This window comes from Halomonas garicola, from assembly GCF_055382465.1.
In genome coordinates this window covers 957,858-1,013,745 of record NZ_AP043931.1, presented here as the reverse complement: position 1 = coordinate 1,013,745, position 55,888 = coordinate 957,858, and the positions used below count along the sequence as shown (strand labels likewise).

At 64.9% G+C, this 55,888-nt stretch carries 50 protein-coding genes, 3 tRNA genes and 1 pseudogene (1 of these 54 running past the window's edge); 24 read left to right on the top strand and 30 right to left on the bottom strand.

Features of this window, described 5'->3' with window-relative positions:
• Window positions 1-144 precede the first annotated feature (144 nt).
• A protein-coding gene (locus tag ACZ46Y_RS05115) for an IS5 family transposase (protein ID WP_407650535.1) occupies window positions 145-896 on the top strand; the annotation gives its coding sequence in 2 pieces (ribosomal slippage) (window positions 145-477 and window positions 480-896; 750 coding nt in all).
• Between the two features lie 189 nt (window positions 897-1,085).
• On the top strand, window positions 1,086-1,859 hold the full coding sequence (locus tag ACZ46Y_RS05110; protein ID WP_311945843.1) for an NRDE family protein: 774 nt from the start codon (window positions 1,086-1,088) through the stop codon (window positions 1,857-1,859).
• Between the two features lie 21 nt (window positions 1,860-1,880).
• Here the strand turns inward: ACZ46Y_RS05110 and ptsP are convergent, their stop codons facing one another.
• Together ptsP and ACZ46Y_RS05100 are read right to left on the bottom strand one after the other, a co-directional pair.
• The gene (ptsP, locus tag ACZ46Y_RS05105; RefSeq protein ID WP_311945861.1) at window positions 1,881-4,142 is read right to left on the bottom strand and encodes a phosphoenolpyruvate--protein phosphotransferase; all 2,262 of its coding nucleotides are present in this window, start codon (window positions 4,140-4,142) and stop codon (window positions 1,881-1,883) included.
• Between the two features lie 56 nt (window positions 4,143-4,198).
• Window positions 4,199-4,693, bottom strand: a complete 495-nt coding sequence (locus tag ACZ46Y_RS05100) for an RNA pyrophosphohydrolase (RefSeq protein ID WP_311955022.1) — start codon at window positions 4,691-4,693, stop codon at window positions 4,199-4,201.
• A 207-nt stretch (window positions 4,694-4,900) separates the two neighbouring features.
• Between ACZ46Y_RS05100 and ACZ46Y_RS05095 the strand changes: the two genes are divergently transcribed.
• A complete protein-coding gene (locus tag ACZ46Y_RS05095; RefSeq protein WP_311955021.1) occupies window positions 4,901-5,557 on the top strand; it encodes a histidinol-phosphatase in 657 nt (218 codons plus the stop codon).
• 301 nt (window positions 5,558-5,858) lie between these two features.
• On the opposite strand, the gene ACZ46Y_RS05090 is transcribed toward ACZ46Y_RS05095, so the two are convergent.
• From ACZ46Y_RS05090 to ACZ46Y_RS05075, 4 genes are all read right to left on the bottom strand, one after another.
• Window positions 5,859-7,106 (bottom strand): PqqD family protein, encoded by a 1,248-nt coding sequence (locus ACZ46Y_RS05090; RefSeq protein ID WP_311955020.1) that lies wholly within the window; start codon window positions 7,104-7,106, stop codon window positions 5,859-5,861.
• A 2-nt stretch (window positions 7,107-7,108) separates the two neighbouring features.
• Window positions 7,109-7,411 carry a hypothetical protein gene (locus ACZ46Y_RS05085; RefSeq protein ID WP_311955019.1) on the bottom strand — a complete coding sequence of 101 codons (303 nt, stop codon included), beginning with the start codon at window positions 7,409-7,411 and terminating at the stop codon, window positions 7,109-7,111.
• A gap of 154 nt (window positions 7,412-7,565) precedes the next feature.
• Window positions 7,566-10,163, bottom strand: coding sequence for an ABC transporter permease (locus ACZ46Y_RS05080; RefSeq protein ID WP_311955018.1), 2,598 nt, complete (start codon window positions 10,161-10,163; stop codon window positions 7,566-7,568).
• On the bottom strand, window positions 10,160-10,888 hold the full coding sequence (locus tag ACZ46Y_RS05075) for an ABC transporter ATP-binding protein (protein WP_311955017.1): 729 nt from the start codon (window positions 10,886-10,888) through the stop codon (window positions 10,160-10,162). Before ACZ46Y_RS05075 ends, ACZ46Y_RS05080 begins: the two co-directional genes overlap by 4 nt.
• On the opposite strand from ACZ46Y_RS05075, the gene ACZ46Y_RS05070 reads away from it, so the two are divergent.
• Window positions 10,887-11,543: an arylesterase gene (locus ACZ46Y_RS05070; protein ID WP_311955016.1), complete on the top strand. Its 657-nt coding sequence runs from the start codon at window positions 10,887-10,889 to the stop codon at window positions 11,541-11,543. The two genes, ACZ46Y_RS05075 and ACZ46Y_RS05070, sit on opposite strands and share 2 nt — an antisense overlap.
• A gap of 17 nt (window positions 11,544-11,560) precedes the next feature.
• Here ACZ46Y_RS05070 and ACZ46Y_RS05065 read toward each other — a convergent pair whose 3' ends face one another.
• Complete coding sequence (locus ACZ46Y_RS05065) at window positions 11,561-12,430, bottom strand: DMT family transporter (RefSeq protein WP_311955015.1); 870 nt, start codon at window positions 12,428-12,430, stop codon at window positions 11,561-11,563.
• Between the two features lie 127 nt (window positions 12,431-12,557).
• On the opposite strand from ACZ46Y_RS05065, the gene ACZ46Y_RS05060 reads away from it, so the two are divergent.
• The 3 genes from ACZ46Y_RS05060 (at window position 12,558) to ettA (ending at window position 16,195) form a co-directional block, all read left to right on the top strand.
• Window positions 12,558-13,871, top strand: a complete 1,314-nt coding sequence (locus ACZ46Y_RS05060; RefSeq protein WP_311955014.1) for an MFS transporter — start codon at window positions 12,558-12,560, stop codon at window positions 13,869-13,871.
• Between the two features lie 72 nt (window positions 13,872-13,943).
• Entirely contained in the window at window positions 13,944-14,378 is a 435-nt protein-coding gene (locus tag ACZ46Y_RS05055) for a PAS domain S-box protein (RefSeq protein ID WP_311955013.1), read from the top strand.
• A gap of 155 nt (window positions 14,379-14,533) precedes the next feature.
• A complete protein-coding gene (gene ettA / locus ACZ46Y_RS05050) occupies window positions 14,534-16,195 on the top strand; it encodes an energy-dependent translational throttle protein EttA (protein ID WP_311955012.1) in 1,662 nt (553 codons plus the stop codon).
• A 508-nt stretch (window positions 16,196-16,703) separates the two neighbouring features.
• Here ettA and ACZ46Y_RS05045 read toward each other — a convergent pair.
• From ACZ46Y_RS05045 to purD, 3 genes are all read right to left on the bottom strand, one after another.
• Entirely contained in the window at window positions 16,704-17,045 is a 342-nt protein-coding gene (locus tag ACZ46Y_RS05045; protein WP_311955011.1) for a histidine triad nucleotide-binding protein, read from the bottom strand.
• A 95-nt stretch (window positions 17,046-17,140) separates the two neighbouring features.
• The gene (locus tag ACZ46Y_RS05040) at window positions 17,141-18,013 is read right to left on the bottom strand and encodes a phosphoribulokinase (RefSeq protein WP_311955010.1); all 873 of its coding nucleotides are present in this window, start codon (window positions 18,011-18,013) and stop codon (window positions 17,141-17,143) included.
• A complete protein-coding gene (gene purD, locus ACZ46Y_RS05035; RefSeq protein WP_311955009.1) occupies window positions 18,013-19,323 on the bottom strand; it encodes a phosphoribosylamine--glycine ligase in 1,311 nt (436 codons plus the stop codon). The genes ACZ46Y_RS05040 and purD overlap by 1 nt, the downstream gene beginning before the upstream one ends.
• Window positions 19,324-19,495: 172 nt before the next feature.
• Between purD and ACZ46Y_RS05030 the strand changes: the two genes are divergently transcribed.
• Entirely contained in the window at window positions 19,496-20,209 is a 714-nt protein-coding gene (locus tag ACZ46Y_RS05030; protein WP_311955008.1) for a 16S rRNA (uracil(1498)-N(3))-methyltransferase, read from the top strand.
• A gap of 17 nt (window positions 20,210-20,226) precedes the next feature.
• On the opposite strand, the gene rloA3 is transcribed toward ACZ46Y_RS05030, so the two are convergent.
• The 12 genes and pseudogenes from rloA3 to rnr form a co-directional block, all read right to left on the bottom strand.
• Window positions 20,227-20,790, bottom strand: coding sequence for a retropepsin-like aspartic peptidase RloA3 (gene rloA3 / locus ACZ46Y_RS05025; RefSeq protein WP_311955007.1), 564 nt, complete (start codon window positions 20,788-20,790; stop codon window positions 20,227-20,229).
• Window positions 20,791-20,885: 95 nt separating this feature from the next.
• Complete coding sequence (locus tag ACZ46Y_RS05020) at window positions 20,886-22,088, bottom strand: lytic murein transglycosylase (protein ID WP_376717582.1); 1,203 nt, start codon at window positions 22,086-22,088, stop codon at window positions 20,886-20,888.
• A 188-nt stretch (window positions 22,089-22,276) separates the two neighbouring features.
• Complete coding sequence (hemH, locus tag ACZ46Y_RS05015; RefSeq protein WP_311955005.1) at window positions 22,277-23,368, bottom strand: ferrochelatase; 1,092 nt, start codon at window positions 23,366-23,368, stop codon at window positions 22,277-22,279.
• 171 nt (window positions 23,369-23,539) lie between these two features.
• Complete coding sequence (locus ACZ46Y_RS05010; RefSeq protein WP_311955004.1) at window positions 23,540-23,842, bottom strand: DUF6482 family protein; 303 nt, start codon at window positions 23,840-23,842, stop codon at window positions 23,540-23,542.
• A gap of 174 nt (window positions 23,843-24,016) precedes the next feature.
• Window positions 24,017-24,304, bottom strand: a complete 288-nt coding sequence (locus tag ACZ46Y_RS05005; RefSeq protein ID WP_311955003.1) for a hypothetical protein — start codon at window positions 24,302-24,304, stop codon at window positions 24,017-24,019.
• Between the two features lie 104 nt (window positions 24,305-24,408).
• A complete protein-coding gene (gene dnaB, locus ACZ46Y_RS05000) occupies window positions 24,409-26,634 on the bottom strand; it encodes a replicative DNA helicase (protein ID WP_311955002.1) in 2,226 nt (741 codons plus the stop codon).
• Between the two features lie 160 nt (window positions 26,635-26,794).
• Window positions 26,795-27,241, bottom strand: a complete 447-nt coding sequence (gene rplI, locus ACZ46Y_RS04995; RefSeq protein WP_311955000.1) for a 50S ribosomal protein L9 — start codon at window positions 27,239-27,241, stop codon at window positions 26,795-26,797.
• 28 nt (window positions 27,242-27,269) lie between these two features.
• On the bottom strand, window positions 27,270-28,121 hold the full coding sequence (locus ACZ46Y_RS04990; protein ID WP_311954998.1) for a hypothetical protein: 852 nt from the start codon (window positions 28,119-28,121) through the stop codon (window positions 27,270-27,272).
• A 12-nt stretch (window positions 28,122-28,133) separates the two neighbouring features.
• Window positions 28,134-28,361 (bottom strand): 30S ribosomal protein S18, encoded by a 228-nt coding sequence (gene rpsR, locus ACZ46Y_RS04985; RefSeq protein ID WP_311954996.1) that lies wholly within the window; start codon window positions 28,359-28,361, stop codon window positions 28,134-28,136.
• 62 nt (window positions 28,362-28,423) lie between these two features.
• The gene (gene rpsF / locus ACZ46Y_RS04980) at window positions 28,424-28,837 is read right to left on the bottom strand and encodes a 30S ribosomal protein S6 (protein WP_311954995.1); all 414 of its coding nucleotides are present in this window, start codon (window positions 28,835-28,837) and stop codon (window positions 28,424-28,426) included.
• 153 nt (window positions 28,838-28,990) lie between these two features.
• Window positions 28,991-29,746 carry a 23S rRNA (guanosine(2251)-2'-O)-methyltransferase RlmB gene (gene rlmB / locus ACZ46Y_RS04975; protein ID WP_376717581.1) on the bottom strand — a complete coding sequence of 252 codons (756 nt, stop codon included), beginning with the start codon at window positions 29,744-29,746 and terminating at the stop codon, window positions 28,991-28,993.
• Window positions 29,747-29,758: 12 nt separating this feature from the next.
• Window positions 29,759-32,103, bottom strand: a pseudogene (gene rnr, locus ACZ46Y_RS04970) (ribonuclease R); the annotation flags it as partial.
• A 336-nt stretch (window positions 32,104-32,439) separates the two neighbouring features.
• Between rnr and ACZ46Y_RS04965 the strand changes: the two are divergent.
• From ACZ46Y_RS04965 to ACZ46Y_RS04955, 3 genes are all read left to right on the top strand, one after another.
• Window positions 32,440-32,526 (top strand) — tRNA-Leu (locus ACZ46Y_RS04965).
• A gap of 62 nt (window positions 32,527-32,588) precedes the next feature.
• Window positions 32,589-32,675 (top strand) — tRNA-Leu (locus tag ACZ46Y_RS04960).
• Window positions 32,676-32,718: 43 nt separating this feature from the next.
• Window positions 32,719-32,805: transfer RNA gene (locus ACZ46Y_RS04955), tRNA-Leu, on the top strand.
• Between the two features lie 162 nt (window positions 32,806-32,967).
• Here ACZ46Y_RS04955 and ACZ46Y_RS04950 read toward each other — a convergent pair.
• Both ACZ46Y_RS04950 and ACZ46Y_RS04945 read right to left on the bottom strand, forming a co-directional pair.
• Entirely contained in the window at window positions 32,968-33,825 is an 858-nt protein-coding gene (locus ACZ46Y_RS04950; RefSeq protein WP_311954992.1) for a DNA/RNA non-specific endonuclease, read from the bottom strand.
• A gap of 30 nt (window positions 33,826-33,855) precedes the next feature.
• Window positions 33,856-34,131, bottom strand: a complete 276-nt coding sequence (locus tag ACZ46Y_RS04945) for an Lrp/AsnC family transcriptional regulator (protein WP_311954991.1) — start codon at window positions 34,129-34,131, stop codon at window positions 33,856-33,858.
• 200 nt (window positions 34,132-34,331) lie between these two features.
• On the opposite strand from ACZ46Y_RS04945, the gene ACZ46Y_RS04940 reads away from it, so the two are divergent.
• Entirely contained in the window at window positions 34,332-34,646 is a 315-nt protein-coding gene (locus tag ACZ46Y_RS04940) for a high-potential iron-sulfur protein (protein ID WP_311954990.1), read from the top strand.
• A 15-nt stretch (window positions 34,647-34,661) separates the two neighbouring features.
• On the opposite strand, the gene ACZ46Y_RS04935 is transcribed toward ACZ46Y_RS04940, so the two are convergent.
• Window positions 34,662-36,686 carry an NADPH-dependent 2,4-dienoyl-CoA reductase gene (locus ACZ46Y_RS04935; protein ID WP_311954989.1) on the bottom strand — a complete coding sequence of 675 codons (2,025 nt, stop codon included), beginning with the start codon at window positions 36,684-36,686 and terminating at the stop codon, window positions 34,662-34,664.
• A 303-nt stretch (window positions 36,687-36,989) separates the two neighbouring features.
• Here ACZ46Y_RS04935 and ACZ46Y_RS04930 point away from each other — a divergent pair, with 303 nt between their 5' ends.
• Both ACZ46Y_RS04930 and ACZ46Y_RS04925 read left to right on the top strand, forming a co-directional pair.
• Window positions 36,990-37,331, top strand: coding sequence for a hypothetical protein (locus ACZ46Y_RS04930; RefSeq protein WP_311954988.1), 342 nt, complete (start codon window positions 36,990-36,992; stop codon window positions 37,329-37,331).
• A 139-nt stretch (window positions 37,332-37,470) separates the two neighbouring features.
• Window positions 37,471-39,060 (top strand): bifunctional GNAT family N-acetyltransferase/carbon-nitrogen hydrolase family protein, encoded by a 1,590-nt coding sequence (locus tag ACZ46Y_RS04925; RefSeq protein WP_311954986.1) that lies wholly within the window; start codon window positions 37,471-37,473, stop codon window positions 39,058-39,060.
• A gap of 20 nt (window positions 39,061-39,080) precedes the next feature.
• Here the strand turns inward: ACZ46Y_RS04925 and ACZ46Y_RS04920 are convergent, their stop codons facing one another.
• Both ACZ46Y_RS04920 and ACZ46Y_RS04915 read right to left on the bottom strand, forming a co-directional pair.
• Complete coding sequence (locus ACZ46Y_RS04920) at window positions 39,081-39,377, bottom strand: MGMT family protein (RefSeq protein WP_311954985.1); 297 nt, start codon at window positions 39,375-39,377, stop codon at window positions 39,081-39,083.
• A 25-nt stretch (window positions 39,378-39,402) separates the two neighbouring features.
• A complete protein-coding gene (locus tag ACZ46Y_RS04915) occupies window positions 39,403-40,872 on the bottom strand; it encodes an alanine/glycine:cation symporter family protein (protein ID WP_311954984.1) in 1,470 nt (489 codons plus the stop codon).
• Between the two features lie 236 nt (window positions 40,873-41,108).
• On the opposite strand from ACZ46Y_RS04915, the gene ACZ46Y_RS04910 reads away from it, so the two are divergent.
• The 5 genes from ACZ46Y_RS04910 (at window position 41,109) to ACZ46Y_RS04890 (ending at window position 45,383) form a co-directional block, all read left to right on the top strand.
• A complete protein-coding gene (locus ACZ46Y_RS04910) occupies window positions 41,109-42,107 on the top strand; it encodes a succinylglutamate desuccinylase (RefSeq protein WP_311954983.1) in 999 nt (332 codons plus the stop codon).
• Window positions 42,108-42,239: 132 nt separating this feature from the next.
• On the top strand, window positions 42,240-43,010 hold the full coding sequence (locus ACZ46Y_RS04905) for an ABC transporter ATP-binding protein (RefSeq protein WP_311954982.1): 771 nt from the start codon (window positions 42,240-42,242) through the stop codon (window positions 43,008-43,010).
• A 55-nt stretch (window positions 43,011-43,065) separates the two neighbouring features.
• Window positions 43,066-43,770, top strand: a complete 705-nt coding sequence (locus tag ACZ46Y_RS04900) for an ABC transporter permease (RefSeq protein ID WP_311954981.1) — start codon at window positions 43,066-43,068, stop codon at window positions 43,768-43,770.
• Window positions 43,770-44,498 (top strand): ABC transporter permease, encoded by a 729-nt coding sequence (locus ACZ46Y_RS04895; protein WP_311954980.1) that lies wholly within the window; start codon window positions 43,770-43,772, stop codon window positions 44,496-44,498. Before ACZ46Y_RS04900 ends, ACZ46Y_RS04895 begins: the two co-directional genes overlap by 1 nt.
• A 114-nt stretch (window positions 44,499-44,612) precedes the next feature.
• Window positions 44,613-45,383, top strand: coding sequence for a transporter substrate-binding domain-containing protein (locus ACZ46Y_RS04890; RefSeq protein ID WP_311954979.1), 771 nt, complete (start codon window positions 44,613-44,615; stop codon window positions 45,381-45,383).
• A gap of 18 nt (window positions 45,384-45,401) precedes the next feature.
• On the opposite strand, the gene ACZ46Y_RS04885 is transcribed toward ACZ46Y_RS04890, so the two are convergent.
• Both ACZ46Y_RS04885 and purE read right to left on the bottom strand, forming a co-directional pair.
• Window positions 45,402-46,517: a 5-(carboxyamino)imidazole ribonucleotide synthase gene (locus ACZ46Y_RS04885; RefSeq protein WP_311954978.1), complete on the bottom strand. Its 1,116-nt coding sequence runs from the start codon at window positions 46,515-46,517 to the stop codon at window positions 45,402-45,404.
• Window positions 46,518-46,563: 46 nt separating this feature from the next.
• Window positions 46,564-47,064: a 5-(carboxyamino)imidazole ribonucleotide mutase gene (gene purE / locus ACZ46Y_RS04880; protein WP_311954977.1), complete on the bottom strand. Its 501-nt coding sequence runs from the start codon at window positions 47,062-47,064 to the stop codon at window positions 46,564-46,566.
• Window positions 47,065-47,266: 202 nt separating this feature from the next.
• Between purE and ACZ46Y_RS04875 the strand changes: the two genes are divergently transcribed.
• The 4 genes from ACZ46Y_RS04875 to ACZ46Y_RS04860 all read left to right on the top strand — a co-directional run bounded on the left by ACZ46Y_RS04875 (window position 47,267) and on the right by ACZ46Y_RS04860 (window position 52,896).
• Window positions 47,267-47,548 carry a hypothetical protein gene (locus ACZ46Y_RS04875; protein WP_311954976.1) on the top strand — a complete coding sequence of 94 codons (282 nt, stop codon included), beginning with the start codon at window positions 47,267-47,269 and terminating at the stop codon, window positions 47,546-47,548.
• Between the two features lie 285 nt (window positions 47,549-47,833).
• Window positions 47,834-48,610 (top strand): sulfate reduction electron transfer complex DsrMKJOP subunit DsrO, encoded by a 777-nt coding sequence (gene dsrO / locus ACZ46Y_RS04870; RefSeq protein ID WP_311954975.1) that lies wholly within the window; start codon window positions 47,834-47,836, stop codon window positions 48,608-48,610.
• A complete protein-coding gene (nrfD, locus tag ACZ46Y_RS04865; RefSeq protein WP_311954974.1) occupies window positions 48,594-49,808 on the top strand; it encodes an NrfD/PsrC family molybdoenzyme membrane anchor subunit in 1,215 nt (404 codons plus the stop codon). The genes dsrO and nrfD overlap by 17 nt, the downstream gene beginning before the upstream one ends.
• Entirely contained in the window at window positions 49,801-52,896 is a 3,096-nt protein-coding gene (locus ACZ46Y_RS04860; protein WP_311954973.1) for a molybdopterin dinucleotide binding domain-containing protein, read from the top strand. The genes nrfD and ACZ46Y_RS04860 overlap by 8 nt, the downstream gene beginning before the upstream one ends.
• Before the next feature lie 31 nt (window positions 52,897-52,927).
• On the opposite strand, the gene ilvD is transcribed toward ACZ46Y_RS04860, so the two are convergent.
• Window positions 52,928-54,610, bottom strand: a complete 1,683-nt coding sequence (gene ilvD, locus ACZ46Y_RS04855) for a dihydroxy-acid dehydratase (RefSeq protein WP_311954972.1) — start codon at window positions 54,608-54,610, stop codon at window positions 52,928-52,930.
• 147 nt (window positions 54,611-54,757) lie between these two features.
• On the opposite strand from ilvD, the gene recC reads away from it, so the two are divergent.
• A protein-coding gene (gene recC / locus ACZ46Y_RS04850) for an exodeoxyribonuclease V subunit gamma (protein WP_311954971.1) crosses the window boundary here: on the top strand, window positions 54,758-55,888 show its 5' portion. The gene runs 2,478 nt beyond the window's last position; 1,131 of the gene's 3,609 nt are visible here — the first part of the coding sequence; it begins with the start codon at window positions 54,758-54,760; its stop codon lies off the right edge, out of view.

Here is a 55,888-nt window from a genome sequence, read left to right as displayed (position 1 = left end):
ATGCCGCGCCGCCCGGCGTTGGGCCGGCCAGTGTACCCGGCTCCCGAAGGGCTGTCACGATGCCCCAACAAGGCAGTGCTAGGGTGTGTTAACAATCATTAGTTTCGTTTAAACTGATTTAGTATTCATAGATTTTGGTGGGCCATGAGTCGGTTGAAGTTACGCGATGATCAGTGGGAGCGAATCGAGCACCTGCTCCCCGGCAAAGCCTCAGACTGTGGGGTAACTGCCAAGGACAATCGCCTGTTCGTGGAAGCCGTGCTCTGGATCGCTCGGACCGGCGCCCCGTGGCGTGATCTTCCCGAATCTTTTGGGCGCTGGCACACCGTCTACATGCGGTATAACCGTTGGTCACGAAAGGGCGTTTGGCAGCGTATTTTTGACACAGTAGCCGACGATCCCGATCTAGAGCAGCTGATGATCGACGGTAGCATCGTCAGGGTGCACCAGCATGGAGCGTCAAAAAAAACACGCAAGACGTCGAAGCCATGGGCAAATCTCGAGGCGGATTGAGCACCAAAATTCATGCCGCAGTCGATGCGTTAGGTAACCCAGTACGATTGGTTCTCACACCGGGCCAGGCGTCGGAGTATGGTGCTGCTCCCGCTCTACTGGAAGGTTTTTCCCCGCAAGCGGTGCTGGGCGACAAGGGGTATGACTCCACTGCTCTGCGGGACATGATTCAGGCCGCAGGTGCCGAGCCGGTGATTCCTCCGAAAAAGAATCGTTTGGCGCGCATTGAAGTAGACTGGCACTGTTACCAAGATCGCAATCTGGTGGAGAGGTTCTTTCAGAAAATCAAGAAGTTCCGGCGGTTATCTACACGCTATGAGCGACTGGCAAGAAACTACCAGTCACTCCTCTGCCTCGTGTCAGCCGCCATATGGCTGGCCTAATTGTTAACGCCCCTAGCGTCGTTGAACTGGACCATACGGCTGAGCCGGCGACAGGCCTGCGAGGGGCGCTGTAAATCCATCCCTGGACGCTACCTACGCCATCCATGACGTAGAACCCCCTCTTCGACCTGTCCCCGGCGCCGTATAAGCTATCCAGCGGCAATAGCCCGTCACACCAAGGAGACCCCGATGTGTTTGCTCGCCTTTGACTGGCAGCCCGGCGCGCCGGTGCCGCTGCGCCTGATCGCCAACCGCGACGAGCTCCACGCCCGTCCTACCGCTCCCCTGCACCGCTGGACGCCAGCGAGCGGGCCGGACGTGACGCTGTTGGGCGGCCGCGACAAGCAGGCCGGCGGTACCTGGCTTGCCGCCAACGCCTTCGGCACCGTGGCGGCGCTGACCAACATGCGCGACCCGCGGGAAGAGTCGCCGGCGGGCGCGCCCAGTCGGGGCGAGCTTGTCTGCCAGGCGCTCGCCTGCCGGGACCTGCCCGCCTGGCTGGACGCGCTGGCCGCCACGGCACACCGCTACGCCGGCTTCAATCTGCTGGTCGCCACCCCCGAGCGCCTGTGGCACCTGCACCGCAGCCGCGAACGCACCGCGCTCAGGCGCGTGGCGGCGGGCATTCACGGGGTTTCCAACGCCGATCTGGATACGCCCTGGCCCAAGACCCAAGCGCTGTGCCGGGCCATGGAAGAGGCGCGGCAAGGCGGGGACTTTCCCGGGCCGGCGCTGGCGGCGATCCAAAACGATCGTCGGGCGGACGACGCCGCCCTGCCGGATACCGGCGTCGCGCCCGAAGTTGAAAGGGCGCTGTCGGCGGCGTTCATTCGCGGCGAGACCTACGGCACCCGAGCCACGACCTGGCTTACGCTTGGCCGGCACGGGCGAGTGACCATGACCGAGCAGCGCTTCGGCGCGGGCGGCGTATTGGCGGGGAGTACGGCCGGCGCGATCGGCTGAGCGCAGACGGCGCCCGGCCGATCAGTTTTCCGGAGGCAAAAGGTGCGCCAGCTGCCAGCCGCTCATGCGCGACTGCAGGTGCCGGCGCACCTCTTCCGGGGTGTCCTTTTCCATGACTTCGGCTAAAAGCGTTTTGGCGTCATCCAGAGCCACCCGGCGAATGGCGGCGCGCACCTTGGGCAGGCTGGGGGCGTTCATCGACAGGCCGGCAAAGCCCATGCCCATGAGCAGAAGCGCCCCGGCCGGGTCGCCGGCGAGCTCGCCGCACAGCGAAATCGGCCGCTCAAGGCGCCGGGCGTCCCGGGCGAGCTTGTCGAGCGCGGTCAAAAGCGCCGGATGCAGCGGATCGTACAGGTCCGACACCCGGGGGTTGTTGCGATCCACGGCGAGCAGGTACTGGGTCAGGTCGTTGCTGCCCACCGAGAAGAAGTCCACCCGCTTGGCCAGCGCGTCCATCTGGTAGAGCGTGGCCGGCACTTCGATCATCGCTCCGACCCGAGGGCGCGTCACGGCCACGCCCTCTTCGCCCAGCTCGACGATGGCGCGCTCCAGCAGCCCCAGCGCCTCGTCCACCTCGGCGACGTTGGTGATCATCGGCAGCAGCACGTGGAGGTTATTAAGCCCTTGAGAGGCCTTGAGCATGGCGCGCAGCTGGACGATCAGCACTTCGGGGTGGTCCAGGGTCACGCGCATGCCGCGCCAGCCGAGAAAGGGGTTGGCTTCGTCGATGGGAAAGTAAGGCAGGTCCTTGTCGCCGCCGATGTCCAGGGTGCGCATGACCACCGGCAGCGGGGCAAAGCCCTCGAGCTGCTCGCGGTACAGCCGGGTTTGCTCCTGCTCGCCGGGGAAGCGCTGGGCAATCATGAACGGAACTTCGGTGCGATAAAGCCCGACGCCGCTGATGCGGCTCTTGAGCAGGGTCACGGCGTCCACCGCCAGGCCGGTGTTGACCATCAGCGGCATCTCGTGGCCGTCGGTGGTCACGCTGGGAAAGTCCTGCTCGTGCTCCAGCAGCTCGCTGAGCTCGCGCTCCTCTTCGACCAGGGTGGCGTAGTACTTGTCGAGCTCCGCACTCGGGCGCACAAACAGCCGGCCGCGGTGGCCGTCCACCACCACCGGCGCGCCGGAAAGCCGCGGCAGCGGCAGATCCATCATGCCAAGCACGGTGGGAACGCCCATGGCCCGGGCGACGATCGCCACGTGGGAGGTGCTCGACCCGCGCACCGACACCAGGCCCTTGAGCTTGCTGCGCGGCACCTCGCCCAATAGCGCCACGCTGATCTCGTCCCCTACCAGCACGGTGTTGTCGGGGTAGGAGTCCGGCGTGGCCGAGGCATCCCGCTGCAGGTGCGCGAGCACTCGCCGGCCGAGATCGCGGACGTCGGCGGCGCGTTCGCGCAGGTAGTCGTCGTCCACCCGTTCCAGGTACTGCACGTGGCGGCGCACCACGTCGGCCAGCGCCCCGGGCGCCCACTGCCCTTCGCGGATGCGCTTTTCCACCTCCCGGGACAGCGCCGATTCGCCGAGCATCTGCTGGTAGACGTCAAAAAGCGCCAGCTCCTGGGCGGAGATCCGCTTGGCCAGCCGGCGGCCGGCAGCGCCGATTTCTTCCCGGGTCTTGTCGATGGCCTCCTTGAGCCGGGCCACCTCGAAGGCCTCGTCCCGGGGGATCAGATCGGGCACGCTGTTGAGATCTGCCGGCGGCGTAATCACCACCGCCTCGCCCATGGCAATGCCCGGGGAGGCGGGCACGCCCTTGAAGGTCATCTGACGCCCGTCGGGCGCCGGGCGCGTCAAGTCGCCGGTGGCCAGGGCGTGGGCCAGCACCCCGGAAAGCTGTGCGGCCATGGTGACCAGAAAGGCCTCGTCTTCATCGGTATAGCGGCGGTTCTCGGCCTGCTGCACCACCAGCACGCCGAGCATGCGGCGCTGGTAAATGATGGGAATGCCCAGAAAGCTCGAATAGCGCTCTTCCCCGGTGGACTCGAAATAGCGAAACCGCGGGTGGGCCTGGGCGTCTTCCAGGTTGAGCGGCTCGCGGCGCTTGGCCACCAGCCCCACCAGCCCCTCGCCCAGCGGCAGCATGACGCGCCCTACGGCGTGGGTGCGCAGGCCGATGGTTTCCATCAGCACCAGGGTTTCCAGCGCTTCGTCGTAGAGGTAAAAGGAGCATACGTCGGTGCGCATGGCCTTGCGGATGCGGCGTACCATGGTCGCCAGGGCGGCATCAAGGCTGCGCGCGCCGTTGACTTCCTGAATGATGCGGCGCAGCACCTCGAGCATGGACGTCTTGTTCTTCACAAATTCATGCCTCGCTGGGGTTTCAGCCGTCACTGCGGCTAGCGGGTGCCGTCCCGGGCAATGCGCTGCAGCCGCGGCGAAAGCTCGCGCAGCGCGCGCCGATACACCTCCCGCTTGAACGGCACGACCTGCCCGAGGGGATACCAGTAGCTCACCCAGCGCCAGCCGTCGAACTCTGGCTTGGACGTGGCCGTCATACAGATCCGGCTATCCTGGCAGCGGATCCGGAGCAGATACCATTTTTGCTTCTGGCCGATGCACACCGGCCGGGAATGCGTGCGAATCATGCGTCGCGGCAGGCGGTAGCGTAGCCACCCCCGGGTGCAGGCCTCAACGGCCACATCATCGGCGGTCAGGCCGATTTCTTCGTGCAGCTCACGAAAAAGTGCCTGTTGCGGCGATTCATCTGCCTTGATGCCTCCCTGGGGAAACTGCCACGCGTTTTGCCCGACCCGACGCGCCCAAAGCAGCTGCCCCTGGGCATTGGCAATGATGATGCCAACGTTGGGGCGAAAGCCGTCTGCGTCGATCACGGACGTCACCTTGATAAACTGTAGTTAAGGCCATTTTTCCACAATGGTCACAGCACTATCAATACATTCGTTATACCGTTGAGGATTTAGGGCATGTTGACGGCAGGCGTTGGGAAAACCCGGCGGCTTTTGCCATAATCCCGCCCCGCCGCCGGCGCAACGCCTGCGGCGCGCGCCATGGATGCCATCAACGTTAAGGGGAATGCCGTGAGCCTGGCCATTTTCGACCTGGACAATACGCTGCTGTCCATCGACAGCGATCACGCCTGGGGGGAGTTTCTGCTCGAACAGGGCGCGGTGGACGCCAAGGCGTACCGCGAGGCCAACGAGCGCTTCATGGCGGATTACGACGCCGGCACGCTGGATATCGACGCCTTTCTTGCCGTGGCGCTCAAGCCGCTGGCCGACAACACGCCGGAGCAGCTGGCCGCCTGGCACCAGCAGTTCATGGCGGCTAAGGTCGAGCCCGGCATTCTGCCCCGGGCCGAAGAGCTGATTGCCCGCCACCGCACCCAGGGCGATACGCTGTTGATCATCACCGCGACCAACCGCTTCATCACCGACCCCATTGCCGAGCGGCTGGGCATCGATCATCTGATCGCCGTGGAGCCCGAAGTGGCCGACGGCCGCTATACCGGCCGGGTTTCAGGTACGCCAAGCTTTCGCGAAGGCAAGATCACCCGGCTCAACGAGTGGCTCGAAAGCCGCAGCGATACCCTGGACGACGCCTGGTTCTACAGCGACTCGCACAACGACCTGGCGCTGCTGGAGATGGTGGACAACCCCGTAGCCGTGGACCCGGACGACACCCTGCGCCAGATCGCCCGAGAGCGCGGCTGGCGTATTATCTCGCTTCGCGAGTGATAAGCAGACTCCGGAATCGGGCCATAGCGAGCGCTTCCCCTGGGTCATGGCGAGCATCCAAAGGGCGGGTATAAACGAAGCGCAGCCATCTCGGGGTTGGGTGCTACACAGCACAGCATGAGATCGCCACGTCGCTGCGCTCCTCGCGATGACCGTAGCGGGAAAAGCGCCCGTGCCCACTACGCCATAGCGAGCGTTCCCCCATAGTCATTGCGAGCGTTCCCCCATAGTCATTGCGAGCGTAGCGAAGCAATCTCGGGGTTGGGTGCTACACAGCACAGCAACCGGCAGCTTAAGGAGATCACTTCGCTTGCGCTCGTGATGACTCGGCAATCACCAGGCCGGCACGGTGCAGCTCGCCCATGAGCGTCGCTACGTCGTCGGTAACCGCCCCGGCGGGTGCGGCAAAGTAGTCCGCCAGCAGCTCGCCGAGCTCGTTTACCGTCAGCGCTTCGTGCTGCAGCAGCTGCCACACCAGCCGGCCGGTTAAGTTGAGACGGTGAATTTCGCCGCTCGGCGTGTGGATCAGAAACAGTTCGTCGCCCAGCGGGTAGACGTTGACGTGGGTCCCCGGCTTCCAGGGCGCGTCCCGGGCAACGGCCGGCGTTTCCGCGCTGTGTGCCGCGGCCCCTACTGCCGGCGCGGGGCCGGTATCAGCGAACCCCTTCTTACCGATCAGCTTACTCTCACCGCGCTCCAGCACCTGCGCCAGGTGCCTTGCCCCGGCCAGCGGCTCGCTATAGCGCAGCAGCAGGCACGGCAGATGCTGCATCAGCGGCATAAAGCGCGCCATCAGCGCCTCGGGCGGCGTTTCCCGAGCAAAGTTTTGGCACAGCAGCTGCAGTAGCCCCTCCCCCGGCGCCAGCGGCAGCGCTTCGGGCGCCACCGGCGCATCGTGGCGCTCGAGCAGCACCAGCGCCCCCAGCGGGCGAGTTTCCTCGGAACGCGCCAGGCCGCCGTCGGGCGGCACCACAAAGCGGTAGCGGTCGTCCTCGGGGCCGGCCCGGCGCCGGGTATAGTCGGCAAACTCGGCGGAGAAGGAGGTTGGCAGCGGCAGGCGCAGCCGCGGCGCCACGCCCATGGCCATGCCCTTGCCCGCAGGCGTTAATCCCAGGACGTCGTCGCCGAACAGCCGGTACCCGGCGGCGGCAAAGGCCGTCGCCAGGGTGCTCTTCCCCGCCCGGCTGCTTTGCGGAAACAGCGCTAGCCGACCGTCGATCTCGACGCTGCCGCAGTGCAGGCCCACCAGCTCGTTATCGTGCTCAAGACGCAGGGACAACAGGTCCGCCGCCAGGCTGCAGGCCGCGGACGCCGATGAGGGCAGCATAAACTCCTCGGCGGTGCCGGGGTCGCTCTGCCACAGCCCTTCGCCGTCGCGGTAAACGTAGAGCCCCGGAGAAACGCCGGCGGCCGGCTCCCGGCGCAGGGGCCAGCCCGGCATCGCCCTAACGAGCGCTTCCAGCACCTCCGGGGCGTTGTAGACCCGCAGGCAGCGCCCGAGCCCCGGCAGGGTCACGTCCACCGGCGCCGTATCAGCGGCTAACGGCATCATCAGCGCCGCGGCGGGCCGAGCAGGATATCCTCAAGGATCCGCACCGGTTCATCTTCGTATTCGTGCAGCCGCCTGCGTTCGCGGCGGTAAGGCCCGCGATAGCGGCTGGGCCGAGAAGGCCGCGAATAGCTGGGGCGCGAGTAGCTGCCGCCGGCGCGGGCCTGGCCCACGCTGAACAGCGTCGGTGCCACGTAAGCGCCGGCCAGCCCGGTACCCAGCGCGGCCAGCAGCCGACGACGACGCTGGCGATGAAGATCAGGGGTTATAGCTGTTTCATCATGCTCTGATATAGGCTCTGACATGGCGCGCCTCGCTGGTTGGAAAGTTATCGAACGGTGTTCATGATAACGCCGCGCCGCCCTTGTCTCTACCAGTCCATGAGATTTGTGGAATATTTGTCGATTTGAAGGATGGGCAGAATCCGTCAGCTCCGCGCAACGCGCTCGGCATATAGCCTCACACCTCGCCCAGCAGCCCAAGGCTTGCCGCCGGGGCCTGGCGGCGCAGCCCCCGGGAAAGCGCATGGCCGATCACGCCGATGGCAAGCGCCCCGCCCAGCGGCAACGCCAGCCACACCCAGCCGTGTAGCTGAGGCGGCAGGTCCAGCCAATAGCGGTACAGGTAGACGGTGGCAAGCTCGGCCAGCGCCGCCCCCAGCAGGCCGCTGGCGCCGCCGAGCAGGGCAAACTCCGCCCCCTGAATCCGCGAGATCAGCCGGTTGCCGGCGCCAAACACGCGCAACAGCCCGCTTTCGTGGGCGCGCACCGGCTGGCTGGCGGTAAGCGCGGCGTACAGCACGCTGACGCCGGCGAGCAGCACCAGCGCGAGGATCAGCTCGATGGCGCGAGTTACCTGAAACAGTACCTCGCGCACCTGCCCCAGCAGCGCGTCGACGTTGAGCAGCGACACCCCGGGGAAGCGCTCCGCCAGTCGGTTGGCCAGGCCCTGGTCGTCGTCGGGCAGGTAAAACGCGGTGATGTAGCTGTGGGCGAAGTCCTCGAGCACCCCCGGCGGGAAGATCACGTAGAAATTGGGCGTGAAGCTGTCCCAGCTGAGGCTGCGCAGGTTGGTAATGCGCGCCCTGAGCGTTTCGCTGCCGATGCTGAAGGTCAGGGTATCGCCGAGCCCCAGCCCCAGCCGCCCGGCCAGGCCGTCCTCCATCGAGATCGGCACCGGGGCCTTGGCGGGCACGGCGTCCACCGCGCCCAGCCAGCCCTCGGCGGCGGCGTTCGAGGCCGCGTCGTTCGAGGAAGCGTCTCGCTCGATGCCGGCGTCGGTGAACCACTCGCCGGCCACCACGCGGTTGCCCTCGGGCACTGTGGCTCGCCAGGTCAGGTTCAGCGCCCGGCGCAGGGCGTTGTCGGCCCGGGCCTCGGGCGACAGCGCATCAGCCGGCGGCGCGCCGTTTACCGCGCTGACGCGCCCGCGCACCATGGGGTAGAGCGCGCTTTGGGCTTCGACCACCGGCGCAATGGCCTCGGCGAACGCCTCGCGCTCGCCGGGCTGGATGTTGATGGCGAAGTAGTTGGGCGTGTCATCGGGCAGCTGGGCCTGCCAGGTGGCGAGCAGGTCGCCGCGCACCATTACCATCATCGCCATGGCAAAAAACGTCACGGCGAAGGCGAGAAGCTGCCCAAGCCCCGCCTGGCGCCGCCGGGCGAGCTGCCCGCCGCCCAGCCGCAGTGCCCGGGACCAGGGGCCGCTGCCCGCCAGCCGCACGGCAAAGGCGAGCACCGCTCGAAGCAGCAGCGTAGCGCAGACCCAGAGCACGCCGAGCGCGGCGCTGCCGCCCAGCAGCAGGGCCAGCGCCAGGCCGAAGTCGCCCGAATACAGCCACAGCAGGCCGCCAAACACCGCGGCCGCTACGCCGGCCACCAGCCAGGCCGAGGGCGGCAGCGGGTCAAGCTCCCGGCGCAGCACCTTCAGCGCGCTGACGCGCCGGATGCGCAGCATTACCGGCCCGGCAAAGCCCGCCAGCACGGCAAGCGCGGTCAGCGCCCCGAGAAACAGCGGCGCCATGCCCGGCGCGGGCAGGGTCAGCGGCAAAAAACCGGCCAGCAGCCGCACCAGCAGCGCCTGGCCGACCAGGCCGACAAGGGCGCCCAGCAGCGAGGCCACCAGCGCCAGCCCCAGGAGCTGGCCGGCAAAAATCAGCGTCAGCTGGCGCTGGCTGGCGCCAAAGCAGCGCAGCAGCGCGGCGGTGTCCAGGTGGCGCTCGACGTAGCGCCGGCTGGCCATGGCCACGGCCACCCCGGCCAGCAGCACCGCCGCCAGTCCGGCAATGCCCAGATAGCTTTCCGCCCGGGCAAGGGCGCTGCCCAGCCGCGGGCGGTCGGTGCGCACGTCGCGCACCTGCACGCCCGCTTCGCGCAGCCCTTCAAGCAGCGGCGACAGGCGATCGAGCGCCTCGGCCGGACCGGCGCCGAGCAGCGAGTAGTCGATTCGCGAGCCGGGCTGCTCAAGCCCGGTGGCGGCAAGGTCGGCGGCGTTGATCATCACCCGCGGGTTGAAGCTGCCAAAGCCGCCGGAGGGATTGGCCTCGCGCCGGATAAAGCCGCTGACGCGAAGCTCAGCCTCGCCCACCTGGAGCGTATCGCCCAAGCTCAGACCCAGCAGCGACCTCAGCCGCGGGTCGGCCCAGACGCTGCCCGCCTCGGGCGGGCGCTCGAGGGTTTCGGTGCCGGATCGCTGCTCCACCTGGGAGCTACCGTAGTGCGGCCAGGCGCTATCCACCGCCTTGAGGCTTGCCAGCTGAAAATCTTCGCCCCGGCGCAGCATGGACGCCATCTCGACCTGGCGGCTGAGCGTCAAGCCGGCGTCCTTGAGCTTTTCTACCAGGGAGTCATCGAACGGCTCGGACTGCTCCAGCACCAGGTCGCCGCCCAGAAGCTGCCCGGCCTGGCGCTCGAGCCCGCGCTCCAGGCGATCAAGAAAGAAAGCGATCATGGTGGCGGCAGCCACCGCCAGCACCAGCGCCATGAACAGCGCCCGCACGTCGGCGGCGCGCAGGTCGCGCTTGAGGCCGGTCAACGCCAGCCGCAGGGCAGGCGTCATGGGGTTGCCTCCCGAATGTGGGGCGTGTCGGGGTCAAACGCTTCCAGGCGGCCGTCTTCCAGCCGCAGGCAGCGGCTGCAGCGCCGAGCCAGGGCGTAATCGTGGGTGACCAGCACAAGCGTCGTGCCGGCCTCGCGGTTGAGGGTGAACAGAAGCTCGATCACCGCCGCGCCGGTCTCCGGGTCGAGGTTGCCGGTGGGCTCGTCGGCAAACACCAGCTCGGGCTCGGTAACAAAGGCTCTTGCCAGCGCCACGCGCTGCTGCTCGCCGCCGGAAAGCTGTTTGGGCAGGTGCGCGGTGCGCTCGCCAAGCCCCACCCGAGATAGCCACTCCCGCGCGGCCGCGCTGCGATTCTCCCGGGACGTCAGCTCCAACGGCAGCCGCACGTTCTCCAGCGCGCTCAGGGTCGGCAACAGCTGAAAGTTCTGAAACACAAAGCCCACCCGGCCGGCGCGCAGCGCCGCTCGTGCGTCTTCGTCGAGCGTGCCAAGCGACTGGCCGAACAGCGCAAGCTCGCCGGCGCTCGGGGTATCCAATCCGGCCAAAAGCCCCAGCAGGGTGGACTTGCCCGAGCCGCTTTTGCCCAGAATCGCCACGCTCTCCCCCGCCGCTACCTCCAGGGAAAGCTCGTGTAAGATGGCAAGGGTATCTGCCCCGCTTGCCACGCTTTTGGTCAGGCCGGCGGCATGGATCAACGGCGCGGCAGCAGAAAAGGAGTCCGACATGAAAGTGTGTATCCCCGGAAAAAAGTGGTGGCGAAAGCAGGCAGGCAGCGCAGCGCTTGCGGCCCTTGCCCTGCTCACCGCTATGCCGGCCGCCGCCGATACGCGCCCGACGCTTCTGGTCATGGGCGATAGCCTAAGCGCGGCGCACAACATCGAGCAAGACGCGGGCTGGGTGAACCTGCTGCGCGAGCGGCTGGAAGATAACGCCCAAGTGATCAACGCAAGCATCAGCGGCGAAACCAGCAGCGGCGCCGGCGCGCGCTTCCCCGGGCTCCTGGACAAGCACTCGCCCGAGCTTGTGGTGCTTGAGCTTGGCGGCAACGACGGCCTGCGCGGCCTGCCCCCGGACGAGCTTTACGCCAATCTGGCGCAGATGGTCGAGCAAAGCCAGTCGGCGGATGCCCGAGTGCTGCTGCTGGGCATCGATATCCCGCCCAACTACGGCCGGACCTATCGCCAGGCCTTCACCCATATTTACCCGCGCCTGGCCGCTACCTATCACGTAGCGCTGGTGCCGTTTCTCCTCGACGGCATCGCCCTGGACGAGGCGCTGATGCAGGATGACGGCATTCACCCCACCGCCGAGGCTCAGCCGCGGGTGCTGGACAACGTCTGGCCGGTGCTTGCGCCGCTGCTGAAAGCCGCCGAAGGCTGAGTCGAGATTGAGCCAAATCAGGCTTTCTGGCGCTGCTGAAGCGCCAGGCCGCCGAGAATCAGCGCCAGCCCCACCAGGGTCGATGCCCGGATCGGCTCGCCGACGACAACGTAAAGCAGCAGCAGCGACACCGGCGGCGAGAGGAAAATCAGGTTGGACACCTTCGCCGTGCGCGACACCTTGTGCATGGCCAGCTGCCAGAGGATGAACGCCACGCCCATTTCGAACAGGCCCACGTAGACCCCGGCAGAAACCGCCCGCCAGCCGTGCCACTGAAACCCCGGCCCGGCCAGCATCAGCGCGGTGAGCACCGGCAGGCCGACGCTGAAGTTTTGCCACTGGCCGACCAGCGGCTCGCGCGCATCCCGGGTGTTGAGCAGCCAGTAAAGCGCCCACAGCAGCGTCGACGCCAGGGCGAAAATGACGCCTAGCGGGTCAGCGAAGGCCACGTCGATCACCGCCCCCCGGGTGGCAATGACCCAGACCCCGGCGTAGGCAATCAGCCCGGCGGCCACGTCCGTGCGGGTGAGCCGCTGGCCCAGCAGCGGCACCGCCAGAAACGCCATGGCCAGCGCCCAGGTATAGTTCAGCGCCATGGCTTCCTGGCCCGGCAGGCGATCGTAGGCGGCAAACAGCACCAGATAGTAGGCCACCGGGTTCATCAGCCCGGCCCACAGCGCTGTGCGCCAGCCGCTTCCCAGCGCCCGGCCAAGCTGGCCGCGCTTGGCTACCAGCGCGCCCATCAGCGCCCAGGACACCAGCGCGGCGTACCAGATCAGCGCCAGCGGCGACATGTAGCCAAGCGCCACCTTGAACGCGGTGGCCACGGTGGACCAGAGCGCCACCGCGCCCAGGCCGTAAAGCATTGCCTGACGGTCTTGATTCATGCGCCGGGATCCTTTCATAAAGCAGAGGCAGAAAACGTGACATTATACCGTGGACTGGCCAGACGAACGGGGCTTGATACACTGCCCGCCACGGATTGCCCGCAGCATAACAGCCAAGGAGCCCTTCATGGCCGAGCAGGACATCTCCCAGTCACGCCTTTACGAATGGCTGACCGGCGACGAAGACAGCCGCATGTGTGACGACATTCCCGAGGCCGCCTGCGATGACCAGCCGGCCAACTTTGCCCGCCATCTCTGGGCGTCCCTGGGCAACAAGCTGGCCGACGAGCTCTCCAGCGCCCGGCTGGTGCTGCCCTGGCTCATGGGCCTCATCGGCGCCCCGGTATGGATGGTGGGGCTGTTGGTCCCTATCCGCGAGTCCGGCGCTCTGCTGCCCCAGCTGTTCGTCGCCGGCTTTATCCGCCTGAAACCCCGGCGCAAGTGGGTGTGGGTAGCCGGCGGCGCGCTGCAGGCGACCGCGGCGCTGGCATTGGCGCTGCTGGCTCTTTGGGGCCGCGGCGGCCTGGGCGGCGCGCTGGTGCTTGCCGCGCTGGTGGTGCTTTCGCTTGCCCGGGGGCTTTCTTCTATTGCCACCAAGGACGTCATGGGCAAGACCATCGCCAAGAAACGCCGGGGGACGCTGATGGGCTACAGCGGCAGCGTGGCCGGCGCGGTAACGCTTGCCGCCGGCGGGGTGCTGATGCTGTTCGACGACCGCCCGGGGGAGCTTGCGCTGGCCGCTCTGCTCGGCGTGGCGGCGCTTGGCTGGGCGCTGAACGCGCTGTTCGCGGCGCGTATTGTCGAGCAGCCCGGCGCGGTGGAAGGCGGCGAAAACGCCTGGGACAGCCTCAAGCTGGGGCTTTCGCTGCTCCGGGACGACCGCGCCTTTCTGCACTTCAACCTGTCGCGCACGCTGCTGCTGTCGAGCGCGCTGGCGCTGCCGTATATTGCCCTGTTGGGCCAGCGGCAAAGCGGCGCTGAGCTTGGCGGGCTGGGGCTGCTGGTGGTGATTTCCGGGGTCGCGGCCATGGTGGCAAGCCCGGTGTGGGGCAAGCGCGCCGACGTCTCGAGCCGGCGGGTGATGTGCGAAGCGGCGCTCGGCACCGTTGCCTGCTGCCTGATGGGCGCGGGCCTTGTGTGGCTGCCCGGCGAGTGGACGCATCAGGTGCTGCCCTACGCCGTGGTCTACGGGCTGCTGGTGGTGATTCACCACGGCGTGCGCCTGGGGCGCAAAACCTACGTGGTAGATATGGCCAATCAGGAAAATCGGGCCCTTTACGTGGCGCTTTCCAATACGCTGACGGGTATATTAATGTTGCTGTTTGGCAGCTTGCTCGGCGCCCTTGCCCAGTGGCTTGGCAGCGCTGCACTGCTTGCGGTGTTTGCCGCCGCCGCCCTGGGCGCCTTTTTCAGCGCCCGCACGCTTCCCGAAGTCGAATAGCCGGCAGCGCCCGGCGGGCGACGAGCCCCGCCGGTGAAACATTAAGGACTGAAGCAACAACAGGACATCACTATGACACGATCTCCCTTGATCAGCCCGGCGCTGCTTGAACGCATTGTCGACGCCTCGGAAGACGGCATCGTAGTTGCCGAGCAGGAAGGCGATGAACACATCCTGATTTACGTCAACAAGGGGTTTGAACGCCTGACCGGCTATAGCGCCGATGACATCCTCTATCGCGACTGCCGCTTTCTCCAGGGCGACGACCGCGACCAGGAGGCGCTTGGCACCATTCGCCGAGCACTGAAGCAGGGCCAGCCTTCCCGGGAAGTACTGCGTAATTACCGCAAGGACGGCACCCTATTCTACAACGAGCTGTCGATTACTCCGGTGTTCGACGAGGCCGACAACCTGATGTATTACATCGGCGTGCAAAAGGACGTCACCGACCGCGTCAAGGTCCAGCAGGAGCTGGACGCGCTGAAACGGGCCAACGTCACCCGGTAGCCGCCGGCAGCGCTGGCCTTTCCCCGCGCTCGGCACTATCATCGTGGCCCAACCTGGCTTTCTCCGCGTGGCCCTGAACCGCCCGGCGCGCCCGCCTCGGCGGGCTGCGCGGCGACGGCTACCGCTTTCGTTTACCCAATTAATATCGGATACACATGGCGCAATACGTCTATACCATGAATCGGGTCGGCAAAATCGTGCCGCCCAAAAAGCAAATCCTCAAGGACATCTCGCTGTCGTTTTTCCCCGGCGCCAAAATCGGCGTGCTGGGCCTGAACGGCGCGGGCAAGTCTACGCTGCTGCGCATCATGGCCGGTGTCGACACGGAGTTTGAAGGGGAAGCCCGCCCGATGCCGGGCCTGAACATCGGCTATCTCCCCCAGGAGCCCGAGCTCGACGACGACAAGAACGTCCGCGAGACGGTCGAGGAAGCCCTGGGCGCGATCCAAAAGGCCCAGGAAGAGCTCGACGCCGTGTACATGGCCTACGCCGAGCCCGATGCCGACTTCGACGCGCTGGCCTCCGAGCAGGCGCGGCTGGAAAACGTCATCGAAGCCGCCGACGCGCACAACATCGAGCGCAAGCTCGAAGTCGCCGCCGAGGCGCTGCGCCTGCCGCCCTGGGAAGATATCGTCGGCAACCTCTCCGGCGGCGAGCGCCGCCGGGTGGCACTCTGTCGCCTGCTGCTCTCCAGCCCCGACATGCTGCTGCTCGACGAGCCCACCAACCACCTGGACGCCGAGTCCGTGGCCTGGCTCGAGCGCTTTCTCCACGACTACAGCGGCACCGTGGTCGCCATCACCCACGACCGCTACTTCCTCGACAACGTCGCCGGCTGGATTCTCGAGCTCGACCGCGGCGAAGGCATTCCCTTCGAGGGCAACTACTCCCAGTGGCTTGAGCAGAAGGAAGCTCGCCTGGCCCAGGAATCCAAGCAGGAAGCCTCGCGCCAGAAAGCCATCAAGAAAGAGCTTGAGTGGGTGCGCTCCAACGCCAAGGGCCGCCAGGCCAAGAGCAAGGCGCGCCTGAACCGCTTCGAGGAAATGCAGTCCGGCGAGTTCCAGAAGCGCAACGAGACCAACGAGATCTACATTCCGCCCGGCCCGCGCCTGGGCGACAAGGTCATCGAGTTCCACAACGTCGCCAAGAGCTTCGACGACAAACTGCTCTACGACGACCTGAGCTTTTCCATCCCCCCCGGCGCCATTGTCGGCATTGTTGGCGGCAACGGCGCGGGCAAGTCAACCATGTTCAAGCTGATCACCGGCAAGGAGCAGCCCGACGCCGGCGAAGTCGTGCTCGGCGAGACCGTGGACACCGCCTACGTCGAGCAGCTGCGCGACGACATGGAAAACAAGCAGACGGTATGGGAAGCGGTGTCCGACGGCCAGGACATCCTCAACATCAACGGCTACGAAGTACCGTCCCGGGCCTACGTCGGCCGCTTCAACTTCAAGGGCAACGACCAGCAAAAGCGCCTCGACGAGCTTTCCGGCGGTGAACGCGGCCGGCTGCAGCTGGCTCAGACGCTCAAGCAGGGCGCCAACGTGCTGCTGCTGGATGAGCCGTCAAACGACCTGGACATCGAGACCCTGCGCGCCCTGGAAGAGGCCCTTTTGGCCTTCCCCGGCTGCGCCATGGTGATCTCCCACGACCGCTGGTTCCTCGACCGCATCGCCACGCATATCCTCGCCTTTGAAGGCGACTCCCACGTGGAATTCTTCGACGGCAACTACACCGAATACGAAGAAGATCACAAAAAGCGCGTGGGCAACGACACGCCCAAGCGCATGAAATACAAGCGCATTGACGCGTAAAGGCGATAGGCACTATCAAAAAAGGCGCCATTCGGCGCCTTTTTTGTATCTTGATTCTGCCATTGCTGGCACTCCCCTGTGTCATGGCGAGCGAAGCGTGGCCATCTCGGGTTTCGCTTATAACGCCACCGCACATACGAGATCGCCACGTCGCTACGCTCCTCGCGATGACGGTAGTGGGAGGCGTGCACAAGGCTGTCGTGTCATGGCGAGCGAAGCGTGGCCATCTCGGGTTTCGCTTATAACGCCACCGCACATACGAGATCGCCACGTCGCTACGCTCCTCGCGATGACAGTAGTGGGAGGCGTGCACAAGGCTGTCGTGTCATGGCGAGCGAAGCGTGGCCATCTCGGGTTTTGCTTATAACGCCACCGCACATACGAGATCGCCACGTCGCTACGCTCCTCGCGATGACGGTAGTGGGAAAAGTGCCACCGCAAGTGCCAGATCGCCACGCTTCGCTCGCGATGACTCGTTAGCGAGAATGGCGCCTTTCCACGGTATCGCCTACCCCGCCGGCCAGGTGAATTCGCGGCCGCCGAGCAGGTGCATGTGGATGTGGTAGACCGTCTGGCCGCCGGCCTTGTTGCAGTTCATTACCACCCGGTAGCCGTCTTCGGCAAAGCCGTTTTGCTTGGCTAGCTTCGCCGCGACGTACTGCAAACGACCGACGGTTTCCAGATCGCTCTCGTTCATGTCGTTGAGCGTGGCGATGTGCTTTTTGGGGATGATCAGCACGTGGGTCGGCGCCTGAGGATTGATATCGTTGAACGCCAGCACGTGCTCATCTTCATAAACGATGTCGGCGGGGACTTCGCGCTCGACCATCTTGCAGAACAAACATTCCATCAATACCCCTCCTTGCATTCAACAGTGGCGCGGGCGAGCCGCGCACGGCTGCGCTTACGGTAGCGTTTTTGCCCGGCAGTTGCCATCGGCCGCGGCTAGTAAAAGCGTCGCTCGGCCAGCAGCTGGCGCAAAAGCGGCCCCAGAATCAGCTCCATGGCTAGCGCCAGCCGCGCTCCGGGGACCACCAGGGTATGCGGCCGGGTCATGAAAGAGTCGTTGATCATGGCCAGCAGCCAGGGAAAATCCACCCGGGAATGGTCGCGAAAACGGATGACGATGAACGACTCGCCGTCGGTAGGAATATCCTGCACCTCAAAGGGATTCGAGGTGTCCACCACGGGCACGCGATGCAGGTTGATGTGCGTGCGGGAAAACTGCGGCTGGATGCAGCGCACGTAGTCGCCCATGCGCCCAAGGATGGTGTCGATCACCGCTTCCTGGGAATAGCCGCGCATCCGGGTATCGCGATCGATTTTTTGAATCCACTCAAGATTCATCGCCGGGGCCACGCCGATCAGCAGATCCACGTGCCGGGCAATATCGTAGTCCTCGGTGACCAGCCCGCCGTGCAGCCCTTCGTAAAATAGTAGGTCAGTGCTGCTGGGCAGCGGCCGCCACTCGGTGAAGGTGCCAACCCGGTAGCCCGCCTCGATTTTCTGTTTGTCTTCGGCATGAATATAGTGGCGATATTCGCCGCTGCCGTGCTCGCCGTACTCCATGAACAGCGCTTCAAGGCGGTCCAGAAGGTTGGCGCCCGGCGAAAAGTGGGACAGCTTTTCGTAGCGCTCGGGTTCGGCGCAGTACATGCGGTGCAGGTCGTCGCGGGTATAGCGGTGAAAGGCGTCGCCGTCGACCATGGCGGCGTGGACGTCTTCCCGCTGAAACATGCGCTCGAAGCTGCGCCGCACCGTGGTAGTGCCGGCCCCGGAGGAGCCGGTGACGGCGATGATGGGAAATTCGCGTGACATCAGCTACCCCGCGCCTGGGCCCGAGTGGCTTCCCGCGCGAGGGCGCGGTGGGCAATGTCGCGGCGATATTCCGCGCCCTCCCAGCGCACGCAGTCCACGCCCCGGTAGACGGCCTCCCGGGCTTCGAGCACGCTGTCGCCCAGGGCGGTCACGCAGAGAACGCGCCCGCCGGCGGTGACCGTACTGCCGTCGGCAGCACTTGCGGTACCGGCCTGAAATACCTTGCAGCCGCTTTGCTCGGCAGCGTCGATACCGCTGATGGCATGGCCCTTTTCATAGCTGCCCGGGTAGCCGCCGGCGGCCATGACCACGCCCACCGCCGCTCGGCTGTCCCAGCAACACCGGTGCCCGGCAAGCTCGCCGTTGGCCCCGGCCAGGCACAGCTCGGCGAAGTCCGAGGTCAGTCGCAGCATGATCGGCTGGGTTTCGGGGTCGCCGAAGCGGCAGTTGTATTCGATGACTTTCGGATTGCCCGCGGCGTCGATCATCAGCCCGGCATAAAGAAAGCCGCTATAGGGCGTGCCTTCTTCCGCCATGCCGCGCACCGTGGGCTCGATGACTTGGCTCATGATGCGCGCGTCCACCTCCGGGGTTACCACCGGCGCCGGCGAATAGGCGCCCATGCCGCCGGTGTTGGGGCCGGTGTCGCCGTCATAGGCGCGCTTGTGATCCTGGCTGGTAGCCATGGGCACGACGCTATCGCCGTCGACCAAAACGATATAGCTGGCCTCTTCGCCCTCGAGAAACTCCTCGACTACCACCTGGGCGCCGGCAGCGCCGAAGGCGTTGGCTTCCAGCATGTCGCGAATGGCCGCCTCGGCTTCGCTTTCGGTCGCCGCGACCACCACGCCCTTGCCCGCCGCCAGGCCGTCGGCCTTGATGACGATGGGCGCGCCGACCTTGCTCACGTAGTCAAGCGCCGGGGCGACGTCGGTAAAGGTCTGATAGGCCGCGGAAGGGATGGCGTGGCGGGCGAGAAAATCCTTGGAGAACGCCTTGGAGCCTTCCAGTTGAGCCGCCGCCCGGGTGGGGCCAAAAATCGTCAGGCCGGCGGCCTGAAAGCGGTCGACCACGCCCTCTACCAGCGGCGCTTCGGGCCCGACCACGGTCAGCCCGACCTGCCTTTTTTCGGCCAGCGCCACCAGGGCGTCAATGTCGGTGGCGGCCACGTCGACGTTGACAAGCTTGGGCTCGCCGGCGGTGCCGGCGTTACCCGGCGCCACCAGCACCTGCTCGACCATTGGCGACTGGGCCATCTTCCACGCCAGCGCGTGTTCGCGGCCACCGCCGCCTATGAGTAATACTTCCATGCTATCCCTTTTGAGCTTCGTTCAGCCGTTACCGCGTTCGCCACGCGCGCTACTCGGGCGTATTATGCCACAGCCCGGAGCACGGCCGGGCAGGTCGCGCCGGCGTTTTTACCGGCGGGCCTCGGCCACCCGAAGTGCCGCCGTGCTTCACACGCCACCAGCCAGACACGCCATGAACCTGATTTTACTCAGCCCCGACGATATTACCGCCGACGGCGGCGCCACGATCCGCGATCCGCGCCGCCTGCGCCACCTGCGCGAGGTGCACCGGGCAGCACCCGGCCAGCGCTTGACCGTGGGCGTTGCCGGCGGCGCCATGGGTACGGCCGAGCTCACCGCGCTTGACGCTGACCGGGCCACCTTTGCCCTGGCGCCGCTGGAGGAAGCCCCGCCGCCGGCGCTGCCCGTGCACCTGGTGCTGGCCCTGCCGCGCCCGCGCATGCTGGCGCGCACCCTTGAGCACGTGACGGCGCTCGGAGTGAAAGAGATCACCCTGCTGCACACCCGGCGCGTGGAGAAAAGCTACTGGCAGTCGCCGGAGCTTGACCCCGACAAGATCCGCCAGCACCTGGTGCTGGGGCTCGAGCAGGCCCGGGATACGGTGATGCCGGCGGTGACGCGGCAGCGCGGCTTTCGGCCCTTTGCCGAAGACGTGCTGCCCGAACTGCTGACGCACCGTCGCGGGCTGGTCGCGCATCCGGGCATGGCCCGGCCCTGTCCCCGGGGGCTAACCGAGCCGGTCGCGCTGGTGGTCGGGCCCGAGGGCGGTTTTATCGACTGGGAAATCGAGCGGCTGCTCGCCGCCGGCTGCGAGGGCATGCACCTGGGACCGCGCATTCTGCGCGTGGAAACCGCCGTCACTGCCCTGCTGGCGCGGCTGTTCTAAGCCTGCCTGCGCCGGGGCTAGTCGTCGTCCCTGTCTTCTTCGGGCTCGTGCTCGACGAACTCGGCATCCTCACCGCATGCGGGATCCTGGATAAACGTCTTGCTCACGTCCAGATGCCCCAGATGGCCGATGGTGCGACGCCCGAGCAGCACCGGGTAGAACATTTCGCCGCGGTCGCGCAGGCTGAACTGCTCTTCATAGACGGTATCGCCCACGCACAGATTGAGCAGCACCACCGGGCGCTCGTCCCGGCCGCCGGCGCCGCGCACGGTCAGGGAGCGGTAAAGCGGGCGCTCGACCTCTTCGCTCGCGGTCTCACCGCTGTCTTCGTCTTCCATCTCAAAGCGAAAACGCACCCAGTCCTCGTCGTCCTTGGTAAAGGTTTCAATGTCCCGGGCGTCAATGGACGACGTCAGCGCGCCGCTGTCGAGCTTGGCCTTGACCTTGATGTCCCAGGGCTTGAGCTCGGCTTTTTCCACCCAGCCGAACACCTGGGTCGAATCGTCGGCAAGGGCTGCGCCCGCGCTCAGCAGCCACCCGGCGGCAAGGCCGGCAGCCACTCGCTTTACTGATGGTGTCATACGCTATTCTCCGTTAGCCGATTGGCATGGGTATTCAAAGGCCGAGACGCCGGGCACCCCGGGGTATTTCGTGATTGCGGTATGGGTCAGCAGGCTCAGGCGTTTTCCAGCCGCGCAAGCAGCGCCTGGGTGGCAAAGCCGTCCGCCGTCAGCCCCTGGTCGCGCTGAAACGCGCGCAGGCCCTTACGGGTATTGGGGCCCATGATGCCGTCGGCACCGCCCACGTCGTGCCCCAGCCGATTGAGCAGCTGCTGCAGCCGGAAGACGTCGTCCCGGGTGAGCGGCGCCTGCTCCCGGGGCCAGCTCTGAACGATGCCTTCGCGTTCGGCAATGGCGTCGCCTAGCTTGGCCACGGCCAGCGCGTAGCTGGTGGCGTTGTTGTAGCGCAGGATGCTGCGAAAGTTGGGGCCGGTGAGAAACGCCGGCCCCTGGGCGCCGGCGGGTACGATCACCTCGGCGCTTGAGAATTCGGGCAGCGTGTCGTTTATCGCGCGCACGCCCTGGCGGCGCCACTCAGCGGTGCTCCGCCGCCCGGTCTGCGCGTAGTCGAAGTCGTCCGGCAGACGGACCTCGGCGCCCCAGGGCTTGCCCGGCTGCCAGCTGGCTCGCTTGAGGTAGTTGGCCGTCGAGGCCATGACGTCGGGGATGCTGTCCCAGATATCGCGCCGGCCGTCGCCGTCGCCGTCCACGGCGTAGGCCATGAAGCTCGAGGGAATGAACTGGGTATGCCCCATGGCGCCGGCCCAGGAGCCCACCATGTCGTCGGCAGAGATATCGCCGGCGTCGACGATCTTGAGCGCGGCGAGCAGCTCCTGGCGGGCAAAGTCGCGCCGGCGCCCGTCGAAGGCCAGGGTGGCAAAGGCATCCAGGGTGGAATAGCTGCCGAAGTGGCTGCCGTAGTTGCTCTCGATGCCCCAGATCGCCACGATTATCTCGGCGGGCACGCCGTAGCGGCGCTCCATTTCCCGGGCGGTGTCGCCGTGGGCGGCGAGCTTTTCGCGCCCGGTCGTTACTCGGGCGCTGGAAACGGCGGTATCCAGATACTGCCAGATCGGCCGGACGAACTCCGGCTGATGGCGGTCATGCTCGATGATCTTGGCCCGATAGCGCACGCCGTCGAGCGCCCGGGTCAGCGTCTGCTCGCTAACCCCCTGGGCGGCGGCGTGGCGGCGAAACCCGGCAAGCCACTGCTCAAAGCCGGCGCGCTGCTGCTCGCCCGCTGCCGCGTCCTTGGCCGTGCGGCCGTCGACCTCGCTCATCAGCCCGCCTTCGGCCTGGACAGCGCCCGCGGTGAGCATAAGCCCCAGCAGCGACGCCCGGAGGAGCCCTCGCCGGACGGCAAACGGCTGAGCGATAGACAATCTCTGGGTAAAAGACAACATGGCGCTCCTCAAGCGTGGCAGGCAAAGAAGCGATGATCCCTTACAACGCCAGCCAACGCCAGCCTTTACTGCATACCGGGCAGCCCTCGGTGCCTCACCGCCAATCAGGCGGTGTTCGACACGGGCAGCACCCAGCCGCCAAGCTCGTTGTTGGCGATGTCCACCAGCGCCTCGATGTGATCGTCGCGGTCGTTCAGGCAGGGGATATAGGTGAAGGTTTCGCCGCCGGCGGCCATGAAGCTTTCGCGGATTTCGTCCTCGATCTCTTCCAGGGTTTCCACGCAGTCGGCGGTAAACGCCGGCGAAATCACCGCGATGTGCTTATGGCCCTGCTTGGCAAGCTCGGCGACGTGATCCACCGTTGCCGGCCCCAGCCATTTTTCCGGGCCAAACTTGGACTGGAAGGCCGTGTCGATATCGCCCTTCTCCCAGCCCAGCTGCTCGCGCAGCAGACGGGTGGTTTTCTGGCACTGGCAGTGGTAGGGGTCGCCGTCGAGCAAAAAGCGCTCGGGTACGCCGTGGTAGCTGGCCACCAGCTTGCTGGGCCGCTCGCTCAATGGCTCATAGACATCGGTGACGGAATTGGCCAGCGCGCGCAAATACCCTGGATGCTCGAAATAAGCGGGCACGGTGCGGATGGACGGCTGCCATTTCATTTTCATCAGCGCCCGAAAGGCCTGGTCGTTGGCCGTGGCCGTGGTCGGCGAGCCGTATTGCGGATACAGCGGGAAGAACACGATGCGCTCGCAGCCGTTTTCCACCAGCCGCGTCAGCACGCTTTCCGTTGAGGGGTTGCCGTAGCGCATACAGAAGTCCACGACTACCTCATCGCCGTAAAGCGCCTGCATTTGCGCGGCGAACTTTTCCGTTTGCGCCCGGGTTATGGTCAGTAGCGGACTTTCGTCTTTCTCTGTATTCCAGATGCTTTTATAGGCCTGGCCCGACAGAAACGGGCGGCGGGTGAGGACGATCAGCTGCAGGATCGGCTGCCACTTCCAGCGGGCGTAGTCCACCACGCGCTGGTCGGAGAGGAATTCGCCGAGGTAGCGCCGCATGGACCAGTAGTCGGTATTGTCCGGCGTGCCAAGGTTAACCAGTACCACGCCGACTTTCGCTCGGGCAATGGGAGGGTGATCAGTCTGGGTATGCTCAAGGCGGCCCTCACCCGGCTGATCCTTGGCTATCGTGGTACTCATGGCGTCTCTCCTGAAATCCGGCATTTCGACACTCCCGGATGGTAGCACTTTTACCGCTGGCGGCGACAAAAACTTGTGCTAAAAAGAGCCGCTGTATAACTATTGGCAAAATAGCCGTTATGCAAACGGCGCTGGCCAAACGCCCGCCGCTGGATTGCCACCTTGCCGCGGCTAAAAAATCAGAGGGAGACGGGCCGCTGCAGGCTCGTGATGGAAGGCATCGTGGCCGACCAGCTCGTCGTGGGGAATGTACTGGATCAGGCAGGCACGGTAAATGCCGGCGCGCCTGAGTTCGGTATAGACCTCGTCGAGGGCACGAAACAGCATTGGCTTATTGCCCTGCATCAGCAGGTGGTGACGCCCTTCCACGTCCTCGAGTTCGACCTGGTAAAGCTGGCTGCCCGTATGGGTGATTACGCGGATATCAAAATTGTCGTGCTGGCTGGCAAACTGCCTGAGCTCTTTCAGTTCCATAAGCTCCCTCCTGTGGATTACACGCTTGTCAGCATAAATGCGACAGCCGGGTAACGGCACGGCCGGACGGTACGAGATGTACCGCCCGGCTGACGGGCCATTACGCCGGTAGATTACTGTTATGACGGCAAAAGTGCCGTTAAGTTCCCCGGCGGCGAACGCCGGCACCGGGGCCTACTGATATTCGGACGGATCGATGGCCTTGCCCAGCGAGTTGCGATCCACCCAGTTGCCGGCTTTGGTTTCCTTGTAGCGAAATACCACCCGATCGCCAATGGCAACGGGAAGCTCGGCGTCTTCGGTCTGGTAGCTGTATTCCTCGCCGTCTACCGTCAGCGCATAGCGATACAGATCGGGCATGCCCAGCCATTCCTGGAACGGCCCTTCGCGTTTTACGGCCTGAAGCTCTCCGCGAGCCTCCAGTTTGGGCGTGCGTTTACCGCGGCGAAAACCACCTGCCATGGTGCATCCTCTTCATGATGTGTGGGTTGGATACCGGCGCCGTCTTCAACGGGCCGGGCATTATACGTGCTCGCCCACGAGTCTCAAGCGCCCAGGCGGGGCACTTACGAGCCGAAGGCTTCGCCGTAGCTGTCCGGCGCCAGATCCTCAAAGCGCGTGTACTTGCCGATGAACGCCATGTGAACGGTGCCGATCGGGCCGTTACGCTGCTTGCCGACAATCAGTTCGGCAAGCCCCTGGTTGTCGGGATTATCCGGATTGTAGACCTCGTCGCGATAAACAAAGGCGATGACGTCGGCATCCTGCTCGATGGCGCCGGATTCGCGCAGATCCGACATCACCGGGCGCTTGTTGGGCCGCTGCTCCAGCGAGCGGTTGAGCTGGGAGAGCGCCACTACGGGGCAGCCAAACTCCTTGGCCAGCCCCTTCAGCGAGCGCGAAATCTCCGATATCTCCCCGGTGCGGTTTTCGGAAAAGCCTGGAATCTGCATCAGCTGCAGGTAGTCGATCATGATCAGCGCCATGTTGCCGTGCTCACGCACCACGCGGCGAATCCGCGAGCGCATCTCGTTGGGCGACAGCGCCGCGGTATCGTCGATGAAAAGCTGCTTGTCCTTGAGGATGTTGACCGCCGAGGTCAGCCGCGGCCAGTCCTCGTCTTCCAGCTGCCCGGTGCGCACCCGGGTCTGGTCGATCCGCCCAAGCGATGACAGCATGCGCAACATCAGCGACTCCGCGGGCATCTCCATGGAAAACACCATCACCGGCTTGTCGCTGGAAATGACCGCGTGCTCGACCATGTTCATGGCAAGCGTGGTGTTATGTACGCAGATATCCTCGGCAATGAAGTTGTGCGTGCCGTCCACGGTGAGGTCATAAACCTGCTGATAGCCCAGCGGCTCGATCTCGACAATCCTGTCCCAGTACACATCTGAATGTTGCGCAGCCACCAAGCGTGCTTGCTCGCTCGGCATATTGATCTCAGTGGTAAAGATTTCTGCGTCCTCACCCTCCAGAATCTGCAGCTCCAAAGCTGTACAGTTCGAAGCTGTATCTTGCACGACCTTTTTCCGCACCTTGGCTAAAATGCCAAAACGCAGCAACAAATGCTGTACTTCACGGAGCTGATCACGGCTGGAGGAAGCATAGCTCGGTAAAGGCTGGTCGCTCGTCTGCAAATAGGCGCTTCCATTACCGGCAAACAGGCAATTTAAAAACAGCGCAAGCTGGTGCCTCGGCAAGCGGAATACTGCAGGCGGCAGACGACTCTGCAATCCGCCTTCTTTTTCGACCTGATTTGCCAGCTGAATGACCTCATGCTCGGGCATGCTTTCCTGACCAAATACCGGCAGAGACCGCGGCACGGCAACCCTGTCCCCTACCGCCATGTCCCCTAAGGGCTTCCAGCCTCCAGCGGTCAGAAACGGGTGCGTCAGCGTCGTGGCAATTTCACGCCCCAGCGCCGTGCGTACCTTGAATACCGGCTTTTGGCCATCGTCGACAAAGGCCGATGCACAGGACGGCGTCAACGTAAAATTGTCGCTCAGGGTTAGCAGCCCTGCCTGCTTGCGCTCGACCAGCTCATCAATGGTGACCAGCGCTCCGCTATCCGGATCCACCAGGCGTGACCCGGCCATGATGCATTTGCCCATCGACGGCCTTCCGGCAATGATCACCAGATCCGACGGCTGCAGCCCGGTGGTCATTTCGTCGAAGTCGCGAAAGCCCGAGGGTAGCCCGGTCATCTCTCCCTTGAGATTAAAGAGCTCGTCGATGCGATCCACTGCCTTGGTCAGAAGGTCGCTCATACCGATGGGGCCGCCGGTCTTGGGGCGTTCCTCGGCGATCTGGAACACCAGCCGCTCGGCTTCGTTGAGCAGCTCATCCGCCGGGCGCCCCTGGGAGGCGAAGGCACCGTCGGCAATCTGGTTGGCGGCGCGGATCAGCTTGCGCAGGGTGGCCCGCTCGCGCACGATCTCGGCATAGGCACGGATGTTGCTGGCCGACGGCGTATTGCGCGCCAGCTCGGCAAGAAACCCGAGCCCGCCGACAGCACTCAGCTGGTCCCGGGCTTCCAGGGCCTCGGAGAGCGTGACCACGTCCAGGGGCTGGCCGGCTTCGGCCAGATGCGCCATGACGTTGAAGATCAGGCGGTGTTCGTAGCGGTAGAAGTCATCGGCCGCCAGGTGGTCCGAGATATGGTCCCAGGCCGGATTGTCGAGCATCAGCCCGCCGAGCACCGACTGTTCGGCCTCCAGGGAATGGGGCGGCAGCTTCAGCGCCGCGGTTTCCTGATCCACGGGCAGCGCCTCATGGGTGGCGTCCGGCATGGCAAGCTCCTTGGCAGTACGGTCAACGAAAGGATACGGCATCCGGCCGGGAGCCGGGAACACAAAGGGCGCGGGGAGTCTCCCCGCGCCCTTGCATAGCGTCAAGCCAAGCGCCGCTATTGCGCCCCCAGGGGCGCAGCGTCGCTTATGCGGTCAGGGGTTATTCACCCACCACCACGATGCGCACCACGGCGTCGACTTCAGCGTGCAGGTGCAGCGTGATGTCGTATTCGCCGGTCTGGCGCAGCGGCCCTTCCGGCATGCGCACTTCGCTCCGGGATACGTCGATACCCGCGGAGGAGATCGCATCGGCCAGGTCGCGCGGCCCGATTGAACCGAACAGCTTGCCTTCATCACCGGCCTTGGAGACCAGCGACAGCTCAATGTCGTTGAGCTGCTCGGCGCGCGCTTCCGCCTCGGCGCGGCGCTCGGCCGCCTGGGCTTCAAGCTCGGCGCGCTGGGCTTCAAACGCGGCGATGTTGTCTTTGGTGGCCGGTACGGCGTGGCCGTAGGGTACCAGGTAGTTACGTCCGTAACCGGGCTTGACGGTGACCTGATCACCCAGGCCGCCCAGCTTGCCAATATTGTCGAGCAGAATGACTTCCATCTCGTAAACCTCTTGTCAGTTGCTACTGTCAGTTGCTGCGGGCAAGGCGTGCGCGAACGTTGGCGAACGAATCAATCAGCCCTGACAGCAGCACAATGAGAATCATGGGCCAGGTGGTAATCAGCAGCAGGTAAAATGCGCCGAGCCACAGCCCGTTCATCTCCTTTAATCCAATAATTCCGTGTACCAGCGCCACGCCGGCAATCAGCAGCGGCACCCAGCCAATCAGCGCAAATCCCGCTATATCGAACAGCATGCTGATGGCGCCGAGCCCTACCAGCAGGGCAAGCTCCCGGGGCGTCAGGCGCAAGGCGTGAAACTCCTGGCGAAAGCCGCCGGGGTTATAAAGCCCCGCCTGCCAGCTGCGCGCAAGCGCTAAACAGGCAATCGCCAGCAGTATCACCACCAGGCCGGTCACCCCGTTGATGACCAGATCGGCCAGCAGCGAGGTGTCGTACCCCGTATTGCCAAGCTCGGTGACCAGGCGATCGAACTCGCTAGAGTTCTGGCGCAGCTGCTCCAGCATGGCGTCGCTGCCGCCAGGCGGGCTGAAAATGCCCAGCTGAATCATGGCGGCGCAGGCCAAAGTGCCGACAATCAGTGCTTCGCCCCAGCGCATGCGCTCGCGCAGAATCACACTCATCAGCGTTGCCAGCAGCACGCTGGAAAGCGGCACCACGTCGCCCTGGGTCCACCACCATCCCGCCGGGATAGCCGCGGCCAGAATCACCGGCAGCGCGGCGGCAAACCCCTTGCGAAGGGTCACCAGAGCGGCAATCGCCGCCCCCAGCCAGAAAAGCCAGGGCACCAGCGAGGCCAGCACTGCCGCACCCACGGCGTAGCTCGGCCGCTGCATCAGCCAACGGGCAAAAGCCAGCATGGCGTGGGCGGCTTACTGGTGGCTATCGGTATAGGGCAGCAGGGCCAGGTAGCGCGCCCGCTTGACGGCGCCGGCCAGCTGGCGCTGGTAGCGCGCCTTGGTGCCGGTAATACGGCTGGGTACGATCTTGCCGGTCTCGGTGACGTAGGCCTTCAGCGTGTCCAGATCCTTGTAGTCGATCTGCTTGACGCCTTCAGCGGTAAAGCGGCAAAACTTGCGGCGACGGAAAAAACGTGCCATGAAATAGCTCCTTGATACGTGCAGTAGTAAAGCGTTGGCCGCAGCGGGCGACCGTGGCGATGTTACGCGGACTCGCTCTGCGGCTTGTCGTCGCGCGGCTTCTCATCACGCGGCTTGTCGTCGCGAGGCTTGTCGTCACGGCGCTGGCGCTTCTCTTCCACCGGCTTCATCATCGGTGACGCCTCGGTGATCGCTTCCTTGCAGCGCATAACCAGGCTGCGGATGATGGCGTCGTTGAAGCGGAAGATGTTTTCCAGCTCTTCAAGCGTCTCGCCTTCGCACTCGACGTTCATCAGCACGTAGTGGGCCTTGTGGATCTTGTTGATCGGGTACGCCATGTGGCGACGGCCCCAATCTTCCAGGCGATGCAGGGTGCCGCCGTTTTCGGTGACAATGCTGGTGTAGCGCTCGACCATGGCCGGCACCTGCTCGCTCTGGTCCGGGTGGACCATGAACACGATTTCATAATGACGCATGGAATCTCCTTGCGGTTTGGCAGCTTCCATTGGGCGCGGCGCCTCAAGGAAGCAAGGAGTCATACTACAATGCGCCGGGTACGCGCGGTGCGCCGCCGGGCATCAAGCAGAACTGATAAAAATGCCCGCCGGTAAAAAGCGGGCGCAGGCATTCTAGGGAAGCGGGGCTTGACTTGCAAGCCGGCGCTGGCGCAGCGCCTCGAACAGACAGATACCGGTGGCCACGGAAACGTTGAGGCTTTCCACCTGCCCCGCCATGGGCAGCTTGGCCAGATAGTCGCAGGCCTCTCGGGTGAGCCGGCGCATGCCTTTGCCCTCGGCGCCCATGACCAGCGCCACGGGGCCGCTGAAGTCGATCTCGTAGACGCTCTCCCGGGCCTCGCCGGCGGTGCCGGTTATCCATACGCCGGCGTCTCGCAAGGCGCCAAGCGTACGCGCCAGGTTGGTTACCTGGTAGACCGGCACGCTTTCTGCCGCGCCGCAGGCGACCTTGCGCACCGTGGCGTTCAGCGGCGCGGCCTTGTCCTTGGCAACGATCACGCCGTGGGCGCCGGCGGCATCGGCGCTTCGCAGGCAGGCGCCAAAGTTGTGCACGTCGGTCACGCCATCAAGCACCAGCAGTAGCGGCGGCTCAGCCGCGGGCCAGGCCTTGAGCTTGAGCATCAACGAGGCTTCGCTTTCCGCTACCAGCGGCGGGCAGAACGCCACCACGCCCTGGTGGGTGCCCCCCCGAGTGAGCTGATCGAGCGCCTCCCGGGGGTGCTCCTTCACCGTCGCCCCGGCGTCCTTAGCCCGGCGGATCATCGCCTGCAGGCGCTTGCTCGCACCCTGCTGCACCCACAGCTCCCGGGGCGCCTCGCCCCGCTCCAGCAGGCTTTCGAGCGCGTGTACGCCGAAGACGTGATCCAGCCCTTCCGGGGGCCGCGGCCCCCGCCGCGAAGCAGGTGACTTCGCGCTCACGCCGAGTCTTCCTTGGCGCCCGAACCGCTACGGCGGCGGCGCGAAGGACGCTGGGGCTTCGGCGGGCGTTCGTCGGCGAGGCTGAAGTCGATCTTGCGGTCGTCCATGTCGACCCGCGCCACCTGCACGGTGACGCTGTCGCCGAGCCGGTAGGTGGTGCCGGTGCGCTCGCCCTTGAGGCGGTGCTTCTCGGCTTCGTAATGATAATAGTCCGAGGGCAGCGAGCTGATATGCAAAAGGCCCTCGACAAAGAACGCGTCCAGGCGGACGAAAAGGCCGAACTGAGTCACCGCGGCCACGCTGCCGTCGAAGGTCTCGCCCAGCTTGTCGGACATGAACTCGCACTTGAGCCAGCTTTCCACGTCCCGGGTGGCGTCGTCGGCGCGGCGCTCGGTCATCGAGCAGTGCTCGCCGAATTCGAGCATCTGCTCGAAGGTGTAGGGGCACCACTGGCTCGGCGGCTCTACCGGTGCGCCCTCGGCGCGCAGCACGGTTCCGGTCTTGCGCGGCCCGCGGATGACCGAGCGGATGGCGCGGTGCACCAGCAGGTCCGGGTAGCGGCGGATTGGCGACGTAAAGTGGGCGTAGGCGTCGTAAGCCAGACCGAAGTGGCCTTCGTTCTGGGGCGAGTAGACGGCCTGGTTCATCGAGCGCAGCATCACCGTCTGGATGACGTCGGCATCGGGCCGGTCGGCGATGCTTTCCCGCAGCGCCTGAAAGTCCTGGGGCGTCGGGTCGTCGCCGTTGGGCAGGGTCAGCCCCAGCTCGTTGAGAAACAGGCGCAGCTTCTCCAGCCGCTCAGCCGAGGGCTTCTCGTGGATGCGGTAAAGCCCCGGCAGGTCGTGAATGCTGAGGAAGCGCGCGGTAGCGACGTTGGCCGCCAGCATGCACTCCTCGATCATCTTGTGGGCATCGTTGCGGCTGCGCGGCACGATCTTTTCGATCTTGCGCTCGTCGTTGAACACGATCGCGGTTTCGGTAGTATCGAACTCGATGGCGCCGCGGGCCTCCCGGGCCTGGCGCAGTGCGCGATACAGCCCGTGCAGCTGCTCCAGGGGCTTGACCAGGGCAGCGTATTCCTCGCGCAGGGCCGCGCCCTCTTCGCTGTCCTTGTCGAGGATCGCCGCTACCTTGTTGTAGGTCAGCCGGGCGTGGGAGTTCATCACCGCTTCGTAAAAGCGATAGTCCCCGACCTCCCCGGCAGCGGAGATATTCAGCTCGCAGACCAGCACCAGCCGGTCGACCTTCGGGTTCAGCGAACACAGCCCGTTGGACAAGAGCTCCGGCAGCATGGGCACTACCTGGCCGGGGAAGTACACCGAGTTGCCGCGCCGGCGGCCCTCGTCGTCCAGCGGCGTTCCCGGGCGCACGTAGTGCGAGACGTCGGCAATGGCGACCAGCAGCTTCCACTCGCCGGTATCGGTCTGCCAGGCGCAGATGGCGTCGTCGAAATCCTTGGCCGTCTCGTCGTCGATGGTGACCAGCGGCACGTCGCGCAGGTCGATGCGGTGACGCTTGTCGTCTTCTTCGACCTCGGCGGGGATCGTGGCAATCTGGTCGAGCACCTCGGGCGGAAACTCGGCGGGGATCTCGTAGCTGCGGATGGCTATGTCGATTTCCATGCCCGGGTCCATGCGCTCGCCCAGCACCTCGGCCACCTCGCCCACCGGCTGCACCCGGGTCTCGGGCTGCTGGGTGATGTTGACCGACACCACCTGACCGTCCTGAGCGCCGGCGCAGACGCTGTGCGGCACAATGACTTCCTGGGTGATGCGCGGGTTTTCCGGAATCATCACGCCGAACTCGGGGGTGTTGCGCCGATAGATGCCCACCATGGTCTGGGTATTGCGCGCCAGCACCTCGACGATGGTGGCCTCATCGCGCCCGCGACGGTCGCGGCCGCTGACCCTTACCAGCACGTAATCGCCGTGGAAAACCCGGCGCATCTGCCGGGGCTGGAGCACCAGGTCGGGCTTCTTGCCGTCGTCGCGCAGGAGAAAGCCGAAGCCTTCGCGGTGCCCGATGATCTTGCCCTTGATCAGGTCAAGCTTGTCGATCAGCGCGTAGGCGCCGCCGCGGTTGCGCAGCACCTGGCCGTCGCGCTCCATAGCCGCCAGCCGGCGGCGCACGGCCTCCTGAAGCTCCTCATCATCCAGGCCGAGCACGCGGCTCATGGTGTCGTGGGTGATGGGCTTGCCGTAGGCCTCGAGGGCGGCCAGCAGGTATTCGCGGCTGGGCGCCGGATTGGAGTACTTGTGCGCTTCACGCTTGGCGTGCGCGTCATCGCTTAACGTCCATTCTTTCATGCGGTAAGCATCCTTGAGGGCGTGCATGGAAGGCAGTGAAGCCTGGCAGGCGCAGAGCGCGGCGTGCAACGATAGTCAGCGCCCGGGGCGCTGGCGAAAGAAAGCGTTCTTTCGGATATTTTTATGGACCGTGTTCTTTTCATCATGCGGGCAGTATAGCGCTGCCCGCGCTATCACCCAACCGCCAAATGCTCTCGCTTTTCCACCGACGCCTGGCTGACTGCCTTGCCGGCGCCCCGAAGGGGCAGAGCGGCAGGCCACTCCGCCCCCGATGATCTGTTCCCCGATGAAAAAAGCTTGCGTTTTGTTATTACGGCGGTATCATACGCGCCACTTGCCCGGGTGGCGGAATTGGTAGACGCGCTAGCTTCAGGTGCTAGTGTCCGTATGGACGTGGAGGTTCAAGTCCTCTCCCGGGCACCAATTCATCGACGGACAGCATGATTTACGCTGCCGATCATGCATTGGTGCACAAGGTTGTATTCGCCCAGGTGGCGGAATGGGTAGACGCGCCAGCTTCAGGTGCTGGTATCCTCGCGGATGTGGAGGTTCAAGTCCTCTCCTGGGCACCACGCGAATACGACCCCAAAAGCAAGTACTTCAAGGCAACGATGCGCCCGGGTGGCGGAATGGGTAGACGCGCCAGCTTCAGGTGCTGGTATCCTCACGGATGTGGAGGTTCAAGTCCTCTCCCGGGCACCATCGCCACGATGGCTGCCCACGCATCATGCTCCTCCTGCCTTCTCTGTTATTCCCCTTTTCATATTCGCTCCCGCGAGCTTACGCTTACGCACTGGCCGCCCCGGGCGACTTATGCCTGCCTGCAATGCTGCCGTTTTTTGCTGCCTTACTGATTTTGCTGCCCTACTGATAACGTCCGGGCTTGCGTGCCACCGTGTCCAGCGCCCAGCCGTCCGTTTGTTTCTGCCCTTCCAGGCGCTTTTCCGTGGCCTGCGGCAAGTCGGGGAAAAAATCCAGCCCGGTTCTCCCTTCCACCTCGTCAATGCTGACCAGGTAATCATCCAGCGGCTCGTCGCCCCGTACGTCCTGGGGCATGATAAAGGCAAGCGCCCTGGGGTCGCCGGCGTTCGGCGCGACGATAATCTTGTAAAAAGCCGCCGGTACTTCCACCAGCCCCACGCGGTTGAGCAGGTTATCCATGAAATCGGGCGGGTAGACTGGCCCGGTCACCACCTGAAGACGCTCGAATCGCGGCGCAAAGTGATCCATGACCGCCTCTTCCAGGCGCTGCCAAAGCTGGCGGTTGAGCTTTGGCGTCTGGGGCAGCATGTTGCTCATCAGGAAGGTATTGACCTGGGCGTCGCGGCCGTGCACCGCGGCAATGGCGTAGTTGGGGGCCAAGTGGCCGCGGTCGTAGCCGCTGCCCAAATAGCTCGCCGGGGTGATCGGCCACAGCGTGCGCCAATCCGCCTGAAAATCCGGGCGCGAACCGATGCCGCTGTCGTCCACGGCCTCCACCTGGTAGCTCACCCAGAGCGCGCCGGCGCGCACGTCGGACCAGCCCACCAGATAGCCGTCGTTACGCAGCACGCGGTGGACGCTGGTTAGCGTCAGCTCGTCCCAGGTGGGCACGCCCATCCAGGTGTAGTCGTCGCGGTACTGGCGCTCCTGATACTGCCAGAGCCCGGTGATCGCCACCACGAAAAGCAGCGTAACCCCCAGGCGACGCCCGTGTCGTCGAAAGCGTAACGGCTTGGCCACATCGGGCTCCTGTCAGGGCATGTGAGCCGGCTACCAGCCCAGAGAGAACATGCTTTCCAGATCGTGGCGGGAATGCACCTGCATGGCGTTGAGCGTTTCCGTATCGCTGATGCCTTCCACGGCGTTCAGCCGCTCGGTGACCAGCTCGGCCAGGCTCTCGAAATCCCGGGTGCGGGCAATGGCGACCAGGTCGTAGCGGCCGCAGGTGGAGTACACCTCGCTGATGCCGTCCACTTCCGCCAGCCGCTCGGCGACGGGCTTGACCTGGCCTTTCTCGGTGTTGATCAGGATTACTGCGTTTTGCATAACCTCCCCTTGCGCACGCCTTCGGTGCAACGCTGTGTCGAATGGTCAATGGCGATTGCTGCGAGTATATCAGCACAGCGCCAAGCCGCGCAGCCGCTGCCGGGCGCTCGCACCTGAGGCGCGGTTCCGCTAGCATAAGAAGTCGTCATAAGTACCTATCGCGGCCGCTATCTGCCCACCGACATCGTCAAGGAGACACCATGGCCGATCAAAACCGCCGTCGTTTCATGCGCCAAAGCGCGCTGGGCCTTGCCGCCCTGCCGCTGGGCGCCGGCGTTCTGTCGCGCGCGGCGCAGGCGCAGTCCCTGCCCCGGCTGGATCCGTCCAGCAGCAACGCCCGGGCACTCAACTACGTGGAAAAGGCCAGCGACGCCAGCGACCACCCGGCCTACGAGTCGGGCGAAACCTGCGCCAACTGCATGTTTTATACCGCTGACACCCAGGGCTGCCAGCTGTTTCCCCAGCACAGCGTGGCGTCCGGCGGCTGGTGCCAGTCCTGGACCGAAGCCGGGTAGACAGCGGTGTTCGGCTTATAGCGCAGCCGCCACCCGGGTGCCCTGGTCGATGGCCCGCTTGGCGTCAAGTTCAACGGCCCGGTCGGCGCCGCCGATCACGTGGACCCGGCTGCCCCGGCGCTCGAGCGGCGCTAATAGCCCACGCACCGGCTCCTGGCCGGCGCACACCACGACGGTATCCGCGACCAGGTACTCCGCCCGGCCGTCGCGCTGCAGGTAGAGCCCGCTTTTATCCAGCCGCTGATACTCGCATCCGGCCAGCATGGTCACGCCGTGCTTTCTGAGCGACGCCCGATGCACCCAGCCGGTGGTTGCGCCAAGGTCCTTGCCCGGCTTGCTGGTTTTACGCTGCAGCATCGTTACCCGGCGCGGCACCCGCGGCGGCTCCGGCGCCTGCAGGCCGCCGGGCGCCCCAACGGTTAAGTCCACCCCCCATTCGCGGCACCAGGCGTCAACGTCCAGCGCGGTAGCCGCCTGGCTGACGAGCCGTTCGGCGACGTCAAAGCCGATGCCGCCGGCGCCGATGATCGCCACCTGCCCCCCTACCCGCTCCGGGTGCTCGATGGCTTCCGCGTAGGTCAGCACCTGGCCTCTTTCTCTACCTTCTACAATGCCCGGCAGCTCAATCTCCCGGGGGCGCACGCCGGTGGCCAGTATCACTTCGTCACATTCCGCCAGGCTCTCGGCGTCGACGGCGGCGTTCAGGCGAACGTCGACGGCGTACTTTTCCAGCATGACGCGGTAGTAGCGCAGCGTTTCGCTGAACTCTTCCTTGCCGGGAACCTGCCGCGCGTAGTTGAACTGCCCGCCAAGCGCGCCCTGCTGCTCAAACAGCACTACCCGGTGCCCGCGGCTTGCCGCCGTTACCGCGGCGGCAAGCCCGGCGGGCCCGCCACCCACCACGGCAACGGCTTTCGGCGTTTGCGCCGGCTCAATGACAAGCTCGGTTTCATGGCAGGCACGCGGGTTGACCAGGCACGACGCCAGCTTGCCGGCAAAGGCGTGATCCAGACAGGCCTGGTTGCAGGCGATGCAGGTATTGATCTCCTCGGCCTTGCCGGCTCTGGCCTTGGCGATCCACTCGGCATCTGCCAGAAACGGCCGCGCCATAGAGACCATGTCCGCATGGCACTCGGCGATGATGCGCTCGGCGACGTCGGGCATGTTAATGCGGTTGGTGGCAATCAGCGGGATGGAAAGCTCCGTCCGCATACGCCGGGTCACCCGGATAAACGCCGCCCGGGGGACGCTGGTGACAATGGTCGGCACCCGAGCCTCGTGCCAGCCGATACCGGTATTGATCGCGTCGGCGCCGGCAGCTTCGATGGCGCGCCCCAGGGCCACGGCCTCCTCCCAGGTACTGCCGTCTTCCACCAGGTCGAGCATGGACAGGCGAAAGATCAGCGCGAAGCCTTCTCCGGTGGCCTCCCGGATACGGCGCACGACCTCCACGGCAAAGCGAATGCGACGGGCGAAGCTGCCGCCCCATTCGTCGTCGCGCCGGTTGGTGCGCCGGCAGAGAAACTGGTTGATCAGATAACCTTCGGAGCCCATGACCTCGACGCCGTCGTAGCCGGCCCGCTGGGCAAGCGCGGCACAGCGCACGTAGTCGCGTATCTGCTGCTCGACCTCATCAGCCAAAAGCGCCCGGGGCGCAAAAGGGCTGATCGGCGCCTGAATGGCCGACGGCGCCACCGCCTCCGGCGAATAGGCGTAGCGCCCGGCGTGCAAAATCTGCAGGCAGATATGGCTGCCCTCGGCGTGCACCGCATCGACGACTCGACGGTGGTCAGCCAGCTGGGACTCAGCGGTCAGGGCGTGCGCGCCCTGAAACACCGCGCCTTCCGGATTCGGCGCCATGCCGCCGGTCACCATCAGCGAAACGCCGGCCCGGGCGCGCTCGGCGTAAAACGCCGCCAGGCGCGCAAAACCGTTCGGCGCTTCTTCCAGGTTGGTATGCATGGAGCCCATCAATACGCGGTTTTCAAGCTCAAGCGGGCCCAGCCGGAGCGGCTGGAAAAGCCCGGGATACGTCGTCATCGCCCTCTCCTGTGGCTATATTCACCTGCGGCTATATTCAAACAAGCGTATGACATCGACGAACGAACGTACACCTGGCCTTCAGGCTTGGCGCATAGCCGGCCGGAACGAAAGCTTTCATCCGGGGTCTCAGTAAGATACGTTGACCCTGAAGTTCGCGCTGCGTAAAGAAGCGATACCTTATTTTTTGCAACATCTATACTTGTAATATTTCTTGTATGGATTATGTTTATAGGTAGGTCAATGAAAGCCCGGCACTCACGCAGAGCCAATGTCTTAACAACCGCACGATAAGAGGTGTCTATGAAAACGTCACTCAAGTATGGTCTGAAGACAATCGCCGTTGCCAGTGCCTTTAGCCTGGCGTCCGGCATGGCGTTCGCCGCCGAGCCCGGCAACGATCCCCAAAACGCCGTGCATCCGGACCAGGCCACGGATTCCGCCAACAACCCGGATGACGTTCAGAACAGGACGCAGGATCAGGGGCAGGTGGATCCCAATGAGCCGGCTGTTAACCCGGCGGACAGCACCAACAGCGCAAGCGATCCGTCCGATACGCCGACACCCAACGGCGAACTGCCGGAAAATGACGATCTGGACGAAGACCACGGCGTGAATTCCGACAACGTGCCCATGGACGAATAGTGCCTCACTCGCACGCTTGATGCCCCCGCATCGCATGAACAAAACCCGGCTTTTGCCGGGTTTTTTGCGTCGCCTCGTAACTGCGCCGCCTGACGCGCGTGCTACTATTCAGCGTCTTTTTTATCCCCGGGGCCTTGCCATGTCGCTTGAAGATCTGCACCTGAACCTGCGCAACCTGACGCCTGCAGATTACCCGCAGCTCAAGACGCTGATGGACGCCGTGTACCACGATCTCGGCGGTGCCTGGCCCGAACGCACCATCGACACGCTGATCCACGCCTTTCCCGACGGGCAGATCGCTATTGAAAACGACGGCGTGATCGTCGGCGTGGCGCTAACCGTCCAGGTGGACTACGACGCCTTTTCCAACCCCCACCGCTACGACGACCTGATCGACCAGCGCGAGATGGTCCTCAACGACGCCGACGGCGACGCCATGTACGGGCTCGACGTGCTGATCCATCCGGACTACCGCGGCTACCGCCTGGGGCGGCGACTTTACGAAGCGCGCAAGGAGCTGTGCCGCTCGATGAACCTGCGCGCGATACTTGCCGGCGGGCGCATTCCCCGGTACCACGAGCACGCCGACGCGCTGGCCCCAAGCGAGTACATCGAAAAAGTCGCGCGCAAGGAGCTGTACGACCCGATTCTGTCCTTTCAGCTGGCCAACGACTTCCAGGTCAAGCGGCTTTTGCGCAAGTACCTACCCGAAGACGCCCAGTCCCGGGGCTACGCCACCCTGCTCGAGTGGAACAATATCCTCTTCGAGCCCGCCGAGCGCGTGCTCAACACCCGCCCCACCCAGGTGCGCGTGGGCGCGGTGCAGTGGCAGATGCGCGAATTTTCCTCGGTGGAAGCTGCGCTGCAGCAGATCGAGTACTTCGTCGATGCGCTCTCGGACTACCAGAGCGACTTTGCCGTCTTCCCGGAGCTGTTCAACGCCCCGCTGATCGGGCTTCAGGACCGCGCCGCCCAGCAGGACCCCATCGGCGCCATCCGCTTTCTCGCCGGCTTCACCGAGCCGTTCAAGGCCGAGCTTTCGCGCATGGCGGTGGCCTACAACATCAATATTATCGGCGGCTCCATGGTCGAGGTCGGCGACGACGATCGGCTCTACAACATCGCCTACCTGTTCCACCGCGACGGCAGCGTCGAGCGCCAGGCCAAGCTGCACATTACGCCCCAGGAGCGCCGGGACTGGGTGATCGAAGGCGGCGACGAGCTACGTGTATTCGACACCGACGCCGGCCGGGTGGGCATCCTGATCTGCTACGACGTGGAATTTCCCGAGCTGTCGCGCCTGCTGGCCGACCAGGACATGGATATTCTGTTCGTGCCTTTCTGGACCGACACCAAGAACGGCTATCTGCGGGTGCGTCACTGCGCCCAGGCCCGGGCCATCGAGAACGAGTGCTACGTGGTGCTGTGCGGCAGTGTGGGTAACCTGCCCTCCATCGAGAACCTGGACATCCAGTACGCCCAGTCGGCGGTGTTCTCGCCCTCGGACTTTGCCTTCCCTCACGACGCGGTGCTGGCGGAAACCACCCCCAACACCGAAATGATCTTCTTTTCCGACCTTGATCTCACCCGGCTCACCGTGGTGCGCGCCGAAGGCTCGGTCACCAACCTCAAGGACCGCCGCCAGGACCTTTTTGACCTGCGCTGGCGGGACTGGTCATGGAAGTCCGGCGCCAACCTGGAGCACGAGAGCCGGCGCGACGGCGACTAGCCGCCGCGCCCGGGAGCGGCTCAGGGCCACAGCAAATGCGCCGGGATACGACCGGCGGCATCGAAGACCACGCCTTCGGCGGTGAGCCTGTCGCGCTGGCGATCGGCGCCGCCGTGGTCGGCCAGCTTGCGGGTGGCCGCCACCACCCGGTGCCAGGGCAGCTCGCTGCCCGCAGGCAGCTTGCGCATGGCGGTGCCGACCATCCGCGCCGTCGCGCCTTCGGTCATTTTCGCCACGCGGCCGTAGGTAGTGACCCGCCCAGGCGGCACCTGCGCTACCACGGTATGGATCTGCTCCAGCAGCTCAGGGCGCGCCATGAATCCTCCCGCATCGATGAAAACGTTATTTTTTCTCGCGGCCCGCCTCGCGAGCCGGCCAGGCGTCCGAGTCTACCTTACCGGCAAGTTTGGGAAACTGCGCCGGGTCGAAGACCGGCTCTATCCCGGCCCTGAGCTGGCGCTCGTAGTCGCGAAACAGCGCGAAAGCCACCGGCGAGAGCAGCAGGATGGCAACCAGGTTGATAATGGCCATCATACCCATGGACAGATCGGCAAAGTTCCAGATCGGGCCGAGGCTCGCCACGGAGCCGACCATGACCATGGCCAGCACCGCCAGCCGGTAGACCAGCACCGCCGTCGGCGCGCGGCGGCCGGCCAGGTATTCGACGTTGACTTCGCCGTAGGAGTAGTTGGCAATCACCGAGGTGAAGGCAAACAGCAGGATCGCCACGGCGACAAACATGCCGCCCCACTGGCCCACGTGGCTGGAAAGCGCCATCTGGGTCAGCTGGATGCCGTTGGCCTCGTCGCCGGCCAGCAGCTCCGGCCCGGCCATGATGATGATCGCCGCGGTGGCGGTACAGATCACCAGCGTATCGAGAAACACCCCGAGCATCTGGATGAAGCCCTGGGCCGCAGGGTGGTCGGGCTTGGTAGTGGCCGTGGCGGCAGCGTTAGGCGCCGAGCCCATGCCCGCCTCGTTGGAAAACAGCCCGCGCTGGATGCCGTTCATGATCGCCTGGGACACGGCATAGGCCACGGCGCCGCCGGCGGCCTGCTCCAGCCCGAAGGCGCTATTGACGATGGCGGCAATGGCCCCGGGCAGCTCGGCGGCATTCATGGCGACCACCGCCAGCGCCAGGATCAGATACAGCAGCGCCATCAGCGGCACGACCAGCTCGGCCACCCGGGCAATGGACTTGAGCCCGCCGAAGATGATCGGGGTGACCACCACGACCAGCAGCACGCCGATGGCCCAGGTGGGCACCGCAAACGCCTGCTCCATGGCCTGGGCAATGGAGTTGGCCTGCACGCTGTTGAACGCCAGGCCAAAGGCAATGATCAGGCACACCGAAAACGCCGCCGCCAGCCAGCGCAGCCCCAGGCCGCGCTCGATATAGCGCGCCGGGCCGCCGCGAAAGGTGCCGTCGCCGTGATCGGTCTTGAACGCCTGGGCCAGGGTCGACTCGATAAAGCTGGTGGCCATGCCCACCATGGCCGTCATCCACATCCAGAACACCGCCCCGGGGCCGCCCAGGGAAATCGCCACGGCAACCCCGGCGAGGTTGCCGGTGCCCACTCGCGCCGCCAGACTGGTGGAAAGCGCCTGGAACGAAGAGATGCCGCCGTCAGACTCCCGGGAGTGGCGCAACAGCTTGAACATGTGGCCGAAGTAGCGCAGCTGGATGCCCCGGGTCATGATCGTGAAGTAAAGGCCCGCGCCCAGCAGCAGGTAAATCAGCACGCTGCCCCATAAAAGGCCGTTGCCGGCATCGACCAGCCCGGTGAAGGCGGCAAGAAAAGCGTTGTCCATGACGTTTGTCCGTTGCGAATGGTAGTGATATGCCTGCCCGGGATGACGCTATTCGGACAGCGATAATGGCAGTGCCGGGCAAAGGGAGCGCAGACGCAGGCATAACGCCGCGCTGGCCGTGCTTCCGCATTCGGTCTACCCTTTTTGGGCCCGGCACAAAATAGCAATAAATACGGTTTTGAGTAAAAAATTCAGCGCGATTTATCAAAAAATCGCCCAGGCTCAGGGGAACGGTGATGCTCGACCAATGGCTGGACATGACGCTGGACGGCAAGACGCCGCCGACGCGCTCCGGCGTGCTGGCCTCGGGCCGCTACCGGCTGCACGCGCCGGGCGTGCTGGAGCTAGTGCCCGACATTCAGGCGACCGGGGCCCGGGCCTGCGTGTTTTCCGCCGCCGTTCACGGTAACGAAACCGCGCCGGTGGAGCTGGTGGGCGCATTACTCGGCGCTGTTGAGGCCGGCACGCTGCGCCTGGGCGCGCCGCTGCTGGTGATTCTCGGCAATATTCCGGCCCTGCGCGCCGGCACGCGCTATATCGACACCAACCTCAATCGGCTCTTCAAGCGCGGTCTGGACACCTCAGGCGACGAGCCCGACCGCGCCCGGGAGCTTATGGCTCAGGTCGATGCGTTTTACGCTCGCCACTCGGCGCTGCCCCCGCTGCACTACGACCTGCACACCGCCATACGCGAAAGCCTGTACCCGCGCTTTGTCGCGGTGCCATTTTCTGCCACCCCCACGGCGTCGGAGCAGTGGCGCTGGCTCGCCGCCGCCGGCATTCAGGCGGTGCTCGACCAGCACTGCCACAGCTGGACTTTTTCTCACTACAGCCGCCACTACCACAGCGCGCAGGCCTTTACTCTGGAGCTTGGCCGAGTAGCGCCTTTCGGTCACAATGACCTGGCAGCGCTTGGGCCCATGCTTGACCTGCTCAAAGCGCTGGCCGGCGGTGCCGAACCCGCCCGAGCGCCCGCCGACGCCATGAGTTTTTTCCGCGTCGCTCGGGAGGTCAGGCGCGAAAGCGACAAATTTTGCCTATGCTTTGCCGACGATACGCCCAACTTCACCGCCTTTGCCCCGGGCACGCGGCTGGCCCGGGACGCCCGCGCGGGCGATACGGTGGTTGGCCATACGCCGCTGCGCGTGGTCTTCCCCAACGCCCAGGTGGAAATCGGCGCTCGGGCGGCCCTATTGGTAGAGTCTGCCGCACAGCCTAAAACCAAAGTCGAATAAATAGTCATTCAAACAAGACGCGATCGGCCGGGGCGGCCTGTTAAAATCGCCTGCTTTTTTGTGCGCCGATACGTTTTTCCCTGATCGATACGCGACGGTTGCTGCGGCAACCCCTGCTCTGGAGTCCCTTCTATGGCCGCCACTCCTCTGCCCCTTGAAGTGCGCAACATTACCAAGCGCTTTGGCGATACGGACGTTTTGAAAGGCCTTTCCCTCGAAGCCCACAAAGGCGATGTCATTACCCTGATCGGCGCCTCCGGCTCGGGCAAAAGCACTTTTCTGCGCTGCATGAATTTGCTCGAGCAGCCCGATGCCGGCGACCTGATCGTCCACGGCGAAACCGTTCGCTTCAAGACCACCGCCAGGGGCCGAGAGCCCGCCGACTGGAAGCAGGTGGTGCGCATGCGCGCCAAGCTTTCCATGGTGTTCCAGGGCTTTAACCTCTGGGCGCACATGACGGTGCTGGAGAATATCATCGAAGCGCCGATTCACGTGCTCGGCAAATCGAAAAAGGAGGCCATCGAGCACGCCGAGGCGCTGCTCGAACGCGTCGGTTTAAGCCACCGCGCCAACGCCTACCCGACGCAAATTTCCGGCGGCCAGCAGCAGCGCGGTGCCATTGCCCGGGCGCTGGCCATGGACCCGGAAGTGATGCTGTTCGACGAGCCCACTTCGGCGCTGGACCCGGAGCTTGTCGGCGATGTGCTCAAGGTCATGCACGATCTGGCCGACGAAGGCCGCACCATGGTGGTCGTCACCCACGAAATGAGCTTTGCCCGAAATGTCTCGAGTGAAGTGATGTATCTCCACGAAGGCCGAGTGGAAGAAGCCGGCAAACCCGCCGACGTGCTCGGCAACCCGCAATCGCCGCGCCTCAAACAGTTTCTGGCGCCCAAGTACTGATCGCCCAGGTGCTGATTCAGGTACTGATTTTCGAGGATTTCCGGAGGCTGGATCCATGCTGGATTTACAGGGCTACGGCCCCCGACTGCTGGAAGGCGCCGGCGTCACCGTGTCGCTTGCCGTGCTGTCGCTGGCGCTTGCCATCGCGCTGGGGCTGGTCACTGCCAGCGCCAAGATGTCGCGCAGCGTCATCGCCCACCGCGCCGCGACGCTTTACACCACGCTGATCCGCGGCGTGCCCGACCTGGTGCTGATGATGCTGCTGTTCTTCGGCGGCCAGATCGGCGTCAACGCCGCCACCGACTGGCTCTACTACACCTTTGACGTAGATATCTTCATCAACATCAACGAGTTTGTCGCCGGCGTCGTCACCATCGGGCTGATTTTCGGCGCCTACATGGGCGAAACCTTTCGCGGCGCCTTCATGGCCGTGGATCAGGGCCAGATCGAGGCCGGCAAGGCCTACGGCATGAACAATCGCCTGGTGTTCTGGCGCATTCGCTTTCCGCAGATGATGCGCCACGCCCTGCCGGGGCTTTCCAACAACTGGATGGTGCTTCTCAAGACCACCGCGCTGGTCTCGATCATCGGCCTTTCCGACATGGTGCGCATTGCCGCCGAGGCCTCCAAGGCCACCCGGGAGCCCTTTACCTTCATGATGGTGGTGGCCGTGATCTATCTGCTGATCGCAAGCGTCTCCGAGTGGATCTTTGCCCGGCTGCAAAAACGCTACAGCATCGGCTACGGGGAGGGTGACTAATGCAGGCACTTCTTGAAAGGCTCGACGCTTTGCTCGCCGACAACAGCATTTTCACGCTGCAAACCCTGTCCTACTACGGCGACGGGCTTGCCACCACCGTGCAGCTGGTGTTTCTCTCGCTGCTCATCGGCCTGGTGCTGGCGGTGCCGCTGGCCGTGGGCCGCTGCTCGCGCCACCGCTGGATCAAGCTGCCGATTTTTGCCTACACCTACGTGTTTCGCGGCACCCCCCTGCTGGTGCAGCTCTACCTGATCTACTACGGCGTGGTGTTTGTCGAAGGCGTGCAGGAATCCTGGCTGTGGCCGCTGATCAAGGATCCGTTCATGCCCGCGCTGTTGGCGTTTACCCTGAATACGGCGGCCTACACCACGGAGATATTTCGCGGCGCAATCAAGGCGACGCCCAGGGGCGAAATCGAGGCCGCCCGAGCCTACGGCATGTCGCCGGCACTGGCGCTCAAGCGCATTGTGCTGCCCAGCGCCTTCCGCCGCGCCCTGCCGGCCTACGGCAACGAAGTGATTTTCATGCTCCACGCCAGCGCTATAGCAAGCGTCGTCACGCTGATGGACCTGACCGGCGCGGCGCGCTTTGTCTACGCCCGCTTCTATGCGCCCTTTGACGCCTTCTTGTTCGTGGCGGCGATCTATCTGTGCCTGACGTTTACCATTCTTTACTTCTTCCGCTTTCTGGAAAAGCGCCTGCTGGGTCACCTGACGCCGGCGTCCTAGCCGGCCCGGGGCCCGGAAACGGAAAAAAGCCTTTGCCCCGCCGCCGCCGGCAAGGGTAAGTTGTGACGGAGGCACCGCCCGACGGTGCCTCCCTTTCGCAAGGAGATACTTATAATGAAAAAACTGCTGACGTTTTCCCTGCTGAGCCTTGCCGTGGCCGCCACCAGCGCCCAGGCGCGCAGCGACGACCAGATCCGCATTGCCGTGGACGTGCCCTACGAGCCCATGGAATACCGCACGCCCGACGGCGAGCTCACCGGCTTCGACATCGACCTGGGCAACGCCCTGTGCGCCGAGCTAAACAAGGACTGCGAGTGGATTGTGCAAGGCTGGGACGGCATTATTCCCGGCCTTATGGCGCGCAAGTACGACGCTATCATGTCGTCGATGACCATCAACGATAAACGCCGCGAAAAGGTGCTGTTCTCCGAGCCCTACTTCACGCCGCCCTCGGCCTGGTTCGCCCCGGCGGAAAGCCAGCTCGAAAGCACCACCGAGGAGACTCTCGACGGCCTGACCATCGGCGTACAGCGCGGCACCCTGCAGGACAACTACGCCACCGACATGTACGGCAGCGTCGCCGACGTCAACCGCTACTCCACCGCCGACGACATGGTGCTGGACATGGACGCCGAGCGGCTGGATATCGTCTTTCTTGACTACCCGGTAGGCCAGTCAACGCTGCTGGAAAGCGAAAGCGGCGACTACAAGGTCGTCGGCGAGATGATCACCGAGCCCAAGCAGTACTTCGGCGACGGCTTCGGTATCGCCTTCCGCCAGCGCGACAAAGACCTTGCCGAGCAGTTCAACCAGGCGCTGGAAACGCTCAAGGACAACGGCACCTACGACGAGATCAAGGCGCGCTACTTCGACGACGCTGAATAACGACGACGCCGAATAACGTCAGGAAACGAAGCTGAACGCCGGGGCCGGCGCCTCGGGTAGCAATGACGCCAGAGCGTCAAGCTGCTTCGCGAGCTCAGCGTGATTTTGGGCCACCAGGTTAACGTGGCCCAGCTTGCGCCCGGGCCGCTCGGCCTTGCCGTAGCGGTGCAGATGCACGTCAGCCTGGCGTAGCACCTCGGCGCTATCCGGCTCCCGGCCGATCACGTTGGCCATACAGGTGGGAAAACGCGCCCGGGTGTCGCCCAGGGGCAGCCCCTGCACCGCGCGCAGGTGATTTTCGAACTGGCTGGTCACCGCGCCATCCATGGTCCAGTGGCCGGAGTTGTGCACCCGGGGCGCCATCTCGTTGGCCAAAAGCCGGCCGTCCCGAGCCTGAAACAGCTCAAGCGCCAGCACGCCGACGTAGTCCAGCTCGTCGAGCAGCGCGCGAATGTAGCCGTCGGCGGTTTTCTGCACGGCGTCGTCCAGGTCCGGCAGCGGCGCTACGGAATAGCGCAGGATGCCGTCGACGTGGCGGTTTTCCGCCATGGGGTAAAAGCGCACCTCGCCGTCGCGGCCGCGCACGGCAATGATCGACACCTCGCGGACGAAATCGACAAAGGCTTCCACCACCAGCTGGGTATGGCCGATGGCCGCCCAGGCGCTCTCAGCGTCGTCGGGCGTTTTAAGCACCGCCTGACCCTTGCCGTCGTAGCCTTCCGTCGTGGACTTGGCCACTACCGGGCAGCCCAGCTCCCGGGCAGCGCTTTCCAGCGCCTCGGCGCTTTCGACCACACGATACTCGGGAGTGGGGATCGCCAGCCGGTCGAACAGCGCCTTTTCCTCCACCCGGTTCTGGCACACGGCAATGGCGCGGCTGCTCGGATACACCGGCTTATGCGCTTCTATCTCGCGGATCAGGGATACGGGAAGATGCTCGAACTCGTAGGTCACCACGTCGACCCGCTCAAGAAAGGCGTCCAGGCGGCGGTGTTCCGGGTCGCTGATGATCTCGCCGATGGCCGCGCTGTGGCCGCCGGTGGTATCGAGAAAGGTAAAGCGGTTGCCCAGCGGGTAGCCGGCAAGGGCGAGCATCTGCCCCAGCTGGCCGGCACCGAGGATGCCAATGTTCATGTTGAATCTCCTGGAGTAGCGTTGCTCGTGATGCAGCCCGATCCATTCAGGGGCGCGGGTCCGGATTATCCAGCACGGTCTGAGTCTGCTCGGCGCGAAACGCCTCGACGTTGGTGCGCACCTGGGCATTGGCAAGCCCCACCACCTGGGCGGCCAGCAGCCCCGCGTTGGTAGCCCCGGCCTTGCCGATGGCAAGGGTGCCGACGGCCACGCCGCCGGGCATCTGGGCGATGGATAGAAGCGAGTCCAGTCCCTTGAGCGCCTTTGACTCCACCGGGACGCCAAATACCGGCAGCGGCGTTTGGGATGCCACCATGCCCGGCAGGTGCGCCGCCCCGCCGGCCCCGGCGACGATCACCTGGAGGCCGCGATCGGCCGCGCCCTTGGCATAGTCAAACAGAAGATCCGGCGTGCGGTGGGCCGAGACCACCCGGGTCTCGTAGGCCACGCCCAGGCGTTCGAGCATGGCAACGGCGTGCTCCATGACCGGCCAGTCCGACTGTGACCCCATGATGACTCCGACAACAGGTGGGCTTGCTGACGCCATGGCTTTGCTCCCCGGCTGGAATTGCGCTGATAAAAGTGAAAACAGACCGCCGAATCAGCAGCCTTGGAAGAAGGCACAGAGTTTACCAGCACCGCCTTGCCTGCGAACATTGTTGCGGCGGTAAATTTTCATGCCGCGGGCATTGCAAAGCGCCCCGCTTGGCGGCATTGTTGATGCTGTCACTTCCCATTGATGGAGACTCATGAGCACGGCACGTTCGTCTGCCCACGCAGAACTGACTGACCCTCCCCGAACCGGCCCTGACGACTTTAACGTCAGGGAATTGGAAAAACGCACGCGCCTGATGCGCATCATTACCCGGCTAATGGCCATCTCAGAGCTTGGCAGCCGCGACATCGCTCGCCGCGCCGGGCTGCCCGTGCAAAAGGTAAGCGATCTGCTGGCCGGAAAACTTGAGCACCTCAATGCCGACGAGCTCAACGTCCTGCGCCGCACGCTGGAGCCGGAGGCGCCATTGCACTAATCCGGACATGGGATATCCCGCGACTCAGGCGGCCAACGCCCGGCCGCTATAACGCGCCAAGAAAACCAGCCTGCGGGCTGGTTTTTTTATGTCTGCCACTTTTCTGTCTTCCAATATTTTATCAAAACAATCAATGCCTTATGATGTCATTAAGGCAACATTAAAAAAGCTTTTTATTTCCTTGATGCATATCAACTTATAGGCACCTCCTTGGGCCTAACCTGAATCTACCCCGACGATTCACCGAGGCAGCCCGCTACGCTGCTCTCAACCACAGGAGGCGCCATGGATCCCATACGCCGTTCGCTACTCGGCCAGCTGGCACGCCTGAGCGCCGGCGCTGCCATGGTGCCGCTATCAAGCGTCGCCAGCGCCGGCATCAACGACCAGCCGCCGCGCCGGGAAGGCGACCCGGAAAAACGCTACGGCATGCTCATCGACCTGCGCCAGTGCATCGGCTGCCAGGCCTGCACCGTGTCGTGCCATATCGAAAACGACGCCCCGCTGGGCAACTTCCGCACCGTTGTCTCGCAGTTCGAGGTCGAGCAAGAAGGTACCGGCGAGGTCGCCACCTTCATGCTCCCAAGGCTCTGCAACCACTGCGATAACCCGCCCTGCGTGCCGGTCTGCCCGGTGCAGGCCACCTATCAGCGCAAGGACGGCATCGTAGTGGTAGACAGCGACCGCTGCGTGGGCTGCGCCTACTGCGTCAATGCCTGCCCGTATGATGCCCGCTTTATCAACGAAAAGACTCAAACCGCGGATAAGTGTACCTTCTGCGCCCACCGCCTGGAGGCCGGGCTTTTGCCCGCCTGCGTGGAGTCCTGCGTGGGCGGCGCGCGGATCATCGGCGATATGCGCGACCCGGACAGCCAGATCAGCCGAATGATGGCCGAATATCGCGACGAGCTGATGGTGCTGCAGCCGGAAAAAGGCACCCACCCCCAGGTGTTCTACTTAGGCATGGACGAACGCTTTACCCAGCGCCCCGACGCGGCCCCGGGTATTTGGGACATCATCAACGACGCGGGCAAGGAGCTGGACTATGAGTTTGGTCACTGAGGTTGTCGTGCCGCGCTACGGCATCGCCTGGTACCCCTGGGCGGTGCAGTATTTCTTCTTGATTGCGCTGTCCTATACCAGTCTCTGGGTCGCCGCGCCCGGGATTATTCTGGGCAAACAGCACTGGCTTGCCACCTCTCGGCTGGCGCTGCTCGCCTGCGTGTCTACCACGCTCGTGGCGCCGGTGGCGCTTCTCGCCGACCTGCACCAGCCGCTGCGCTTCTGGCACTTTTACGCCCACCCCACCCTCTGGTCGTGGATGTCGCTGGGCAGCTTTCTGCTGCCGCTGCACCTGGTCGCCACGGTGCTTTTAGCCTGGCTTGCCTGGCGCCCGGCGCTTAAATCTCGCGCCCAGTCGAATGACGGCTGGTTTTCGCGCATCGCCGGCTGGATCGCCTGGGGCGACTGGCAGGTATCGCGCAAAGTCATGGTGCTTGTCGGGCTTGCCGCGCTTGCCACCTCGGTGGGCATGATGGTCTACACCGGCGCGGAAGTGGCCATCGTCAAGGGCCGGCCGCTGTGGCACACCGCCTGGCTGCCGTTCATGTTCGTCGCCACCGGCACCATCGGCGTCTGCGGGCTGATTTTGCTGCTCAACCGGATTTCCGGCATGCGCAGCCCCGACACCAACCGCCAAATGCTCGGGATTCTCGCCGGCGCCTGCGTGGCCGCGGGCTTTATCGCGCTCACCTGGTTTCTCGACGGCGCCAACGCGGTATCCGGCTCGGTGGCCGCCGCGCTTGACTCCGTTGACCAGAGCGCGGCCTGGCGCAGCACCGCCGTGGAAGGCGGCATTGCCGGCGTGCTGCTGGCCGTGCTGGCCTTTGTGGCACGCCGCGGGCCCACGCGCCGCAAGCTTTTTGGCTGGGTGCTGGGCCTGCTCGCTCTGCACGTGGCCTGGATGTTCCGCTGGGTGGTGCTGATGAACGTGCAAACCGTAGCGCGCAACAGCGCCGGCTTTCACGACTACCACGTCGCCTTCGGCTCCTACGGGATTACCGGCATCATCGGCATTTTCGGCCTCTGGCTTACCGCCCTGCTGGTGATTGAGCTGTTCGTGCCCTGGCGCGAAGCGTCCCTTGACCCCCAGCGTGACGCTCCGGCTAATACCACCCCTGCCGCCGACGCGCCCACTTCCAGCGCCTCTGTTTCCGCCGCTTCGCCCGTTTCTCCCGCTTCAGGAGTCCGCCATGGATAATTCACGTCGTCGTCTGCTCAAGGGCGCCGCTGCCACCGGCGGCGCGGCGGCCTTCGCCGCCGGCTACTCCGGCCCGCTGGTCAAGATGGCCAAGGGCGTTACCGGCAGCGCCGGGGAAAAGCCCGCACACAACATCTACGGCAACGCCCTGGCGCCGGAGTACCGCGTTGACCTCGAGTCCGGCGAGCTGACCCTGAACCCGGACCAGCGCACCGCCTTCACCGTGTGCTACGGCTGCACCACCAAATGCGGCGTGCGGGTGCGTGTGGATAACAATACGGATGAAGTGCTGCGCACCATTGGTAACCCCTACCACCCGCTCTCAAGCGAGCCGCACCTGCCCATGCGCACCCCGGTCATTGATGCGCTCAAGCACGTCAGCGCCCTTGACGAGCAGGGTCTGGCCGGGCGTTCCACCGCCTGCGCCCGGGGCAACGCGATGATCGGGCAGATCCAAAGCCCCCACCGCGTTACCCACTGCCTGAAGCGCGTGGGCGGACGCGGCGAGCGGCGCTGGGAGCGCATCTCCTTTGAAAAGCTCATTGAGGAAATCTGCGAAGGTGGGGATCTGTTCGACGAAGGCCAGGTGGACGGCCTGCGCGCCATCCACAACCACGACGAGCCCGTCGACGCCGCTAACCCCGAGTACGGCCCCAAGGCCAACCAGCTATTGCTGATGGAAGCCACCGACTACGGCCGCTCGGCGATTCTCAAGCGCTTTGGCTTCAACGCCTTCGGCACCCGCAACTACGGCCACCACGGCTCCTACTGTGGGCTCGCTTTCCGTATGGGATCCGGCGCGCTGATGGACGACATGGCCAAGTTTGCCCACGTCAAACCCGACTACACCCGGGCGAAGTTTGCGCTGTTCATCGGCACCGCGCCCAGCCAGGCGGGCAACCCCTTCAAGCGCCAGGGCCGGCTTCTGGCCGAGGCGCGCGCCACCGGCAGCCTGGACTACGTGGTCGTCGACCCCGGGCTTAACGCCAGCGCCTCCCACGCCGCCGCCGAGCGCAACCGCTGGGTGCCCATCCGCCCGGCAAGCGACACTGCCTTCGCCATGGCGATGATCCAGTGGCTGATCGAGCACGAGGCCTACGCCGCCGACTACCTGGCCATGCCCAGCCCCGAAGCGGTAGAGGCCGCCGGCGAAATCGGCCACACCAACGCCACTCACCTGGTGATCGAAAGCGCCGATCATCCGCGCTTTGGGCACTTCCTGCGCCGCTCGGACATTGAGGACGACGTGGAGGCCGGAAGCGACGCCGACGACGTGATGGTCGTGAATCGCGACGGCGAACTGAAGCCCAGCCGCGAGGTGCGCCAGGCCACGCTGTTTGTCGAGCGCGATATCGACACACCCGACGGCACCCTTCAGGTCAAAAGCAGCCTGGCCAAACTGCGCGATACCGCCAACGAGCACAGCCTGGAAGAGTACGCCGAGCACTGCGGCATCGAGGCTCGGGTGATCAAGCACATCGCCGAACGCTTCGCCGCCTACGGCCGTGACGCCGTGGTCGATACCCACGGCGGCATGATGTCGGCCACCGGCTTTTACGGCGCCTACGGGCTTTTGATGCTCAACCTGCTGGCCGGCAGCTTCAACCGCCAGGGCGGCGCCGCACTTGGCGGCGGCAAGTTCAACGGCACCGGCAAAGGCCCACGCTACGACCTCGCCGACTTCCCCGGCAAGCGCGGCCCCGAAGGCGTGTTCGTCTCGCGCACGCGCTTTGCCTACGAGGACACCTCGGAGTATCAGCGCAAGGTGGACGCCGGCGAGAATCCCTACCCGGCCAAAGCCCCCTGGCGGCCGCTCGCTCCGCCGATTCTCACCGAACAACTGGCCTCGGCGCTCGATGGCTATCCCTACCCCATCAAGGCGGTGATCGGCTGCATGGCCAACCCGCTGTACGGCCAGGCCGGGCTTCACGACACCATTATCGACAAGCTCAAGGACCCCAAAAACCTCGGGCTTTACGTGGCGGTAGACGGCTTTATCAACGAAACCAACCGCTTCGCCGACTACATCGTGCCGGACTCGGTGATGTACGAAGTCTGGGGCTTTACCGGCGCCTGGAGCGGCACGCTGAGCAAGATGACCACGGCCTGCTGGCCGATTGTCGAGCCGCGCCAGGACAAGACCGAAGACGGCGAGCCCATCAGCATGGAGAGCTTCTTCATCGCCACCGCCAAGCGGCTGGGGCTGCCGGGCTTCGGCGACAGGGCCATCCCCGGCGCCGACGGCAAGCTCTATCCGTTAAACCGCGCCGAGGATTTTTTCCTGCGCGCCGCGGCCAACATCGCTTACATGAATAATCCGCTGCCCAAAGCGGAAAAAAGCGACGTCATGCACAGCGGCATCGAGCCGCTATTGCCCAAGCTTACCCGCACCCTGCCGGTGGAAGAGCGCGGCCGTGTGGCCTACCTCTACGCCCGGGGCGGGCGCTTCGAGGACCACGAGGACGCCTTTGACGGGGATAAAAAGCTCGCCCACGCCTGGTCCCGGGCGCTGTGCGTGTACAACCCCCAGGTCGGCACCACCGTCAACAGCCAGACCGGCGAGCGCCTGTCCGGCACGCCCTGCCTGCAGGCGGCAAAAATGGCCGACGGCACGCCCATGCGCGAGGTATACCCGCAGAATGAATGGCCGCTGCTGGCGTTTTCCTACAAGTCCAACGTGATGAACTCCTACGCCATCGGCCTTGAGCGGCTGCGCATGATCAAGCCGTACAACCCGGTGCTGCTGCACACCCACGACGCCGAACGCGCAGGCGTTGCCCACGGCGATACCGTGCTGATCGAAAGCCCGGGACGGGCGGTGAAGGCGCTGGCGCTGGTGAGCAACGGCGTCATGAAAGGGGCGCTTGGCATCGAGCATAGTTTCGGCCATACCGAGCTGGGCGCCAGCGAGCATCAGGTAGACGGCAAGCCGTTTTCCGGCAACCAGTGGATCGGCGCCGGGATCAACATCAACGACCTGGGCTTTGCCGACCCCACCCGCCGGGTGGCGGGCACCTGGCTTGAAGGGGTCAGCGGCGCTTCCGTGCGCCAGGGGCTGCCCGTCCGTGTCAGCCGTGTGGAGGGGTAAAGCGGAGGATTAAGGCGTATGGCCGACGGCGTCAGTCGTCGTCGGTCACCGCGCCGGTGCTGGCCGAGCTGACGAGCTTCGCGTACTTGGCCAGCACGCCTTTGGTATAGCGCGGCGCCGGACGCTGCCAGGCTGCGTGGCGCTGCTCGATATCCTCACCGCCGACGGCCACGTCGATGGTGTTGGCTTCGGCGTCGATGGTGATCACGTCGCCGTCTTCCACCAGCGCCAGCGGGCCGCCGTCAAAGGCTTCGGGGGCCATGTGGCCCACCACAAAGCCGTGGCTGCCGCCGGAGAAGCGGCCGTCGGTGATCAACGCCACATCGTTGCCCAGCCCTCGGCCCATGATGGCGGAAGTGGGCGTGAGCATTTCGCGCATGCCCGGCCCGCCCTTGGGGCCTTCGTAGCGGATGACCACCACGTCGCCGGCAACCACGGTGCCGTCGTTGATCCCCGCCTGGGCTTCTTCCTCGGAGTTGAACACCCGCGCGGTGCCGCGGAAGTGGGTGCCTTCCTTACCGGTAATCTTGGCCACCGCGCCTTCCGGGGCGAGGTTGCCGTAGAGAATCCGCAGGTGGCTTTCCGCCTTCACCGGCTCGTCCAGCGGCGCGATGATCTCCTGGGCGTCGGGGTAGCCCTCGACGCCTGCGAGGTTGTCGGCAAGCGTCTTGCCGGTGACGGTGAGGCAGTCACCGTGGAGCAGGCCGGCGTCGAGCAGCAGCTTCATCAGCGGCTGAATGCCGCCGATGGCAACCAGCTCGCTCATCATGTAGTGGCCGCTGGGGCGAAGGTCGGCGACCACCGGCACGCGCTTGCCGATGGCGGTAAAGTCGGAAAGCGCAAGCTCAACGCCGGCGGTACGCGCCATGCCGATCAGGTGGAGCACGGCGTTGGTCGAGCCGCCCAGCGCAATCACCACGGTAATCGCGTTTTCAAACGCCTCCCGGGTCATGATGTCGGAGGGCTTGATGTCGCGCTTCAGAAGCTCGAGCACCGCTTCGCCGGCGGCTTCGCAGTCGTCGCGCTTGTCGTTGGACACGGCGTTTTGCGCTGAGCTTCCCGGCAGGCTCATGCCCAGCGCCTCAATCGCCGAAGCCATGGTGTTGGCGGTGTACATGCCGCCGCAGGAGCCCGGCCCGGGAATCGCGGTTTCCTCGATGTTCTTGAGCTCGATGCGGTCGATATCGCCCCGGGAGTGCGCGCCCATGGCCTCGAATACCGACACGATGTCGGTGTGGCCTTCACCGGGCAGAATGGTGCCGCCGTAGACGAACACGCCGGGGCGATCGAGCCGCGCCAGGCCCATCATGCAGCCGGGCATGTTCTTGTCGCAGCCGCCGATGGCGACCAGGCCATCAAAGCCTTCGCAGCCGGCCACGGTTTCGATGGAGTCGGCGATCACCTCGCGCGATACCAGCGAGTACTTCATGCCTTCAGTGCCGTTGGCGATGCCGTCGGAGATGGTGATGGTGTTAAAAATCACGCCCTTGCCGCCGGCGCGGTCGGCGCCGTCCCGGGCGTGCTCGGCCAGCTCGTTGATGTGGCTGTTGCACGGCGTCACCATGCTCCAGGTCGAGGCCACGCCCACCTGGGGCTTTTTGAAGTCGTCGTCGTTAAAGCCCACCGCGCGCAGCATCGCGCGGCTGGCCGATTTGCCCACGCCGTCAACCACCCGGGACGAATGGCGGCGGGTACTGTCGGACTGATCGGTCATGAAAGTCTCCTCTGTCTTTCCCGTTGCATTATCACGCAGCGCTATAGCTTGGCGCGCCAGCGCGCCTCCCGCAATACATATGTCTATGGCACCCTGCGTTTATGGCACCATAGCCGTTTGTTGCCCACGCCGTGAAGGATCGCCGCCATGCCGCTTTTATCCGCCCAAACGCTTACCCCGGGCTTTATGGCGGTGCACGCCAACCGCCTGGAAGACCTCCGCGGCCTTGCCATTGAATGGATGCAGCGCCACCCGCTCGCGCCGCTGGAAAACGAAACCCTGCTGGTACAGAGCAACGGCATCGGCCAGTGGCTCAAGCTGGCGCTGGCGGCGGACCCGGCCGACGGCGGCGCGGGCATTGCGGCGGCTCTCGATGTGACCCTTCCCGCGCGCTTTTTATGGCAGTCCTACCGCACCGTGCTTGAGCACGCCCCGGGCGACCACGCCGGCGTGCCGGAAACCTCACCCTTTGATAAATCGCGGCTGGTATGGCGACTGCTGCGACTATTGCCCGAGCTTGTGGAAGACGAAACCTACGCCCCGCTCCAGCGCTTTCTGGCCGTCGACCGCGACCAGCGCAAGCACTACCAGTTAGCCGAGCGGCTGGCGGATCTGTTCGACCAGTATCAGGTCTACCGCGCCGACTGGCTGGACGCCTGGGCCCGGGGCGAGGACGTGCTGATTACCGCCCGGGGCGAGGCACGCCCGCTGGACGAGAACCAGCGCTGGCAGGCCGCCCTGTGGCGCACCCTGCGCGATGACGTGGCCCAAAGCCTGGGCGCAAGCGGGCTTGCCAGCAGCCGCGCCGAAGTCCACCGACGCTTTCTCGCCGCCGCCGAGAGCCTAACGCCGGAAACGCGCCCGCCCGGCCTGCCCCGCCGGCTGATCATCTTCGGCATTTCTTCGCTGCCCCAGCAAACTCTGGAGGCGCTGGCCGCACTGTCGCGCTGCTGCCAGGTGGTGCTTTGCGTGCACAACCCCTGCCAGTTCTACTGGGCAGATATCATCGAACACAAGGACCTTTTGCGTGCCGCGCGCTACCGCCAAACGCGCAAGGCCGGCATGCCCGGCGAGCTTGACGTGCTGGGCACCGGAGACGCCGACGAGGCGCTGCACCTGCACGCCCAGCCGCTGCTCGCCGCCTGGGGCAAGCAGGGCCGCGATTACCTGCGCCTGCTCGACGAGCACGACGATACCGCCGACTACCAGGGGCTATTCGAGCAGCAATCGCTGCGCATCGACATCTTCGAGCCGTTTGCCGACGCCGTCGCGCCGCGC

Coding starts and splice junctions, on each gene's coding strand:
- ACZ46Y_RS05110 (WP_311945843.1), top strand. CDS start 1,086: ATGTGTTTGCTCGCCTTTGACTGGCAGCCCGGCGCGCCGGTGCCGCTG.
- ptsP (WP_311945861.1), bottom strand. CDS start 4,142: ATGCTCGAGGTGCTGCGCCGCATCATTCAGGAAGTCAACGGCGCGCGC.
- ACZ46Y_RS05090 (WP_311955020.1), bottom strand. CDS start 7,106: ATGCCGTTAGCCGCTGATACGGCGCCGGTGGACGTGACCCTGCCGGGG.
- ACZ46Y_RS05085 (WP_311955019.1), bottom strand. CDS start 7,411: ATGTCAGAGCCTATATCAGAGCATGATGAAACAGCTATAACCCCTGAT.
- ACZ46Y_RS05080 (WP_311955018.1), bottom strand. CDS start 10,163: ATGACGCCTGCCCTGCGGCTGGCGTTGACCGGCCTCAAGCGCGACCTG.
- ACZ46Y_RS05070 (WP_311955016.1), top strand. CDS start 10,887: ATGAAAGTGTGTATCCCCGGAAAAAAGTGGTGGCGAAAGCAGGCAGGC.
- ACZ46Y_RS05075 (WP_311955017.1), bottom strand. CDS start 10,888: ATGTCGGACTCCTTTTCTGCTGCCGCGCCGTTGATCCATGCCGCCGGC.
- ACZ46Y_RS05065 (WP_311955015.1), bottom strand. CDS start 12,430: ATGAATCAAGACCGTCAGGCAATGCTTTACGGCCTGGGCGCGGTGGCG.
- ACZ46Y_RS05060 (WP_311955014.1), top strand. CDS start 12,558: ATGGCCGAGCAGGACATCTCCCAGTCACGCCTTTACGAATGGCTGACC.
- ACZ46Y_RS05055 (WP_311955013.1), top strand. CDS start 13,944: ATGACACGATCTCCCTTGATCAGCCCGGCGCTGCTTGAACGCATTGTC.
- ettA (WP_311955012.1), top strand. CDS start 14,534: ATGGCGCAATACGTCTATACCATGAATCGGGTCGGCAAAATCGTGCCG.
- ACZ46Y_RS05045 (WP_311955011.1), bottom strand. CDS start 17,045: ATGGAATGTTTGTTCTGCAAGATGGTCGAGCGCGAAGTCCCCGCCGAC.
- ACZ46Y_RS05040 (WP_311955010.1), bottom strand. CDS start 18,013: ATGTCACGCGAATTTCCCATCATCGCCGTCACCGGCTCCTCCGGGGCC.
- purD (WP_311955009.1), bottom strand. CDS start 19,323: ATGGAAGTATTACTCATAGGCGGCGGTGGCCGCGAACACGCGCTGGCG.
- ACZ46Y_RS05030 (WP_311955008.1), top strand. CDS start 19,496: ATGAACCTGATTTTACTCAGCCCCGACGATATTACCGCCGACGGCGGC.
- rloA3 (WP_311955007.1), bottom strand. CDS start 20,790: ATGACACCATCAGTAAAGCGAGTGGCTGCCGGCCTTGCCGCCGGGTGG.
- ACZ46Y_RS05020 (WP_376717582.1), bottom strand. CDS start 22,088: ATGCTCACCGCGGGCGCTGTCCAGGCCGAAGGCGGGCTGATGAGCGAG.
- hemH (WP_311955005.1), bottom strand. CDS start 23,368: ATGAGTACCACGATAGCCAAGGATCAGCCGGGTGAGGGCCGCCTTGAG.
- ACZ46Y_RS05010 (WP_311955004.1), bottom strand. CDS start 23,842: ATGGAACTGAAAGAGCTCAGGCAGTTTGCCAGCCAGCACGACAATTTT.
- ACZ46Y_RS05005 (WP_311955003.1), bottom strand. CDS start 24,304: ATGGCAGGTGGTTTTCGCCGCGGTAAACGCACGCCCAAACTGGAGGCT.
- dnaB (WP_311955002.1), bottom strand. CDS start 26,634: ATGCCGGACGCCACCCATGAGGCGCTGCCCGTGGATCAGGAAACCGCG.
- rplI (WP_311955000.1), bottom strand. CDS start 27,241: ATGGAAGTCATTCTGCTCGACAATATTGGCAAGCTGGGCGGCCTGGGT.
- ACZ46Y_RS04990 (WP_311954998.1), bottom strand. CDS start 28,121: ATGCTGGCTTTTGCCCGTTGGCTGATGCAGCGGCCGAGCTACGCCGTG.
- rpsR (WP_311954996.1), bottom strand. CDS start 28,361: ATGGCACGTTTTTTCCGTCGCCGCAAGTTTTGCCGCTTTACCGCTGAA.
- rpsF (WP_311954995.1), bottom strand. CDS start 28,837: ATGCGTCATTATGAAATCGTGTTCATGGTCCACCCGGACCAGAGCGAG.
- ACZ46Y_RS04945 (WP_311954991.1), bottom strand. CDS start 34,131: ATGCAAAACGCAGTAATCCTGATCAACACCGAGAAAGGCCAGGTCAAG.
- ACZ46Y_RS04940 (WP_311954990.1), top strand. CDS start 34,332: ATGGCCGATCAAAACCGCCGTCGTTTCATGCGCCAAAGCGCGCTGGGC.
- ACZ46Y_RS04935 (WP_311954989.1), bottom strand. CDS start 36,686: ATGACGACGTATCCCGGGCTTTTCCAGCCGCTCCGGCTGGGCCCGCTT.
- ACZ46Y_RS04930 (WP_311954988.1), top strand. CDS start 36,990: ATGAAAACGTCACTCAAGTATGGTCTGAAGACAATCGCCGTTGCCAGT.
- ACZ46Y_RS04925 (WP_311954986.1), top strand. CDS start 37,471: ATGTCGCTTGAAGATCTGCACCTGAACCTGCGCAACCTGACGCCTGCA.
- ACZ46Y_RS04920 (WP_311954985.1), bottom strand. CDS start 39,377: ATGGCGCGCCCTGAGCTGCTGGAGCAGATCCATACCGTGGTAGCGCAG.
- ACZ46Y_RS04915 (WP_311954984.1), bottom strand. CDS start 40,872: ATGGACAACGCTTTTCTTGCCGCCTTCACCGGGCTGGTCGATGCCGGC.
- ACZ46Y_RS04910 (WP_311954983.1), top strand. CDS start 41,109: ATGCTCGACCAATGGCTGGACATGACGCTGGACGGCAAGACGCCGCCG.
- ACZ46Y_RS04905 (WP_311954982.1), top strand. CDS start 42,240: ATGGCCGCCACTCCTCTGCCCCTTGAAGTGCGCAACATTACCAAGCGC.
- ACZ46Y_RS04900 (WP_311954981.1), top strand. CDS start 43,066: ATGCTGGATTTACAGGGCTACGGCCCCCGACTGCTGGAAGGCGCCGGC.
- ACZ46Y_RS04895 (WP_311954980.1), top strand. CDS start 43,770: ATGCAGGCACTTCTTGAAAGGCTCGACGCTTTGCTCGCCGACAACAGC.
- ACZ46Y_RS04890 (WP_311954979.1), top strand. CDS start 44,613: ATGAAAAAACTGCTGACGTTTTCCCTGCTGAGCCTTGCCGTGGCCGCC.
- ACZ46Y_RS04885 (WP_311954978.1), bottom strand. CDS start 46,517: ATGAACATTGGCATCCTCGGTGCCGGCCAGCTGGGGCAGATGCTCGCC.
- purE (WP_311954977.1), bottom strand. CDS start 47,064: ATGGCGTCAGCAAGCCCACCTGTTGTCGGAGTCATCATGGGGTCACAG.
- ACZ46Y_RS04875 (WP_311954976.1), top strand. CDS start 47,267: ATGAGCACGGCACGTTCGTCTGCCCACGCAGAACTGACTGACCCTCCC.
- dsrO (WP_311954975.1), top strand. CDS start 47,834: ATGGATCCCATACGCCGTTCGCTACTCGGCCAGCTGGCACGCCTGAGC.
- nrfD (WP_311954974.1), top strand. CDS start 48,594: ATGAGTTTGGTCACTGAGGTTGTCGTGCCGCGCTACGGCATCGCCTGG.
- ACZ46Y_RS04860 (WP_311954973.1), top strand. CDS start 49,801: ATGGATAATTCACGTCGTCGTCTGCTCAAGGGCGCCGCTGCCACCGGC.
- ilvD (WP_311954972.1), bottom strand. CDS start 54,610: ATGACCGATCAGTCCGACAGTACCCGCCGCCATTCGTCCCGGGTGGTT.